Raw genomic sequence first — 57,472 nt, 5'->3', positions numbered from 1 at the left:
CTGGAGCTGACCGAGGTCGGCGTCGGCGACGAGGTCGGGGTGGGCGCGCTGACGGTGCGGGCGGTGCCCGCGGCGCACGACGGGCGGCGCTGGCCGCTGGGCCCGCAGCAGGCGCCCGCGCTCGGCTATGTGCTGCACGGCGAGGCCACCACGTACTTCGCCGGCGACACGGCGGGGTACGACGGCTGGGAGTCGGCCGTCGGGCCCTGCCACACGGCGCTGCTGCCGGTGGGCGGCTGGGGGCCCGGGCTCGGGCCGGGGCACCTGGACCCCAGGCGGGCGGCGCAGGCGGCGGACCGGCTGGCGCCGGACGCGGCGGTGCCGATCCACTGGGGCACCTTCTGGCCGATCGGCATGGACGGGGTGCGGCCGCACGAGTTCCACGCCCCCGGCACGGACTTCGCGCGCCTTTCGGAGCGGCTCGCGCCGCAGGTGGCCGTGCACCTGCTGGACCACGGGGAGAGCGTCGACGTGGGCGGCAGGGTGGACCGGTGATCGCACAGCTTTCCGCGGCGGCCGCGGAGTCGGCCTCGGAGTCGGCGCAGCAGGCGGTGGGGTTCCCCACGCTGTTCCTGCTGGTGGTGCTCGGTTCGGTGGCACCGGTGGTGCCCACCGGCGCGGTGGTCAGCTCGGCCGCGGTGGTGGGCTTCCACCACAAGGCGCCGTTCACGCTGCTGCTGGTGTTCGCCGTGGCGGCGGCCGCGGCGTTCCTCGGCGACGTGGCGCTGTACTGGCTCGGCCGCCGCGGCGTGCACTCGCGCAACGGGTCGCGGTGGCTGCGGCAGCTCCAGGAGCGGGCGCCGGAGCAGCGTCTCGCCGGCGCCGAGCGCGGCCTGCGGGAGCACGGCGTGGCGGTGCTGGTGCTGTCCCGGCTGATCCCGGCGGGACGGGTGCCGATCATGCTGGCCTGCCTGATGGCGGACATGCCGCTGCGCGTGTTCGCGCGGGCCGACATCGTGGCGTGCCTGGCCTGGGCCGCCCTGTACGGGGCGATCGGCATCCTGGGCGGCTCGCTGTTCCCCGAGCCGTGGCAGGGCGTGGTCCTCGCGGTGGCGCTGACGGTGCTGATCAGCACGGCGCCGACGGTGTACCGCCGGATACGGGGGACGCGGCGGACGGCCCCCGAGGCGCCGGGGGCGCACTCCTAGCGCCCGGCCCCGCTCCCCCGCGCCCGGTTCCTCCCCGCCCCGCTCCTTCCGCCCGGCCCTCCCCGCCCCCGCCCTTCGCGTCCCGGGGCCGGGTCAGCCCCGGTCGTCCGGTTCCAGCACCCGCGACTCCCCCACCGCCAGGTCCCACAGGTCGGCTCGGGCCCGGCCGGTCTCCGCCCACGCCGCGCGGGCCCGCTCCAGCGGCTGGAGCACCGGCTCCTTGGACAGCAGGAACGTCCCCCAGTGCATCGTGGCCATGCGGCGCGCCCCCAGGTCCACGCAGGCCCGCACCGCCTCCTCCGGGTCGGTGTGCACCGGCCGCAGGAACCAGCGCGGATCGTAGGCGCCGATCGGCAGCATGGCCACGGCTATGCCGGGGTAGCGGCGGCCGATCTCGGCGAACCAGCGGCCGTACCCGGTGTCGCCCGCGAAGTACAGGCGGGTGCCGCCCGGCTCGGTGAGCACCCAGCCGCCCCACAGCGACCGGCAGGTGTCGGCCAGGCCGCGCCTGCTCCAGTGGTGGGCGGGCACGAAGTCGAAGCGCACCCCCTCCAGCTCCGCGCACTCCCACCAGTCCAGGTCGGTGACCCGGGTGAAGCCCCGGCGGCGGAACCAGCGGCCGAGCCCCGCGGGCACGAACAGCGCGGTGGAGCGGGGCAGCCGGCGCAGCGTGGGCCAGTCCATGTGGTCGTAGTGGTTGTGGCTGATCACCACGGCGTCCACCGGCGGCAGCCGGTCCCACTCCACGCCGACCGGGGTGATCCGCTGCGGGGTGCCGAGGATGCGCCGCGACCACACCGGGTCGGTCAGCACCGTCAGGCCGCCGATGCGCACCACGAAGCTGGCGTGCCCGGCCCAGGTCAGCACCGTGGTGTCCGGCGCGGCGTCCGGCAGCGGCGCCGGGGCCAACGGCAGGCGGGCCATGTCGGCGAGCGCCTCGCCGCGGGGCCGGAAACCGCCCTCGCGCATCACCCGCACCATGTCCCGCGTCCCCGGCAGCGGGTCGGTGAGGCGGTCGGCGAAGGAGCGGGGCCAGACGCGGACCTCGCCCAGCGGGCGGGGCTTGGCGACGACGCGGTCGGTCTGCTCAGTCATGGGCGGGCTCCGTCGGTGGCGGCCATCGGGGGTCCGGGCACGGGTCCGGATCACGGCGAGCGCGACCCGACACCAAGACCGTAATTCATCGTCGGGTCAGCTCGGTGAAGACCAGGTCGAGCGCTGCCAACGCTTCGGCGACGTGCGGGACCCGCAGCGGCTCCGCGGCGCGCAGCGCCTCCCAGCGGGCCTCGGTCGACGCCCCGTACAGGCCGCCGGCCGACAGCCGGCAGCGCAGCGCCTCCGGGTCGTCGCCGAACCGGTGCCCGCCGAGCACGCCCAGGTGGTACCGCTCCCGCAGATGCCGCTCCAGCGCCGCGGAGCCGTCCACGCCGTGCCGGGCCAGCAGGTCGCCGGCCGGGGAGAGGTCCACGTACAGCGTGTACCCCGCCTGCGGCGGACGGCACAGCGCGCCGGCGGCCTCCCGCGCCAGGCGGCACAGCTCCGCGGTGACCGCGCCGTGCAGCCGCGCCGACGCGGCGACGTGCCCGCGCAGGTCGGCGGGCTCGGACAGGGCGTAGGCGGCCACCTCCTGCACCGGGGCCGGGGCGTGCAGCCCCAGGGCGTCGGCCACCTCGACGGCCCGGTCCCGCAGCCGCTCCCGCTCCCCGGGGAAGCGGGCGAACGCCAGCCGCCACCCCGCCAGGGCCAGGGACGGCCCGGGCCCGCCGACGACGACGGTGCGCTCGGGCAGCATCTCGGCGGGCGAGACGGGCACCGCCTCCAGGTGGTGGGGCAGGTCGCGCAGCGACTCGTCGGAGACCACCAGCAGGTCCAGGTCGCGGGCGGCCTCGCACACCTCGTGCAGCAGCTCCGGCGGGGCGACGGTGCCGGTCGGGTCGTCGGGCACGGTCAGCGTCAGCACCCGCGGGTCCCGCCCGTCCTCGCGGGCCCGGCGCACCACCTCGTACAGCGCGAACGGGTCCGGGACGCCGCCGCACTCGGGCGGGGTCGGCACCCGGTGCACGCTCCGGCCCAGCACGGCGGCCCGGGCGGCGTGCCGGGGCGGGGCGGGACGGGGCACCACCAGGTCCCCGGGGACGGCGGCGAGCACGGCGAACAGCAGCGCTCCCGTCCCCGCGGCGCACACCACGTGCTCGGGCGCCGTGTGCAGGCCGCGCCGCCCGAGGTACGCCGCGGCGGCGGCCCTGACGGCCTCCGACCCGGCGACGGGCCCTGGGCGGTTGACGTGGGAGGCGGCCCCCAGCCTGGCGTTCAGCTCGGGGTGCACCGGCAGCCCCGGCTCCCCCGAGTCCAGAGCCAACTGCGGGTACCGCTGCGGGAGATCACGCTGCATCCGGCCACCATGACAGGCGGGAGCACCGGGGGGAAGGCGACACCCCCGCACGCGCGGGGAACACCCCGGGAGGAAGTCCCCGCGCAGCGCCGTGACGGGACCGGCCCCGACCGGCCCCGCACCCCGGGATGCGAAGGACCCCTACCCCGGCCCCATCCGGAAGTCGTACCGCCGGGGCAGCGGGTGCTCTCCCGGCAGGCGCTGCGTGATCTCCCGCCACGTGTCCTCCAGGACCGTCTCCCCCTCCCGGAGGTCCTCCACCTCGAACCCGGCGTCGAACACCGCCTTGGCACCCGCCGGGTCGCCCTCGGCCAGGAGGGTCCTGGCGTGGAGCAGCGTCAGCCGCCCCCGGGAGCGCACCGACGGCGGGAGGCGGTCCAGGATCTCGCGGGCCTGAGCGGGGCGGTCCGCGGCGAGCAGCGCCTCCACCGCCTCGCGGGCCAGCGCGGACAGGGCCGCCGAGGGGCCCGTTCCCGGTGGGGCGTGGTAGAAGACGCGGTCCACCATGTCCACGGCCTGCCGCAGCCGGTCCGCGCCGCGCCGGGTGTCGCCCGCCGCCAGGTCGGCCACGGCCAGGCACCGCAGGGCCCACGGGCTCACCCCGCAGTCCAGGGAGCGTTCCCAGGCGCGCACCGCCTGCGCCCGGTCCCCGGCGTGCCAGGCGGCGACGCCCAGGTGGTAGGAGGTGAGCCAGGTCGGCGCCGTGGTCTCCAGCAGCTCCCGCCAGTGCGGCGCCACCAGGGTGGGCCCCGGCGGCTCCTCGGGCCTGGCCTCCCGCATCCCGCCGACCACCAGCAGGTCCCGCCACGGCTGCTGGGCGGCGCCGACGGTGCCGGGGCCGAGGGTGTCGGCGTCGAACGGCGTGCCGGGCAGCTCGTACCCGCCGTGCGCCACCTCCAGCGCGCCCCAGCCGGAGCCGACGGCGAGCACGTCCTTCGGCGGGGCGTCGGCGAAGGGCCGCCACGCGGCGTAGGCGGCGTCCACGTCGGCGCGCGGCAGGGCGTCCTCGAGCCGGGCGGCGGCCTCGGCGCGGGCCGCCGCCCAGTCGGCGCCGTGGACGGCGGCCGGGTCGGCCTCCAGCGGGCCGTACGCCTCGAGCCAGGACAGCTCGGCCCCGGCGGCGAGCGGCACGTGTTCCAGTTGGGTGGTGGCGAGGCCCGCCTGTATCTCCAGGTAGCCGCCCGTGCCCGGCTCCGTGAGCCACTCCTGCCAGCGCCGCCCGCCGCCGCCCGTCCCCCACACGAACGCCTTGCGTCCGCGCAGGGCGTCGGTGGAGGTCTGCACCAGGCCCCGGCCGCGGGCGTCGAGCGCGGCGATCCACGGGCGTTCGCCGCCGGGGAGGTCGTAGAACCAGTCGGAGGCGTGCTCGGCGTCCTCGGGGCAGCTGTTCCCGGGTGCGGCCACGCGCCGCAGTTCCCGTTCGTGGCCGAAGTACCACGCCTGGTCGGCCGGGGCGAGCACCCGGGTGCCGGGGGTCTCGGGCACGGCGGTGTTGGACCACCAGTAGGTGGCGGTCGGGTGGGCGTGCGGGTTGCGGACGCGGACGCCGACGTACAGGAAGTCGGAGTCCGCGGGCAGCCACAGGTCCACCTGGAACGGCAGGTCGCGCAGTTGCTCCCACTCCCACAGGCGCAGCATCTCGCCGCCGTCGGGGGCGGGCATCCGGGCGGCGTGCAGCGGGGCGCAGGCCAGGGGGGTGTGGCCGGTGGCGCCGACGTTCCACTCGACGCCGCCGGAGAACCAGGCGCCGGTGAGGGCGAAGTTCGCCGGTTGCAGGACGGGGTTGCGGTAGAGCAGTTCGCGGCCGGACGGCTTGTGGACCAGGGAGGCCAGCCGCCCGCCGAGGCCGGGCAGCACCGTGGCGCGCAGCCGCTCGCTCTCCAGCACCAGCGCGTCCAGGCGCAGCGGGGCGCGGTCGCGGCCGTAGCCGTCGCGGATCCGGCAGGGCAGCAGGGAGGTCAGCGGGGCGAGCCGGGCCCGGCTCGCCATGTCGGCGGGCAGGTCGGCGGGGAGTTCGGCCTGGTGGAGGTCGTGGGGCGGGCGCAGGGGTGGCAGCGGGTTGTCCGGGCCGACGCGGACCCCGGGGACGGTGATCGTCGTGGACCGGACCGTCGTACCCGTCGTACCCAAGGCGTCACCTCGCACGGCTCCGCGCGGCCGGGTCGGGTCGGCGCGGCCGTCACGGGTCCATCGAACCGCCCTGAGCGCCCGCTGGCCAGACCGTGTCGAATGGCTGTGCACTCCGGTCGCCCGTCCGCGCGGGGTTCACCGGCGCCGAACGGCGAACAGCAGGGCCAGCAGCCATCCGATGAGGACGCCGAGCAACCCCATGATCATCAGGGCCAGCCACAGCGGCATGGTGACCTCGGGGACGATCAGCCGGATGGTGGTGCGCCTGGTGTTCTCCAGCGCGAACACCAGGGCGAGCACCACGACCAGGGCCAGCGTGACCCGGATCGGCGTCAGCCAGTGCCTGCCGCTGGTCCGGACGGTCTGCCGTCTCGCGCTCATCGCCGCCACCTCCGTCCGCGGCCCCCTTCCAGCATGGGGCACCGCGGCGGGGCGCGCCTGTCGGCCTCAGCCGGAACGGGTGACGGCCACGCAGGCGGCGTAGCCGGGGTCCACGGCCACGTCGGCCAGCAGCCAGCCGGGCGGGTGGACCGGGGTCGGGCCCACGCCGAGGTAGTAGCCGTCCAGGCCGCCGCCGACCCCGGCGCCCGTGCCCTTCAGGTGCGCCTCCTTGCGCGCCCACACCCGGGCGAACGCCTCCGGGCGCCGCTCCGGCGGCAGCGCGGCCAGCTCGGCCCGCTCCCGCGGGTGCAGGGAACCGGCCACCTCGTCGGCGGTGCTGAGCCGGGGGAACCGCTCCACGTCGGCGCCCACCGGCACGGGCGCGAACGCGAGAACCGCCAGGTCGTCGCTGTGCGAGAGCGAGAAGTGCACCCGCGGCGCGCCGCCGTCCGCGGCGACGGCGGGCCGCCCGTGCGGCTTGGCGCACAGCGGGCAGGGCTCGCGGGTGAACGCGATGTCCCGCGGGTGGCGGTCCAGGTAGGCGCCGAGCAGACGGCGCAGCGCGACGTGCGCCACCACGTAGCGCTCCCGCAGCGCGGGCCGGGCGAACGCGTCGGCGCGGCGGCGCTCCTCCGCGTCGAACAGCGCCGGGCCCTCGGCGAGCACCCGCGCGGACGGCGCGGCGGTGCGGGCCAGCCACACGTGGGGGGCGTCCGGGGCGGGGCGCTCCAGGGCGGCGGGGGGCTCGGCGGGGTCGAGGATGCGGGGGGCGAGGGGCGTGGAGATGAGGGTCACGGTGTCCCGGTCCCGGGTCGAGGGCTGGTGGGCGTCGGATGGGGCGGATCGGCTCTTGGGCAGTATGCGCCAGTCGGGGGGCGGTGATCGGGGAAAGCGCGGAAGACAGGGGTGCGGACAGGGGTGCCCGGACCCGCCCCGGTCCCGCGGAACCGCGAAAGCGCCGGTTCCGCCGGTTCCGCTAGTTCCACGGGATGGTCAGCCAGGGGCTTTCCGGGTCGGTGGTCAGGACGCGGTGGGCGGTGAGCATGTCGTCGTACCACGGGCCGAACTCCTCCTCGTCGAAGTGCAGGCAGCGGCCCAGGATGTACCCGGCGGAGAAGTCCTCCCACGAGTGGTACTCGACCCGGCTGACCCGGCTCGCGCGCACCACCGCGTTCTCGGCCTCGCCCATGTCGCAGAAGCGGGCGCCCAGGCCCCAGCGGGCCATCTTCGACGCCCGGCCGAAGTCCCAGGACAGCACCGAGCGGACGTACCTGCCCTCGCGCAGCAGCCCGTCGGCGCGGAACCTGGCCTCGTAGCGGGTGATGCGCCCGATGAGCTGCTGCACCCGGCGGATCTCGGCCTCCACGTCGGGCCCGCCGCCGTCGGGGCGGGACTCGGCGGCGCGGGCCCGCATCACCCGGGCGGTGACCTCCCGCCAGTGGCCGGGCTCCACCGGACCGCCGTACTCCCGGGCGATGGCGCGCCGCAGTTCGAGGACGAACTCCCACAGCGGGCTGCTCCCCCGGCCGCGCAGCAGGTTCTCGATGGTGCGCTGCCACTGCTCGCGGGTGGTGATGCCCCACCAGTCGCGCAGGCGCTCCCGCTCGTCCTGGTAGCCGGTGCCGTGCCAGGCCATGGCGTTCCACAGGGAGCCGTTGCCGACGCACAGCAGCGCGCCGCAGGCCAGGCCGTGCGCGACGGGCCCCTGGAGCGGCCCGCCGACGCGCAGGGTGCGCAGCACCCCGCCCCGCCCCGGCCGGACGTCCTCGGTGTGCCGCCGCCACAGGGCGCGGTGGGCGGCGGTGGCCGGGAAGTACGCCTCGCAGGGCGTGCCGGGGTTGACGGCCAGCCACATCGCGTCGTCGTACCACTCGTCGGCCAGCCAGTGCAGCGAGCGGCGGAAGTAGACCGGGTCGGCGACGGGCGCGGGCAGCATGCCGTGGGTGAGGAAGCCGAGCATGCGGACGCCCGCCTGGGGGTTCCAGTAGGGCGTGGTGGTGACGGACTCCAGGTCGGCGTCGGCGACGGCCCTGGACATGGCGTGGTACAGAAACGTTCCCGCCAGCACGTCGAAGTAGGCCGCCCAGTCCTGGCGCGCCTTGGCCTCGTACAGCCCGCGCTCCACCTCGGAGGGCGCCTGCCAGTCCGCCGCGGGCGGCCCGAACCCCGGCTGCGGCCCGAACCCCGGCTGCGCCGATCCGGGCGGGCCGAACCCCTGCCCCTGCCCCGTTCCCGGCTGCGGCCCGAACCCGGGCGCTCCGGGGCCCTGCCCCGCGTCCGCCCCCGGGGCCGCCCCGCCCCACATGCCCGTCCCCATGGACCGGAACTCTACAAACGGCCCCGCGGCCCGCCGCCCCCGGCCGGGCGGCCGGGCCCTAGGCTCGCGGCATGCCGACGAAGACCGCCCTCGCGCGCACGGTCGCGTTCCGGACCGCGTTCGCGCGCCGCCAGGCCGCCGAGGTGTCCCCGGTGCCCGGCGGCTTCGCCGTGCGGGACGGGCGGTTCCCGCTCTCGTACGAGCACAACCAGGTGCACGTGGACGGGGCGGTGGACCCGGCCGCGCTCCCGGCGCTCGCGGACGAGGCCCTGGCCGGGGCGGCGCACCGCCACCTCACGGTGTACGACGACGCGCTCGGCGAGTCCTGCGCCCCGGTGCTGGCCCGGGCCGGGTACGCGCACTCCGCCGAGGTCGTCATGGTCCGCACGGGCCCCGAGCCGGAAGGACCGCCGTCGGCCGCCGCCGTGGAGCTGTCCGAGCTGCGGCCCGCGCTCACCCGGTGGCTGCGCGGGACGATGCCGCGGGACGCCCCCGGCGACGTGGTGCGCCAGCTCGTGGAGCGGCGCGCGGCGCGGCTGGGCGGGGCCGACGAGGTGCTGTTCCTCGCCGCCCGGGACGGCTCCGGGGCGGTGGCCTCGTGGGCCGACCTGTACCTGGACCGGGCCGCGGGAACCGCTCAGATCGAGGAGCTGGTGACCGCGTCGGCGCACACCCGGCGCGGGTACGGCGACGCGGTGCTGGCGGAGGCGCTGCGCCGGGCCGCCGCGGCGGGCTGCGCGCTGCGGTTCCTGGTGGCGGACGCCGAGGACTGGCCGCGCCACTGGTACGCCAGGCGCGGGTTCACCGCCGTGGGGCGCTCCCACATGTTCACCCGCCCGTGAGCCCCGGCCGCCGGGGAGGGCGTCACGGGACGAGGGTCGCGCCGCGCTCCGTGAGCACCTGCCGCAGTCGGGCGGCGTCGTCCTCGTCGAGCTCGATCCCGAACACCTCCGCCAGCACCTCGGCGTACTCCTCCGGGCGCACCCTGCGGTACTGCTCGGAGCCGTCCGGCCGGGCGACGGTCAGCTCCGGGCCGCGCAGCACGTAGCGGACGTGCGGCTCGATGCGCTGGGCCATGGGCTCGCGCACGAACGGGGAGGAGGGCGAGGTCTCCGTGTAGTGGTTGGCCATGGCCAGGTCCACCCGGTGCTGGGGCTCGGTGGTGAACGCGTACAGGTCGAACCAGCCGCCGTCCCGCAGGGTGCGCAGGCACCACGCGCCGTCCGGCTCCCGGTCCAGCCGCAGCGACCAGCCGCCCTGGCTGACGGTCAGCCCGTCCTCCAGCGGCACCGGTTCCAGCAGCCCGCCGCCGCCGTACCCCACGTCCGCGAGCCACACCCCTCCCGCGCAGCGCACGGCGAGCAGCATGTGGGTGCGCGGCCGCGGTTTCGCGCTGCCGTGGCGGCTGCGCGCGACGAGGCGGTCCACCTCGAACCCGGCGCGGTCCAGGGCGGCGGCGAGCAGGGAGTTCTGCTCGTGGCAGTAGCCGCCTCTGCGGCGCCGGACGAGCTTGTCCTGGAGGCTGTCCACGTCCAGCCCGAGCGGGCGGCCCAGCACGATGTCGAGGTTCTCGAACGAGATGGCCGCGCCGTGGGCGCGGTGCACGGCGCGCAGGGTGTCCGGGGTGGGGGTCCAGGGGCCGCGGTGGCCGATGCGGTGCCGGTAGGCGTCCACGTCGAGCAGCTCGCTGCCCCATTCGGAGGGGGGTTGGGGGGTGGTGGGCATGGGCTCTCCAACAACTTCACATGGTGTGTAGTAATGGGCGGGACTTGAGACTACACAGCGTGTGAAGAAACCGCCAGGGTGGGTGATGGGAGGTCAGGCGGTGTGGCGGATTGGGGCGCTGGGGCGCTGGGGCGCGGCCGGGTGAGGGATGCGCTGAGGTGGGGGCGCGAGGGCGCGGGACGGGTGAGGGATGTGTCGGTGGAGGCACGGCGGCCGGGTCGTCGGACGGCTGCCCGGGGCAGGGCGCGGCCGCGCGCCGCCGGGCGCGAGCGGTGCGGGCGCCCCGGCCCACGGCGCCACGCCGCCGCCGGAGCCGAGCGCCCGCGACACCCCGGGACAGCCCCCCGGTCGGGAACCGGTCGGCCGCGAGCGCTCAGGCCGTCGCCGCCCCGGCTCCGGCGCCGGTGTCCGCCCCGTCGAGGAACTCCCGCACCAGTGCCGCGAAGCCGACCGGGTCGCTCTCGTGGACGGTGTGGCCGGTGGGCAGCGTCGCCAGGCGGGTCGCGGGGCGGCGGGCGGCCATCTCGCGGGCGTGGTCCGCGGACAGGACGTCGCTGTGGGCGCCGTGCACCAGCAGGGCCGGGCAGTCACTGCCCAGCCACTGCGCCCAGTGGTCGCCGTTGAGCGTCCGCTGGGAGACCACCATGTCCTCCGGCTCGAAGGCCAGGCCCCATCCGTCGGGGTGTTCGCGTATCGCGTCCGCCAGATAGCGGACGGACTCCCCGAGGCCCGCGACCAGGGCGGCCCGGGTCGGCGCCCGGCGCGGCCAGGACAGGCAGAAAGACAGGTCGTCGTCGGCCACGGCCCCGATGTCCTCCACGACCAGGGCCGTGACGAGCTCGGGGCGCCACGCGGCGAGCTGGTAGGCGTTGACGCCGCCGAGCGAGTGGCCGAGCACGGCGGCGGGGCCGAGCCCGAGGTGGTCGAGCAGGGCGGCGGCGTCCCGGACGTAGCCCTGGCGGGAGAAGTCCTCCGGCCGGTCCGAGCGCCCGTGCCCCCGCTGGTCCAGGGCCACCACCCGCCACCGCGGCGCCAGCTCCCCGGCCAGGGCGGTGAAGGTGCGGGCCTCCTGGAAGTGGCCGTGCAGGGCGAGCAGGGGCCGCCCGGGGCCGCCGAAGTCCAGATACGACAGCAGGCGCCCGCCGACGCGGAAGGCGCCCCGCACCGGCTCGGCCGCGGCCGTGGCGGGCAGCGCGCCGAGCCGCGCCGCGACCCGCTCCCGCAGCCGCTCGTACTCCTCGCGGCGGCGCGGCGGCGGTCCCGCGGGCCGCCGCACGACCCGGCCCGGCGTGAGGCGCTGGCCGAGCCGGAACTGGTCGCGGGTCAGGTCGATCTCCACGCCGCCGGGCAGCCGGTTCCACCAGTGGTAGCCGTGCTGCTCGCCGCCCAGGTGCACCTCGGCGACGAGCAGGTCGCCGCCGAGCAGGTCGTGCACGACGAGGGCGGTGACGTCGCAGTGGCCGAGCGCCGGGTTGTCCTCGCTCCAGCCGGTGCGGGCCCGGTCGTCGGGTGCGCAGGTGTCCTCGGCCCAGGAGGAGCGCAGGGCCTCCTCCACGGCGCGGAGCGTCCAAGGTGTCATGGGGGCACTCTGGCACCCGCCACCGACAGTCGGCCCGTTCGCCCCGGTGGGCGCCCCGCCCCGCCGGGTCCGCCGCTCGATACCCTCGTCCCCGTCGGCAACCACCCCGGGAGGTTCGCATGTCCGAGCACCTCACCGTGCTCACCACCACCGACAGCGAGGAGGCCGCGGCGGGGCTCGCGCGGTCCGCGGTCGAGGCGCGGGTGGCCGCGTGCGCGCAGGTGGAGGGGCCGGTCTCCAGTGTGTACCGGTGGGAGGGCGAGGTGGAGTCGGCGCGGGAGTGGCGGGTGGTGTTCAAGACGCCCGCGGACCGCTACGACGCCCTGGAGGCGCACATCAGGCGGGCGCACGGCTACGACACGCCGGAGATCGTCGCCCTCCCGGTGGTCCGGGGCAGCGCCGCGTACCTGGCGTGGCTGAGCGAGGAGACCCGGCCGCGCTGAGCGTCCGCGGGCGGCGCCGCGGGCCCCGCCCCCGGCACCGGCCCCCCGCCGCCCCGTCCCGTCGTACACACTGGCCCGGACAGGCCGGGAAGCGACGGGCGAGGGAGAGCGGGTTGGGCGAGGGCGGCGGGAACGCGCGGGGGCGGCGGACTCGGGAGGCGCTGCTCGTCGCGGCCCGCGAGGTGCTGGAGCGGGACGGGTTCGAGGCGCTGACCATGGCCGCGGCGGCGGAGCGGGCCGGGGTGTCGCGGCGCGCGGTGTACCTGCACTTCAGGTCCCGCGGGGAGCTGGTGGCGGCGCTGTCGGAGCACGTGGCGGGCAGCGAGGGGCTGTACGAGACGCTGCGGCCGGTGTGGGACGCGCCGGACGGGGTGGCCGCGCTGGAAGCGTTCGCCCGGCACCTGGCCCATTACCAGCCGAGGGTGCTGGCGGTGGAACGGGCCGTGGAGCGGGTGCGGGACGCCGACCCGGACGCGGCCTGGCACCGCGGGTTCACCGACGTCAGCCGGCGCTCCAGCGCCCGCGAGATCGTGGAGCGGCTGCGGGACGAGGGGCTGCTCGCGCCGCCGTGGACGGTGGAGACGGCCACCGACATGCTGTGGGCGCTGATGTCGGTGGACGTGGCCGAGCGGCTGACGGTGGGCAGGCGGTGGCCGCCCGAGCGGTACGCCGAGCACCTGGCGGCGGTGTTCCGGGGGGCGTTCGTGGCGCGGGGGTGAGCGCCGCGGGGCCGTGAGTCGGGTGCCGGGTGCCGGGGCGACGGGCGGTGCGGCCGGCGGGAAAGACGGGTGGCGTCATCCGACCCATTGACGGTGGACAGACAGGAACCTAGCGTTCCGGATGGCGTGGGAGCGCACAGGTCTGACCTCCGAGCGCGCCCAGGGGCCCGCCCGCCCCGTGGAGGCGCTCTCGCGTCACGTCCCCCCAAGAGTCCTCCAGGAAGGAGAGACGGCATGCTCGCCACCCGCATCCGCACGCTGGCCGTCGCCACCACGGCCGCCGCACTCGCCGCCGGGCTGCTCGGCGCGGGCACCGGAAACGCCGCCCCGCCGGCCGCCGCGGACCCCGTCGCCCCGGCCAGCGTCCCCACCGCGGCCCGGCAGGTGTCCGGCGGCTGGTCGATCCCGTGGGGGCTCGCCTGGCTGCCCAATGGCTCGGCGCTGCTGACCGAGCGCAACACGCACCGGGTGTACACGCTCAGCCCGTCCGGCACCAAAACGCAGGTGGGCACCGTGCCGAACGTCGTCAACGGCGGCGAGGGCGGGCTGCTCGGCGTCGCGGTGTCGCCGAACTTCGCCACCGACCGGTACGTGTACTTCTTCCACACGGCGTCCGGCGACAACCGGGTCGTGCGGATGACGTTCGACGGCAGCTCCCTCGGCGGCTACACGCCGATCCTCACCGGCATCCGCAAGGCGACCTACCACAACGGCGGGCGCATCGCCTTCGGCCCCGACGGCCACCTCTACGTGGCCACCGGCGACGCCCAGCAGACCAGCCTCTCCCAGGACCGCAACGCGCTGAACGGCAAGGTCCTGCGGATCACCGCCACCGGGCAGCCCGCGCCCGGCAACCCGTTCGGCACCGCCGTCTACAGCATCGGCCACCGCAACCCGCAGGGCCTGGCCTGGGACGCGCAGGGCCGCCTGTGGTCGTCCGAGCTCGGCAACACCCGGTTCGACGAGCTGAACCTCATCGAGTCGGGCAAGAACTACGGCTGGCCCACCTGCGAGGGCACCTGCTCCGTCGCTGGCATGACCAACCCCAAGCGCACCTGGACCACCGCGGAGGCCTCCCCGAGCGGCCTGGCCTACGCCGACGGCGCGCTGTACATGGCGACGCTGCGCGGCCAGCGGCTGTGGCGGATCCCGCTGAACGGCACCGAGGCGGGCACCCCGGCCGCGTACTACACCGGCACCTACGGGCGGCTGCGCGCGGTGGCGAAGCTGCCGAACGCCAACGGCCTGTGGGTGACGACGTCCAACGTCGACGCGAACGGCGGCCGGCCCGCGGGCTCCGACCAGGTGCTCCAGGTGAACCTGGGCTGACCCCCGGGGAGGCGGGCGCCCGGCTCAGCCGCCGCCGAGGTCGAGCGGCGGCACCTGCGGCGGGTCGAAGCCGAAGACCCGGCCGTACAGGGCCAGCTCCGCCTCCAGACACGCGATCATCGTCTCCTCGCGCCGGAAGCCGTGCCCCTCGCCCTCGAACGCCAGATAGGCGTGGGGCACGCCCCGGCCGCGCACCCGCTCCAGGAACCGCTCGCACTGCGCGGGCGGGCAGACCGCGTCGTCCAGGCCCTGGAGCAGCACGAACGGCGCGGTGAGCCGGTCGGCGCGGTTGACCGGGGAGCGTTCCAGGTAGCGCCGGGAGTGCCTGGGCAGCTCGCCGACCAGGCTGTCCAGGTAGCGGCACTCGAAGTCGTGGGTCTCCCCGCCCGCCCACGACGTCAGGTCCAGCACCGGGTACATGATGACGCCGCAGCGGTAGACGTCGGTGGAGGTCAGCGACGCCGCCGCCGTCCACCCGCCGGCGCTGCCGCCGCGCACCGCGAGCCGCCGCGGGTCGGCCGTGCCCTCCGCCGCCAGGGCGGTGGCGACCGCCGCGCAGTCCTCCACGTCCACCACGCCCCACGCCTCGCGCAGCCGCTCCCGGTAGGCGCGCCCGTAGCCGGTGGAGCCGCCGTAGTTGACCGCCACCACACCGATGCCCCGGCTGGTGAAGTAGGCGACGTCCAGGTCGTGCACCATGCACGCCCTGCTGGTGGGGCCGCCGTGGACGCGTATCACGTACGGGGGCAGCTCGCCGTCCGGCGCGGTGAACCCCGGGTGCCGCGGCGGGTAGACGTTGGCGTGCACCTCCCGGCCACCGGGCCCGGTGAAGGTGCGCTCGTGCGGCACGGGCAGGTACCCGGGGTCGACGGCGTCGCGGTGCGCGGATCCGATCACCTCGCACGCGGCCGAGTCCGCGTCCAGGCGCACCACCTCGTAGGAGCTGTCCGGGCCCGCCGCCACGCCCACCACCCGGCGGCCGGAGACGGCGAGGGTGGGCGCCCACTCCGTCCAGGGGCCGGCCGCGTCGCGCAGCTCGCCCGTCCCCGGGTCCAGCACCCCGGTGCGCAGCGCGCCTCGCCCGTGCGTCACCGCGATCCGGCCGTCCGGCAGCGGCGCGAACCAGCGCAGGCCGGGGTTCCACAGCGGGCCGGCGAACTCCTCCTCGCGCGGGCAGAGGTTGACGGCCTCCCCGGTGCCGGGGTCCACGCGGTGCAGGTTCCACCAGCCGGTGCGGTCGGTGGCGGCGAGCAGGGTGCCGTCGCCGGCCCACTCCACCTGCGCCACGGACTCGCGGGGGCCGCCGATCAGGGTGCGCGCGCCGGTGAACGTGCCGTCCGGGGCGAGGTCGGCGACCCGCAGCTCGGTGCCGTCCCAGGGCATCGCCGGGTGGTCCCAGGCCAGCCACGCGGCCCTGCGGCCGTCGGGCGACAGCCGCGGACCGGTCAGGAAGCGGCTGCCGCCGCCGAGTTCCCGCAGCCGGGAGCGGTCGTCGGCGGCGGAGCCGTCGAGCGGCACGGCGACCATCGCCCGGCGCAGCTCCCTGGGGCCGCGCCCGGTGAACTCCTCCAGCACGCACCACACCTCGCCGCGCTCCGGCACCGCGGTCAGGTCGGCGAAGCGCAGGCCATGCGGCAGTCGGGGGACGGGGGTGAGCGGCACCGGCTCGGCACCCGGGGTGTCCGGGTCGTGCCGGTAGACGCGCTGGTCGGCGAAGTTGACGAACGCCACACACGGCCGCCCCGCCGCGTCCGGGGCGCCCGCCCACGGCATCCCGCCGTACTCCTGGACCCTGCTGCGCACGTTCCACGGGGCGGGCAGCACCGACTCGGCGGCGGCGCCGCGGCGGAGGCGCATCAGGGTGGTCCGGCCGCGCTCCGCGGGGCGGGGCTCGGTCCACCACACCTCGTCGCCGACGGTGCCGACCCAGTCGGGCCGTCCGTCGTGCCCGGCGGCGAGCCGCGCCGTCACCGGGGAGGTCCAGGAGCCGTACGGAGCCGTCAGCGGCATGTCACCGGCCTTTCTAGCGGGTCGTACCTGGGCTGGGCGGGTCGGGGCGGGCGCGGTCAGGTGTTGAGCAGGAAGCGGTCCAGGACGCGGACGCCGAAGTGCAGGGCGTCCACGGGGACCCGCTCGTCCACGGCGTGGTACATGCCCTGGTAGTCGAAGCCCTCGGGCAGCCGCAGCGGGGAGAAGCCGTAGCCGGTGATGCCCAGGCGGGAGAACTGCTTGGCGTCGGTGCCGCCCGACATGAAGTACGGCACCACGTGCCCGCCCGGGTCGAAGTGCTCGAGCGCCTCCCGCATCGCCAGGTAGGTCGGCGCGTCCACGGGCGCCTGCAACGGCACCTCGCGGTGGGCGAACTCCCAGTCCACGTCGGGCCCGGTGAGCGCGTCCAGGGTGGCGGCGAACTCCTCCTCGGTGCCGGGCAGCACCCGCCCGTCGACGTGGCCGGTGGCCGTGCCCGGGATGACGTTGACCTTGTACCCGCTGTCCAGCATGGTCGGGTTGGCGCTGTTGCGGACGGTGGCCTCGACCAGGGAGGCGGCCGGGCCCAGCGCGGCCAGCAGCGCGTCCACGTCGAAGTCCGGCGCGTCCGGGTCCGCGGGGACCCCGGTGAGCGCGGCCAGCTCCACCAGGGCGGCCCGCACCGTCGGGGTGAGCCGCATCGGCCAGCGGTACTCGCCGATCCGGGTGACGGCGGCGGCCAGGCGCACCACGGCGTTGTCGCGGTTGACCTTCGAGCCGTGGCCCGCCCGGCCGCGCGCGATCAGTTTCAGCCAGGCGGTGCCCCGCTCCCCCGCGGCGACCGGGTACAGGCGCAGCGGCTCCCCGGCGGCGGTGGTGCTGTGGAAGGTGAACGCGCCGGACTCGCTGACGCCCTCGGTGCAGCCCTCGAACAGCTCGGGGTGCTTGGCGACGAGGAACCCGGCGCCGTAGCGGGCGCTGTCCTCCTCGTCCGCGGTGAACGCGAGCACCACGTCCCTGCGGGGGCGCCGCCCGGTGCGGGCCCAGGCGCGCACCACGGCCAGCATCATCGCGTCCATGTCCTTCATGTCGACCGCGCCGCGGCCCCACACCACGCCGTCGCGGATCTCGCCGGAGAACGGGTGGACGGTCCAGTCGGCGGCCTCGGCGGGCACCACGTCCAGGTGGCCGTGGACCAGCAGCGCGTCCCTGGCCGGCTCCGCGCCCTCGATCCTGGCGACCACGTTGGCGCGGCCCGGCGCCGACTCCAGGATCACCGGGTCGAGACCGGCCCCGGCCAGGGCCTCGGCCACGTACTCGGCGGCGGGGCGCTCGCAGCCGTCGCCGCCGCCCCGGTTGGTGGTGTCGATGCGGATCAGGTCGCGGGTCATCGCCACGACCTCGTCGTCGGCCAGGGCGTCGAGCCCGCCGTCCGGGAGCGGGGCTCCGGTTCCCGCGAGCTCAGCCATAGTGCTTCTCCACGGCGGCGGCGACCAGGGTGGTGACGGCCTTGAAGCAGCGGATGCCCTCGTACATGGTGCCCGCGGTGAACGACACCCGGCGCTCGCCCGCGCGGGTGACCGTCGGCACCATGGTGGCCGCGCCCGTCAACTGCGCCGCGTCGAACTCCAGCTCGATGACATAGGGTCCGGCCGGGTGGGGCTCGCGGCGCCCGGCCAGGGCGGCGGCCTCCTTGGCTGCGGCCCGGATGTCGGCGGCGGTGCGGGCCGGGGGGCGGCAGACCGCGGCGTACCGGGAGACGTGGTCCTTGACCGCGACGCCGACCGCGTCCGGGGCGTAGTGGCGGGCGTCCTCGCAGGTGCGGTCGTCGCCGGTGACGAGCACCACGGGCACCCCGAACTCGGCGGCGACCAGCGCGTTGAGCCGGCCCTCGCTGGCGGGCGCGCCGTTGACCCACACCCCGGTGATGGAGTTGGCCAGGTAGGTGTGGGCGAGCACGCCCTCGGTGCCGGCACCGGTGTGGTAGCCGACGAACGCCACGCCGTCCACGTCGCCGTGCTGGACGCCCTCCACCATGGACAGGTCCTTGTGGCGCCCCGTCAGCATGGTGGCGCGCTCGTCCAGGCGCTCCAGCAGCAGGTTGCGCATGGTCGCGTGCGCCTCGTTGACCAGCACCTCGTCGGCGCCGCCGGCCAGGAACCCGGCGATGGCGGCGTTCACGTCGGAGGTGAACATCGCCCGGCAGCGCTGCCACTGCTCCGTCCCCGGTTCGACGTCGGCCGGCCAGGTGACACCGGTCGCGCCCTCCATGTCGGCGCTGATCAGGATCTTCATGGGACGTCACCGTACGCCGCTCCCCCGCGGGCGGAGAAGGCGGCCCGGCCGCCTGCGCCCGGACGGGCCGAAAGCGGCCACCCCCACGGGCCGGGGGCGGCCACGCGAACGGCGCAATCCGGCCCCGGGCCGGGCGCGGCGCCCGGTCCCGGTCCCGGTCCCGGTCCCCGGCGGGCCTCAGCTCCGGGCGCGCCCGGCCACCAGCCAGGTCATCGGCAGCTCCAGGCGCTGCCCGTCGGCCAGCAGCTCGGTGGTGTACAGCGGCACCTCGCCCCGGTCGAGCACCGTCAGGCCCACCGAGCGGAACAGCTCGGGCACCGCCTCGTCGGCCACCTCCGAGGGGGTGAGCCCGTGCGAGAAGACGCTGTCCAGCTTGGGCACGGGGCCCTGCTCGCCCGCGGCGAGCGCGCGCAGCAGGGGCTTGGACGCGGCGGCCATCTCCACACAGAACACCGCGCCGCGCTCGCCGAGCAGCGTGGCCACCGACCGCACCACCGCGGGCCGGTCGCCGGGCTCGCTCTGGTGCAGGATGCCCCGCATGTACACGCAGGCGTCGCCGAGCTCCTCGCTCAGCGCGCGCACCGCGTCCGGGTCGGTGGCGTCCAGCACCCGGTACTCGGCGAGCCCGCCGGGGTCGGCGGCCCTGGCGTGCTCCACGGCCGACGCCGACAGGTCCACCCCGATCGCGCGGGCGAAGCGCCCGGCCAGGTGGCGGGTCTGGGTGCCGCTGCCGCAGCCGAGGTCCACCACCGGCAGGGAGGTGTCCAGGTGGGGGCCGAACCGCGCGGCGTGCAGCGCGGACGCCTCCTCGGGCGGCGAGTCCCAGATCGCGGCACCGGTCTGCGCCGGGGTGTCCTGCCAGTAGCTCTCCCACGCCTGCTGGTACCTGGACGAAGTGCGCGTCACCGTCTCAACAACCCCTCGGTCGCGCCCGGCGCACGCCGGGCTCACCTCCGCGCCGCGGCCGGGCGGGCCGGGCGGACGCGCCCGACGGCGCGTACCACCGGGCCTATACCCGGCCGGGTTCCTCCGCAAGGATCTCGTCCGCGTCGCGCCACGTCCGGTACACGGTCAGCGCACGCGGCCACTTGGCCAGATCCAGTCGCTCGCCCGCCGGGTGGAGCTCGCCGTCGCAGGCGAAGTGCGGCGCGGCGCCGAGCCCGCCCAGGCGCAGCCGCCGCACCGGCGCGGAGACCAGGACGCGGGAGGAGTCGAGGGTGCCGGTGAGCACCGCGCACAGCAGCCGGGTGCGGGCGAACGGGGCGCTGCCGTCCACGGCGCGCACGTCCAGCAGGCCGTCGTCGAGCCGGGTGCGGTGGCTGGGGGCGAACCCGGGCGGCTGGTAGACGCCGTTGCCCGCGAACAGCAGCCACAGGCGCCTGCGCCGCCCGCCCACCTCGACCTCCATCGGGCGTCCGCGCGCGAGCACCCGCGCCAGGCCGATGGCGAGCGCGGGCCACTTGCCGACGACGCCCTCCAACTGCTCGCGGGCGCGGACCAGCTCCGGGTAGGCGCCGATGCTGAAGGTGTTGAGGAACACCAGCTCCCGGCCCTTGTCCGCGCGCACCACGCCCAGGTCCACGCTGACGGCCTGGCCGAGCTCCACCGCGCGGGCGGCCTCCTCCGCGCCGTCCACCCCGAGGTCGGCGGCGAAGTGGTTGAACGTCCCGCCGGGGAAGACGGCGAGCGGGACGCCGTGCCGCACGGCCGCCGTCGCCGCGGCGTTGACCGTGCCGTCGCCGCCGCACACCCCGAGCGCCCCGCCGCCGTCCGCGGCCTGCCGCGCCGCCTCGTCGAGCAGCTTCTCCAGGTCGTCGGCGGGCCCGGGCACCACGAGCCGGGCGTCGGGCAGCAGCGCCCGCAGCCGGTCCTCGCCCGGCGCGACCAGGCCGCCCGCGGCCGTGTTCACCAGCAGCGTCAGCCCCGCCCCGCCGGGCAGCGCGGGGGCGGGGCGGCGGGGCCGCACCGCGGTGGCCGGGCGGTCGGGGCGGACCGGCCACCAGCGGCGGGTCAGCAGGGCGGCGCCGGTGCCGATCGCGGCGCCCGCCACCACGTCGCCGGGGAAGTGCACCCCGACGTAGACGCGGGAGGCGGCCACGGCCGCGGCGACCGGCGCCACCAGCAGCCCCCGGTACGGCGACTCCAGCGCCACGCCGACGGCGAACGCGGCGGCGGAGGCGGAGTGCCCGGAGGGGAAGGAGGTGGTGATGGGCTGCCGGGTCAGGCGCCGCACCACGGGCACCGCGTCGATGACGGGGCGGGCCCGGCGCGCGGACGGCTTGGCCAGGGTGTTGGTCACGGCGGAGGCGATGGCGAGGGAGGCCACACCGCGCAGCGCGGCCCGGCGCCCGGTGCGCTGACCGGTGGCGCCCAGCACGGCGGCGGTGGCCATCCACAGCTTCCCGTGGTCGGCCGCGCGGGAGAGCCGGGGCAGCACGGGGTGGGCGCCCCGCAGCCGTGCGGCGGCCACCCGGGAGAAGATGCGCTGGTCCAGCTCGAGGATCCGGCGTCGCATGGCCTGCGGCTACCCGGGGCGGGCCGGGGCTAACCGGCGCGTGGCGGCGCGGACCCGACGGGGCCCGGCCGCCCGGGGCGGGGCCGCCCGGGGCGCGGCGGCCCGGGGCGAGCGCGCGCCGACGCCCCCTCAGGTCCGCGCCGCCCCGGGCGGGGCGGGCGGCTCCAGCTCGAACCACACCGTCTTGCCGCTGTCCGTCAGGCTGGTCCCCCATCGTGCGGCCAGGTGGCTGACCAGCCGCAGCCCCCGCCCGCCCTCGTCGTCCGCGGTGGCGTCCACCAGCGCGGGCACGGCGTGGGCCGCGTCGCCGACCTCGCACAGCAGCCGGTCGGCCTTCATCAGCCGCAGGTGCACCGGGGAGCCGGGCGCGTACCGCAGGGCGTTGGTGACCAGTTCGCTGACCAGCAGCCGCGCGGTGTCCACCAGGTCCGGAAGGCCCCAGGCCAGCAGGGCGTCCCGGGTGAGCCGCCGGGCGCGGGAGACCTCCCCGGGGTCGGGGTCGAGCCGGTGGGCGGCCACGTGCTCCGGCGGGATGCCGCCGAGCCTGGCCATGAGCAGCGCCACGTCGTCCTTGCGCTCGCCGACGTTCAGGGCGCGCACGATGGCGTCGCAGGCGTCGTCCATGGAGGCCGCGGGGTGGGCGGCGCTCTCGCACAGGGCGGCGAGCCCGTCCCCGATGTCCCGGCCGCGCACCTCCACCAGGCCGTCGGTGCACAGCACCAGCCGGTCCCCGGGCGCCACCGGCACCGTGACGGCCTCGAACGGCACCCCGCCCACGCCGATCGGCACGCCCGTGGGCAGGCTCAGCAGTTCGGCACGGCCGTCGGTGCGCACCAGCACCGGAGGTAAGTGCCCGGCGTTGGCGAGGACGATCTCGCACGCCACCGGGTCGTAGACGGCGTACAGGCAGGTCGCCAGGTACTGCTCGCCGAGCCGCTGGGCGACGTCGTCCAGGTTGCGCAGCAGCCGGGCCGGCGGCAGGTCGAGGGCGGCCATGGTCTGCACGGCGATGCGCAACTGGCCCATGATGGCGGCGGAGTGCATGCCGTGGCCCATCACGTCGCCGACGACCAGGCCCACGCGGCCGCCGCGCAGCCGGATGGTGTCGAACCAGTCGCCGCCGACGCGGCCGAGCCGGGTGCCGGGCAGGTAGCGGCTGGCGGTGTCCACCCCGGCGAGCCGGGGCAGGGACTGCGGCAGCATGCTGTTCTGGAGCGTCTCGGCGGCGTTCTCCTGGTGGGTGTACAGGCGCGCGTTGTCCAGCACCAGGCCGGCGCGGGCGGCGAGCTCGGCGGCGGTGGTGCGGTCGACCTCGTCGAACGGCGGCCGGTCGGGGCGGCGCAGCAGCACCATGAAGCCGAGCACCACGCGCCGGGCCAGGAGCGGGACGACCAGCATGGAGCGCCCGTTGATCAGCGGGCGCAGGTCCCGCTTCTCGAACTGGGCGGCGACCCGGGCGGCCAGCGCCTCGTCCACCCGCGGGATCAGGATGGGCCGCCCGGTGCTCATGCACTGGTGGAACGGGGTGTGCTCGGGGAAGGCGAACGCCTCGCCGACCGGGACGGTGTCGTCCCAGCGCCCGGGCTCGTCGGTGTGGGTGACCCACACCCGGTGCATGACGGTGGTGACGTCCGGCGGGCCGTCGGGGAAGCCCTCGCCGGCGAGGATCTGCTCGCGCAGGTGGATGCCGCTGAAGTCGGCGAACCGGGGCACGCACGCCTCGGTGACCTCGCGGATCGTCCGCTCCAGGTCGAGGGTGGCGCCGATGGTGCGGCTGACCTCGTTGAGGAACTCCAGGCGCTCGCGGACCGCGGCGTTGTCCAGGTCGAGCTCGCCGGGGTCGGCGGCGGGCACGGCGGCGGCGGGCGGGGCGGCCCCGGCGCGGGGCGGGCGGCGCGGCACGCCCCAGTCGGGGGTGACGGGGACCCGGCGGTGCACGCTCAGGTCCAGCACGGGGTAGCCGAGTTCGAGGACCTGGGAGACGATGCGCTCGGCGGCGGCCGGGCCGGTGTTCGGCAGGATCTCGGGCAACTGCCGGGCGAGCCGGTCGGCGCCGGGGAACTCGGTGTGCAGGGCGAACCCGGGCGCGACCTGGGTGTCGAACGGCCAGTCGCCCTCCCCCGCGCCCGGGCCCTCGGCCAGGGTGCGGGCGTCGCAGCGCGCGGCGTCCGCGGCGAGCACGAGCAGCCGCGCCTGGCCCGGCCCGAACAGCGGGTAGGCCCACCACAGCACCTCGCGCGCGGCGCCGCCGGCGCGGTGCACCCGGGCGCGGCCCGCGCTCGGGTAGGGCGCGGAGCCGTCCACGGGGGTGTCGAGGTCGCTGTCGAGGTCGCTCCCCGGGGCGCCGCCGAGGCCGCCGGGGCCCTTCCCGACGCGCCCGGCGGCCGGGTCCCGCCCGGGTCCGGCGTCCCCGCCCGGCGCGCCGAGCGGGTGCAGGGCACCGCCGATCGGCAGCAGGTCGGCTGCCGGGGCGCCCACGGCCTCCTGCCGGGGCACGCCGAACAGCGTCCGGGCGCCGCTGCTCCAGTGCGTCACCGTTCCCGCGCCGTCCACCACGGCGACCGCGAGCGGGATCCGCCCCGCGGACGCCCCGTCGTGGTGCCCCGGTGCCTCGGTGCGCTGACGCTCCATGGTGGTGAAGCCCCTTCCCGGTTCGCGCCTGGCCCGTGCCCGTCCGGGCGGCGCACGGGTCCGTGACAGCGGTTACACGGTACGGCCACGGCCGGGCGCCCCGTCGGTGGTCTGCACAATCCGGGGGCGACCGGGGGTCCGCGTCCGTCACTCGACCTCGGCCGCGAGCCGGGCGAGCACGGCGTCCTGGATGCGGTTGAGGCCCTTCGGCGCGAAGGTGCGTTCGAAGAATCCGCCGATGCCGCCCGCGCCGGTCCAGGTGGTGCGGACGACGACCCTGGACCGGCCTTCACCCGAAGGCGTGACGGTCCATGTGGTGACCATCGTGGAGTTGGCGTCGCTCTCCACCAACTGCCCCGGGGTGGGCTCGGTGACCCGCATCAGGCAGTCGCGGACCCGCTTGGAGGTGGCCTGGAGCCGCCAGTGGACGACGGTGCCCGCGCCGGTGCCGCCCTCGCGGACCTCGTACTCGCCGAACTGCTCGGGAAGCAGCCGCTGCCGGGTGCCGCGGTAGTCGGCGAGCGCCTGGTGGACGCGCTCGGGAGCGGCCGTGATCACCCGCTGGGTCTCCGCCTCGACCTGTGCCATCGCCGGGCCTTTCTCGTGAGATGTGCTCGTGCGCTCACCGCGTGTGCGCGGTCGCGCCCAGCCAACCACGGACGGCCGGGCGGGTGCGCGCCGGGGCGGGGCGGCGGCGCCCGGACGCGTGCGCTTCGCCGCCGCCCGCGCGCTCCGTTCCCTCCTCCCACTGGAGCAAATCGAATACGCGTTCTAATGTGGAGGGAGGACGACTGAGGAGGCACCACCATGCGCTGGGACAATCTGGGCCTCGACGACCGCACCGCGGCCGCTCCGGCGCTGTTCGGCACCGACGTGGTGAGCCGCACCTTCGACACCCCGGGCTTCCGCGGCATCACCTTCCACGAGGTGCGGGCCCGCTCCATCGTCAACCGGGTGCCGGGCGCCTCCCGGATGCCGTTCGAGTGGACGGTCAACCCCTACCGCGGCTGCTCGCACGCCTGCGTGTACTGCTTCGCCCGCCGCACCCACGGCTATCTGGACCTGGACACCGGCGTCGGCTTCGACACCCAGATCGTGGTCAAGGTCAACGCCCCCGAGCTGCTGCGCCGCGAGCTCGCCGCGCCGCGCTGGCGGGGCGAGCACATCGCCATGGGCACCAACGTCGACTGCTACCAGAGGGCGGAGGGCCGGTACCGGTTGATGCCCGGGATCATCACGGCCCTGCGCGACCACGCCAACCCGTTCTCCATCCTCACCAAGGGCTCGCTGATCCTGCGCGACCTGGAGCTGCTCAAGGAGGCCGCCGAGGTCACCGAGGTGGGCACCGCCGTGTCGGTGGCCTGCCTCGACCCCGACCTGTGGCGCACGGTCGAACCCGGCACGCCGTCCCCGGGCAGGCGTCTGGAGGTGTGCCGCACCCTCAACGACAACGGCGTGCCCTGCGCCGTCCTGATGGCGCCCGTCCTGCCGTACCTCAGCGACTCCCCCGCCCAGTTGCGCGCCGCCGTGCGCGCCGTCGCCGAGGCCGGGGCCACCTCGGTCACCCCGCTGGTGCTCCACCTGCGGCCCGGCGCCCGCGAGTGGTACATGGCCTGGCTGGCCGAGCACCACCCGGGCCTGGTCGGGCGGTACGAGGCGCTGTACGCGGGCGGCGCCTACGCCCCGCGCTGGTACCAGCGGCGGATCACCGGGCAGGTGCACGAGCTGGCCGCCGAGTACGGCTGCGCCCCGAGCCGGCCGTCCCCGCACCGCCGGGTGACGCACCGGCCCGCGCCCGGCCCCCAGGAGGGCCCGGCCCAGCTCAGCCTGATGTGAGCCGGACCCTGGCGCCCGGGTTACCGGCGAGTTAGAGTCTGCTCCACAGCCGGGCCCCGCCACCGCGGAAGGCCCAGGCAGGCACGCGGCGGCCGGGTGACGCGGTCCCCGACGTGAGCACCTCACCTCTTCTCCACGGCACGTCTTCTCCACGGCACGGCCCCGGGACAGGGCCGGCGCCACCTCCCCGGGCACCCGCGTGCCCGGCGGGCTCCTGCCAGCCGCCACCGGCCCCGACCGGCCGCGTGGCCACGCCGTCACACCCTCAGGGAGCACCAATGGACCGCCCCACCGCGGTGAAACCCTGTCCCACCGTCGCCGTCGTCGGCCTGGGCACCATGGGCGCCGGCATCGCCGAGGTCATGGCCCGCAGCGGCCGCGAGGTCGTCGGCATCGACACCGACGACAGCGCGGCCCTCGCCGCCCGCGCCGCCCTGGAACGCTCCACCGCCCGCTGCGTGGAGCGCGGCCGGATCACCGAGTCCGAGCGGGCCGCCGTCGTGGCCCGGTTCCGCACCCTCCCCGACCTGCGGGCCGCCGCCGACGCCGACCTGGTGATCGAGGTCGTGCCCGAGCTGCTGGACGTCAAGCTCGCCGTCTTCGCCGAGCTGGACCGGATCTGCCGGCCCGACGCGATCCTCGCCACCGGCACCAACGCCCTGTCCGTCACCCGGATCTCCTCCGCCACCGCCCGGCCCGACCGGGTGCTCGGCCTGCACTTCTTCAACCCGGCGCCGCTGATGGAGCTGGTGGAGGTCGTCTCCACCGTGCTCACCTCGCCGCGGGCCGCCGCCACCGTCACCGAGCTCGCCCGGCAGCTCGGCAAGAGCCCGGTGGCCGTCGGCGACCGCCCCGGCTTCCTCGCCGACGGGCTGCTGTTCGGCTACCTCAACCAGGCCGCCGCCATGTACGAGTCGCGGTACGCCTCCCGGGAGGACATCGACGCGGCCATGCGGCTCGGCTGCGGCCTGCCGATGGGCCCGCTGGCGCTGCTCGACCTGATCGGCGTCGACACCGCGCGGACCGTGCTGGAGGCGATGTACGACGCCTCCGGGGACCGGCTGCACGCCCCCGCCCCCGTGCTGAGGCAGTTGACGGCCGCCGGGCTGCTCGGCCGCAAGACCGGCCGCGGCTTCTACACCTACGCCGCGCCCGGCTCCCCCGCCGTCGTGCCGGACGCGCTCACCCCCGACCCGTCGGCGGCGCCCGCCGCGGCCCGCGCCGTCGCCTCGGTCGGCGTCGCCGGGTCCGGCACCATGGCCACCGGGATCGCCGAGGTGTTCGCGAAGGCCGGTTACCAGGTCGCGCTCGTCGCGCGCGGCGAGGACAAGGCCGGGCGGGCGCTGGCCGCGCTCACCTCCTCCCTGGACCGCTCCGTCTCCCGGGGCAGGCTGGGCAAGGACGCGCGGGACGCGGCGCTGGCCCGGGTGCGCACCGCGGCCACCCTCGGCGCGCTCGCCGACGCCGACCTGGTGGTGGAGGCGGTCGCCGAGGACCTCGCGGTCAAGCGGGCCCTGTTCGCCGAGCTCGACCGGATCTGCCGGCCCGGCGCGGTCCTCGCCACGACCACCTCGTCCCTGCCCGTGATCGCCTGCGCCCGGGCCACCTCCCGCCCCGGCGACGTGATCGGCATGCACTTCTTCAACCCGGCGCCCGCGATGAAACTGGTGGAGGTGGTGCGCACGGTGCTCACCGCCGACGACACGCACGCCACCGTGCGCGCCGTGGCCGCCTCCCTGCGCAAGCACCCCGTGGACTGCCAGGACCGCGCCGGGTTCATCGTCAACGCGCTGCTCTTCCCGTACCTGAACAACGCGGTGAAGATGCTCCAGTCCCACTACGCGGGCGTGGACGACGTGGACACCGCGATGAAGCTGGGCGGCGGGTACCCGATGGGCCCGTTCGAACTGCTCGACGTGGTGGGCCTGGACGTCTCGCTGGCCATCCAGCGGGTGCTGCACCGGGAGTTCCGCGAGCCCGGCCTGGCCCCGGCGCCGCTGCTGGAGCACCTGGTGGCGGCGGGGTGCCTGGGCCGCAAGACGGGCCGCGGCTTCCGCGAGCATGCCAGGGCCGCCTGAGCCGCCCCCCGTAGGCCGGCCGCCCGACCGCGGCGCCGGGCGGCCCGCCCCCTCCGGGTGGGGCGGGCTGCTCGACCCCGGCGGACCCGCCCTCCGCTCCCGTTCGACCCGAACGGGGAGGAGTACTCCGGTCCCCGCGTGTTACGTTCCGCACATGTCTCAGGCTCGTGCCAGCGCAACACCACCGGACACCCCCCTCCCGGAGCCCGTCAACGGCCGCCGCCAGTCGGCGCAGCGGCACCGGGTGCGCCAGGACCTGGCCGCCGCGGCGATGAGGCTGTTCGCCTCCCGCGGCTACGAGGCGACCACGGTGGACGAGATCGCCCAGGCCGCGGGGGTGGCCCGCAGGACGTTCTTCCGGCACTTCAAGTCCAAGGAAGAGGCGATCTTCCCGGACCACGACGACACCCTGGCCCGCTGCGAGGCGCTGCTGAGCGCGGCCGACCCGCACGAGAACCCCCTCGACACCGTGTGCCGCGGCATCAAGGAGGTGCTGCGGATGTACGCCGAGTCCCCCGAGGTGTCGGTGGAGCGCTACCGGCTCACCCGGGAGGTCCCGGCGCTGCGGGAGCGGGAGATCGCCTCGGTGGCCCGCTACCAGCGGCTGTTCACCCGCTATCTGCTGGGCCACTTCGAGCCGGACGCGCACCTGGACGGCGACGACGACCCGCTGCTCGCCGAGGTCGCGGCGACGGCCGTGGTGGCGGCGCACAACCACGTCCTGCGGCGCTGGCTCCGCGCGGGCGGCAAGGGCGACGTGGAGGCCCAGCTCGACCACGCCTTCGAGGTCATCCGCGGCACGTTCGGCACCGGCATCGGCGTGGGCCGCCGCAGGGCCGCCCCCGCGGCCGTCTCCTCCGGCGGCGACGTCCTGGTGACGGTCGCCCGCACCGACGCCCCCCTCCCCGAGGTGATGCGCACCATCGAGGAGGCCCTCAGGGCCCGCGGCACGGGCTGACCCCCACCGCTCACAGCGCCGGCACCCCGGCGGGGGTTCAGGCGGCCCCAGCCCCCCGAGCCCCCGCGCGGCATCCCGCCCCACCGACGACGGGCCCACAGCCCCGGCGTGAGCCGGGGCGAAGCTCCCGCCTCCGCGCACGCGCCCCCTCTCCCTCCGGGGGCCGCGACACAGCCCCGGCGTGAGCCTGGGTCAAAGGTTCCGCCTCCGCGCACGCGCCCCCCTTCCCTCCGGGAGCCGCGACACGACCCCGGCGTGAGCCAGGGTCAAGTCCCCGGCCTCCGCGCGAGCAACCCCCCGACCCGGGGGCCGGGGCGGAGCCCCGGTGGGGGTCCAGGGGGCGGAGCCCCCTGGCCTCCGGAGGAAACGCCCCCCACCCCCACCCGCAACGCCCCCGTCACCTCCCCGAAAACTTTTGGCACGCAGTGTCTTTACGAGTGGCACGGCGTGCCATACCGTGACTGGTGTCCGAGCGGGCGGCGCACGGAGCACCCCCGTACGCCGTCTGTCCCCCAGCGCCCGGACCCGCCCGCGCCACGGCCACCCGTGCCACGGGAACCGCGTCACAACCCTCCGCGCCACCGCGCGCCGACGTCACCGCTCACCCCAGCGTTCCCTCAAGCGTTCCCCAACGCTTCGCCGGAGGCAGCACGTGAATCACATCCTCGACGCGATCCTCGCGCCGGACACCACGGCCCGGGACTTCGCGGCCCTCCCCCTCCCCGAGTCCTACCGCGCCGTGACGGTGCACAAGGACGAGACCGAGATGTTCGCCGGCCTGCCCGGCCGGGACAAGGACCCCCGCAAGTCGCTGCACGTCGACGAGGTCCCGGTCCCCGAGCTCGGCCCCGGCGAGGCCCTGGTCGCCGTGATGGCCAGCTCCGTCAACTACAACAGCGTGTGGACCTCGATCTTCGAGCCCGTCTCCACGTTCGCCTTCCTCGAGCGGTACGGCAGGCAGTCCCCGCTGGCCAAGCGGCACGACCTGCCGTACCACATCATCGGCTCCGACCTGGCGGGCGTGGTGCTGCGCACCGGCCCCGGGGTGAACGCCTGGCAGCCGGGCGACGAGGTGGTGGCGCACTGCCTGTCCGTCGAGCTGGAGGCAGCCGACGGCCACAACGACACCATGCTCGACCCCGAGCAGCGCATCTGGGGCTTCGAGACCAACTTCGGCGGCCTGGCCGAGATCGCGCTGGTGAAGGCCAACCAGCTCATGCCCAAGCCGCGCCACCTGTCCTGGGAGGAGGCCGCCGCCCCGGGCCTGGTGAACTCCACCGCCTACCGGCAACTGGTCTCCCGCAACGGCGCCGGGATGAAGGTGGGCGACAACGTGCTCATCTGGGGCGCCTCGGGGGGCCTGGGCTCCTACGCCACGCAACTGTGCCTGGCGGCCGGAGCCAACCCGGTGTGCGTGGTCTCCTCCCCCGCGAAGGCCGACATCTGCCGGGCGATGGGCGCCGACGCCGTCATCGACCGCGGCGCGGAGGGCTACCGGTTCTGGAAGGACGAGCGCACCCAGGACACCCGGGAGTGGAAGCGGTTCGGCAAGCGCATCAGGGAGCTGACCGGCGGCGAGGACGTGGACATCGTCTTCGAGCACCCCGGCCGGGAGACCTTCGGCGCCTCGGTCTACGTCACCCGCAAGGGCGGCACCGTCGTCACCTGCGCCTCCACCTCCGGCTACGTCCACGAGTACGACAACCGCTACCTGTGGATGAGCCTGAAGCGCATCGTCGGCTCGCACTTCGCCAACTACCGCGAGGCGTGGGAGGCCAACCGGCTGATCGCCAAGGGCCGCATCCACCCCACCCTGTCGAAGACGTACTCCCTCCAGGAGACCGGGCAGGCCGCGTACGACGTGCACCGCAACCTCCACCAGGGCAAGGTCGGCGTGCTGTGCCTGGCGCCCCGCGAGGGCATGGGTGTGCGCGACCCGGAGCTGCGGGAGCAGCACATCGACGCGATCAACCTGTTCCGCACGCCCGACCGGGCGCCGGCGGGTGAACCCGAGGCCGCCCTGGCCGCCTCAGGAAGGTCGGGCTGACATGGCGCCACCCGGCAAGGACCGCCCCTGGCTGATGCGGACGTACGCCGGCCACTCCTCCGCGGAGGAGTCCAACGCCCTCTACCGGCGCAATCTCGCCAAGGGCCAGACGGGCCTCTCGGTCGCCTTCGACCTGCCGACCCAGACCGGCTACGACCCGGACCACGTGCTGGCCAGGGGCGAGGTCGGCCGGGTCGGGGTGCCGGTGGCGCACCTGGGCGACATGCGGCGGCTGTTCGACGGCATCCCGCTCGAGGGCATGAACACCTCGATGACGATCAACGCCACGGCCATGTGGCTGCTGGCGCTGTACCAGGTCGTCGCCGAGGAGCAGGGCGCCGACGTCGCCGAGCTCTCTGGCACCACGCAGAACGACATCGTCAAGGAGTACCTCTCCCGGGGGACGCACGTCTTCCCCCCGGGGCCGTCCCTGCGGCTGACCACGGACGTGATCACCTACACGGTGAACCACATCCCCAGGTGGAACCCGATCAACATTTGCAGCTACCACCTCCAGGAGGCCGGGGCCACCCCGGTCCAGGAGATCGCCTACGCGATGAGCACGGCGGTGGCGGTGCTGGACTCGGTGTTCGCCTCCGGGCGGATCCCGCGGGAGCGCAGGGGCGAGGTCGTCGGCCGGATCTCCTTCTTCGTCAACGCGGGTGTGCGCTTCGTCGAGGAGATGTGCAAGATGCGGGCGTTCACCCGCATCTGGGACACCCTCACCCGCGAGCGCTACGGCGTGACCGACCCCCGCCACCGCAGGTTCCGCTACGGCGTGCAGGTCAACTCGCTGGGGCTGACGGAGGCGCAGCCGGAGAACAACGTCCAGCGGATCGTGCTGGAGATGCTCGCCGTCACCCTCTCCAAGGACGCCCGCGCCCGGGCCGTGCAGCTCCCGGCGTGGAACGAGGCGCTGGGCCTGCCGCGGCCCTGGGACCAGCAGTGGTCGCTGCGGATCCAGCAGGTGCTGGCGCACGAGAGCGACCTGCTGGAGTACGGCGACCTGTTCACCGGCTCCGCCGTGGTGGAGGCGAAGGTCGCCGAGCTGGTGGAGGCGGCCCGCGCGGAGATGGCGCGGGTGGAGGAGATGGGCGGGGTGATCCCGGCGGTGGAGTCGGGGTACCTCAAGTCGCGGCTGGTGGCCTCGCACGCCGAGCGGCGGGCCCGGATCGAGTCCGGCGAGGAGCGGGTGGTCGGGGTGAACTGCTTCACCTCCACCGAGCCGAGCCCGCTCACCGCCGACCTGGACACGGCGGTGGCCACCGTGGACCCGTCCGCCGAGCGGCGGGTGCTGGCCGCGCTCCGGGCGTGGCGCGGGCAGCGGGACGCCCCCCGGGTGGACGCGGCGCTGCGGCGGCTGCGCGAGGAGGCGGCGGACGGGGACGCCAATCTGATGGAGGCCACGCTGGAGTGCGCCCGGGCGGGCGCCACCACCGGGGAGTGGGCGGCGGTGCTGCGCGAGGTGTTCGGCGAGTACCGCGCCCCGACCGGGGTGGGCGGGGCGCCGGTGACGGCGGCGGCGCAGGCGGGCAGCGAGCTCGCCGCCGTCCGCGAGGCGGTCGCCGCCACCGGGGAGGCGCTCGGCGGGCGGCTGCGGCTGCTGGTCGGCAAGCCGGGGCTGGACGGGCACTCCAACGGCGCGGAGCAGATCGCGGTGCGCGCCCGCGACGCCGGGTTCGAGGTGGTGTACCAGGGCATCAGGCTCACCCCGGAGCAGATCGTCGCCGCCGCGGTGGCCGAGGACGTGCACTGCGTGGGCCTGTCGATCCTGTCCGGCTCGCACGCGGAGCTGGTCCCGGACGTGCTGGCGCGGCTGCGGCGGGCCGGGGCGGACGACGTGCCGGTGGTCGTCGGCGGCATCATCCCGCCGGCGGACGCCGAGGCGCTGCGCGCGGCCGGGGTCGCGGCCGTGTTCACCCCGAAGGACTTCGGCATCACGGAGATCGTCGGACGTATCGTCGACGAGATCCGGCTGGCCCGCGGGCTCGCCCCGCGGGCCGCCGCCCCCACCCCGGCCACCGCACGGTGACCACGGCTCAGTCGAGAGGACCGCTTTCCCCATGACCGTCAACCGCCTGCGCCCCCGCCGCTCCTGCCTCGCCGTGCCCGGCAGCAATCCGCGCTTCCTGGAGAAGGCCCAGGGCCTCCCCGCCGACCAGGTGTTCCTGGACCTGGAGGACGCCTGCGCGCCCCTGGCGAAGGAGGAGGCGCGGCACCTGGTGGTGGACGCGCTGAACAACGGCGACTGGACCGGGAAGACCCGCGTGGTCCGGGTGAACGACTGGACCACGCACTGGACGTACCGCGACGTGGTCACGGTCGTCGAGGGCGCCGGCCCCAACCTGGACTGCGTGATGCTGCCCAAGGTGCAGGACGCCACCCAGATCAGGGCGCTGGACATGCTGCTCACCCAGATCGAGAAGACCATGGGCTTCGAGATCGGCCGGATCGGCGTCGAGGCGCAGATCGAGAACGCGCGCGGCCTGGTGAACGTGGACGAGATCGCCGCCGCGTCCCCCCGCCTGGAGACGATCGTCTTCGGCCCGGCCGACTTCATGGCGTCGATCAACATGAAGTCGCTCGTGGTGGGCGAGCAGCCGCCGGGCTACCCCGCCGACGCGTACCACTACATCCTGATGCGGATCCTCATGGCCGCCCGCGCCCACGACCTCCAGGCGATCGACGGCCCGTACCTCCAGATCAGGAACGTGGACGGCTTCCGCGAGGTGGCCGGGCGCGCGGCGGCGCTCGGCTACGACGGCAAGTGGGTGCTGCACCCCGGCCAGATCGACGCCGCCAACGAGGTGTTCTCGCCGTCCCAGGAGGACTACGACCACGCGGAGCTCATCCTGGACGCGTACGAGTACCACACCTCGGAGGCGGGCGGCAGGAAGGGCTCGGCGATGCTCGGCGACGAGATGATCGACGAGGCGTCCCGCAAGATGGCGCTGGTCGTGGCGGGCAAGGGCCGCGCCGCCGGGATGACCCGCACCAGCAAGTTCGAGCCGCCCGCCGGCTGACGCGCCGCCCCGCCCCGGCCGCCGCCGGGGCCGTCTGACCCCCGGCTTCCACAGGAGGGAGACCGGGGCCCCGGCCCTCCCACCAACCCCCTCGCCGGGAGGGCCGGGGACCGCACGCCCCACCCCACCGAGAGGCCCCCATGCAGTTCGGACGCACCTTCGAAGAGTTCGAGGTCGGCGCGGTCTACCGGCACTGGCCGGGGAAGACCATCACCGAGTACGACGACCACCTGTTCTGCCTGCTCACCATGAACCACCACCCCCTGCACCTGGACGCGCACTACGCGGAGGAGACCACCCAGTTCGGCAGGAACGTGGTGGTGGGCAACTACGTCTACTCGCTGCTGCTGGGCATGTCCGTGCCCGACGTGTCCGGCAAGGCCATCGCCAACCTGGAGGTGGAGTCGCTGCGGCACATCGCCCCCACCTTCCACGGCGACACCCTGTACGGCGAGACCACCGTCCTGGGCAAGACCCCCTCCCGGTCACGGCCCGACCGCGGCGTCGTCCACGTGGAGACCCGCGGCTACAAGCAGGACGGCACGGTGGTGTGCGTGTTCCGCCGCAAGGTGATGGTGCCGACGGAGGCCCACCTGAAGGACCGCGGCGGCGAACAACCGGGACGCCCGACGCCCCGGGAGGAGTAGGGGCGGGGGCGGCCCCCCGGCCGCCGGAGGACCGCCCCTCCTCCCCACCCGACAGTCAGCGCCACCCCCACCCGACCCGGCCGGAAGAGTAAGGAAGCCACCATGGGCCGCCTGGCAAGAACAGAAGGACTCACCGACGTCCAGCGGGACATCCTCGCCACGGTGCGGGACTTCGTCGACAAGGAGATCATCCCGGTCGCCACCGAGCTGGAGCACCGCGACGAGTACCCGACCGAGATCGTCGAGGGCATGAAGGACCTGGGCATCTTCGGCCTGATGATCCCCGAGGAGTACGGCGGCCTCGGCGAGTCCCTGCTGACCTACGCGCTGACCGTGGAGGAGATCGCCCGCGGCTGGATGAGCGTGTCGGGGATCGTGAACACCCACTTCATCGTGGCGCACATGCTGCTCAAGCACGGCACCCGGGAGCAGCGCGACCACTTCCTGCCGCGGATGGCCGCGGGCGAGGTCCGCGGCGCGTTCTCCATGTCCGAGCCGGGCCTGGGCTCGGACGTCGCGGCGATCCGCACCAGGGCGGAGCGCGACGGCGAGGACTTCGTGATCACCGGGCAGAAGATGTGGCTGACCAACGGCGGCAGCTCGAACCTGGTCGCGGTGCTGTGCCGCACCGACGAGGGCCTGCCCGCCGACGCCCCGCCGCACCGGTCGCTGACCACGTTCCTGATCGAGAAGGAGCCCGGCTTCGGCGAGAACCGGACGGTGCCCGGCCTGACCGTGCCCGGCCGCATCGAGAAGATGGGCTACAAGGGCGTCGACACCACCGAGCTGGTCCTCGACAGGGTGCGGGTCCCGGCGGACCGGGTGCTCGGCGGGGCCACCGGGCGCGGCTTCTACCACATGATGGACGGCGTCGAGGTCGGCCGGGTCAACGTCGCCGCGCGGGGCTGCGGGGTGGCGCTGCGCGCGTTCGAGCTGGGCGTGGCGTACGCGCAGCAGCGGCAGACCTTCGGCAAGCCCATCGCGCAGCACCAGGCCATCCAGTTCAAGCTGGCCGAAATGGCCACGAAGGTGGAGGCCGCCCACCAGATGATGGTGATGGCCGCCAGGAAGAAGGATTCGGGTCAGCGCAATGACCTGGAAGCGGGCATGGCGAAGTACCTGGCCTCGGAATACTGCAAAGAGGTCGTGGAGGACTCGTTCCGCATCCACGGTGGTTACGGGTTCTCCAAGGAGTACGAGATCGAGCGGCTCTACCGGGAAGCGCCGATGCTGCTCATCGGCGAGGGGACCGCAGAGATCCAGAAAATGATCATCGGTCGAAGGCTGCTGGAGGAGTACCGCCTACCGGGCTGAATGTCCGGTTTCGCGAGGATTTTCGGGCGAGTGTGGGCAGGAGAAAGCATCGAAGGCTCTCCTCATTCCAGCCATGGACTCACGCTCTGGCTTGCCCAGTTGGGTGGCAGTCCCGATACCATCGTGGAAAGCCGCCGTCCCCGATTTTTCTTGCGGCATCCTCCGCTACGAAGGTCTTCCATGCCCCACAGCCAGCCCTCTACGTCATCCTCTGCGCCTGCTGAGGGAGCGGCCTGGAACTCTCCTGCCCATCTCGCCCCGCCCGGAAACGGCGGGGAGAGCGCGTGGGCGCGGAGCGCGGGTCTCTCACCGCGGCGAGGCCGCGTCACCCTCGCGCGCGGCTCGTCGCCGTGGCTGCTGCCGACGGCCGCCACCGCGGCGCTGTGCCTGGCCAGGTCCCGCAGGTCCGGGCGCTGGGCCGCGGCCGCGGTACCGGCGACCGCCCTCACCGCCGCGATGCTGTGGTTCTTCCGCGACCCGGAGCGGGAGATCGCCACGGGACGCGTGATCTCGCCCGCGGACGGGGTGGTGCAGAGCATCATGCCGTGGCGGGACGGGCGCACCCGGGTGGCCATCTTCATGAGCCCGCTGAACGTCCACGTCAACCGCGCTCCCGCGGCCGGGACGATCACCTCCGTCGAGCATGTGCCCGGCGGTTTCGTTCCGGCGTTCAACAAGGAGAGCGAGCACAACGAGCGGGTGGTGTGGCACTTCGACACCGAGCTCGGCGACCTGGAGATGGTGCAGATCGCGGGCACCGTCGCCCGGCGCATCGTGCCCTACCTGGACGAGGGCGCCAAGGTCGAGCAGGGCGAGCGGGTCGGGCTGATCCGCTTCGGTTCGCGAGTCGACGTCTACCTCCCCGAGGGCATCGCGCCCGCGGTCGAAGTGGGGCAGGCCACGAAGGCGGGGGTGACACGTCTTGACCGTGATTGATCCCGATACCAAGGCCGGCTGGGTGCCGGACGCGGTCGAGGAGGAGCCGGACGAGATGCCGCTGTCGATGCGGCTGTCGATAGCGGACGCGCTGACCCTCGGCAACGCCGCGTGCGGCTTCCTGGCCGTGTACTTCACCACCACCGGCGTCCTGGTGCCGCACCTGCTCGGCGAGACCGACGGGGGCATGGCCCGGCACAGCGCCGCCACCGCCGTGATCCTGATGCTGCTCGCCTCGGTGTTCGACCTGTGCGACGGCTTGGTGGCGCGCAAGCTGCGCAGCTCGGCGATGGGCGCGGAGCTGGACAACCTCTCCGACCTCACCAGCTTCGGGCTGGCGCCCGCGTACTTCGTGCTGGTGTGGGGGATGGTCGCCGACGACGCGCACCAGCGGGCGGCGGCGGTCACCGCGATCGTGCTGCTGCTCGCCGTGGTGCTCAGACTCGCCAGGTTCTCCTGCACCACCATGCCGGACGGCGTCTTCCAGGGCATGCCGAGCCCGTTCGGCGCGCTCACCGTGATCTCCGTGGTGCTGCTCGAGCTGCCGTTCATCCCGACGCTGGCGGCGATCGTGGCGGTGGCCTGGCTGATGGTGAGCCGGGTGGAGTACCCCAAGCCCAGGGGGCGGCTGGCCATGGCCACGCTGTGCTGGATCTTCCTCAGCATGGCCTGCCTGGCGGCGTGGACGGTGGACGCGCCGGGCGCGACGGCGCTGCTGCACATGGGCGCCGCGCTCCAGTTGCTGCTCGCGGCGGTGATTCCGCTGTTCGCCACGGCGCGGCGGATCAACACGGTGCGGGACAATCGGAGGGAGGCGCGGGCGGCGCAGTTGCCGTAGCGCTTCCCGCTCGGGGCCCCAAGCCTTACGGCTTGGGGCCCTGTTGTTTGTTGTGTGGGTGGTGTTGTTGTGGGTCCTCCGGAGGCCAGGGGGCTTCGCCCCCTGAACCCCCGCCCGGGGCTCCGCCCCGGGACCCGGTGGAGGGTCCTTCCGGGGCCGGGTGGGGCTGTGCGGGTTCCACCCGCGGCCGAGGCTCCGGACCCGGCCCCCGCTCGGGGCTCAGCCCTGGCCCGGTCTCCGGACTCCGTCCGGCCCGGACCGGGGGTGCCGCCTCCGGGTCCCGTCCCTCCCCCTCAGAGAGTGGCGAGGTCCTTGGCGAGTTGTTCGCCCAGGGTTTGCAGGAGGGGGCCCGCCTGGGACATGGAGCGGGCGGGGTCCGGTTCCAGGGTGGTCAGGGCGTAGGCGCGGGTGATGCCCGCCTTCTCCAGGTCGGGGCCGGTGAGGGCGAGGCGGCCGCAGACGGCCAGGACGGGGCGGCCCTGCTCGCGGGCGGCCCGGGCGACGCCCACGGGGGCCTTGCCGTGCAGGGTCTGGGTGTCCAGGGAGCCCTCCCCCGTGATCACCAGGTCGGCGTCGCGCAGCGCCTGGTGGAAGCCCAGCACCTCAAGCAGCACCTCGATGCCGGGCCTGCGGACGGCGCCGAGCGCGGCCAGCGCCCCGAAGCCGACCCCGCCCGCGGCCCCGGCGCCGGGTGCCCGTGCCGTCCCGGTGCGGCCCAGCACCTCGGCGTAGTGGGCGAGCGCCGCGTCCAGGGCCGCGACGTCCTCGGCGGAGGCGCCCTTCTGCGGGCCGTAGACCGCGGCGGCGCCGGTGGGGCCGAGCAGCGGGTTGTCCACGTCGCTGGCCAGGATCACCTCGGTGTCCGCCAGGCGCGGGTCGAGGCCGGTGAGGTCGGCGGAGGCCAGGTGGCGCAGGGGGCCGCCGCCGGGGGCGAGCGGGTTGCCGGAGCCGTCCAGCAGGCGGGCGCCGAGCGCGGTGAGCATACCCGCGCCGCCGTCGGTGGTGGCGCTGCCGCCCACGCCGAGCACGATGGTGCGGGCCCCCGCGTCCAGCGCGGCCGCGATCAGCTCGCCGGTGCCGTGCGTGCCCGCGTCCAGCGGCGCGAACCCGCCCGGGGGCAGCCTGCGCAGCCCGGACGCCTCGGCCATCTCCACCACGGCGGTGGTCCCGCGCAGCGCGAACGCGGCCCGGACCGGGGTGCCGAGCGGGCCCGCCACATCGAGCTCCCGCCGCTCGAACCCGGCCGCGACGGCCGCGTCCACCGTCCCGTCGCCGCCGTCGGCGACCGGCAGCGCGGCCACGGCGAGGTCCGGGGCGGCGCGCAGCAGCCCGGCCGTCAGATGGCGGGCCACCTCCACGGCCGTCAGCGAGCCCTTGAACTTGTCCGCCGCGATCAGCACCCGTCGTACGCCCGGCACGTGGCCCCCTCGTTCCCTGGTGACAACCGTGGGGACCCTATCCGGTCCCCGCCCGGAGCTGTAGGCGGCACCCGCCCCGCAACCGGTGCCGCCGTCACCGGCGGCGGCCGAAGACACGGCGCAGCGCGGTGCGGGCGGCGTGGTGGCCGCACAGGCCGTGCACGCCGGGCCCGGGCGGTGTGGCGGAGGAGCACAGGTACAGGGCGGGGTTGCCGGTGGCGTAGGGGACGGGAGCGAAGGTGGGGCGGAACACCGAGCGCAGTCCCGCGGTGGTGCCGGTGCTGATGCCGCCCCCGGCGTAGTTCGGGTTGTGCGCCTCCAGGTCGGCGGGCGTGGTGACCCTGCGGGTGAGGACGAGGTCGCGGAAGCCCGGGGCGAAGCGCTCGATCTGGCGCTCCACGGCCTCGGTGGCGTCACCCTTCCAGCCGTGCGGGACGTGGCCGTACGCCCAGAACACGTGCTTGCCCTCGGGTGCCCGGCCCGGGTCGGCCAGGGTGGGCTGGCCGGTGAGCAGGAACGGCACCTTCGGCACTCGTCCCCGGGTGGCGTCGGTCAGCGCCGCGTCGATCTCCCGCGCCGTCGGGCCCAGGTGCACCGTCCCGGCCCGCCCGGCCTCGGGCGAGGTCCACGGCACGGGCCCGTCCAGCGCGTAGTCGATCTTGAAGACGGCGGGGCCGTGCGGGTGGCGGGCCATGGCCCGGGCGGTGCGGGCGGGCAGGTGCCGCCCGGCGATCTCCACCAGGCCCTCGGGCGCGGTGTCGAACAGGTAGGCGCGGGCGCGCGGCAGCTCGTCCAGGGACCGCACCCGGTGGCCGGTGGTGATCGTCCCGCCGAGGGAGCGCAGATACCCGGCCAGGGCGTCGGAGATCGCCTGGGAGCCGCCGCGGGCGATCGGCCAGCCCACGTCGTGCCCGGCGATGGCGAACATCAGCCCGAACCCGGCGGTGGTGAGGCTGCCCAGCGGGGCGATGCCGTGCCCGCTCATCCCCGCGAGCAGGCCCCGCGCCCGCTCCCCGGCGAACAGCCGCCCGAGCACGGTGGCGGGCAGCACCCCGAGCAGCCCCATCCGCGCCGTCAGCAGCGGGCTGCGCGGCGGGGCGGACAGCGGCGCCCGCATCACGTCGCGCACCAGCTCCGGCCAGCGCCCCACGAACGGGGCGACCAGCCGCCGGTAGGCCGCCGCGTCCTCGCCTAGGGAGGCCGCGGTCTCGCCCACCGACCGGGCCAGCACCGCCGCCGAGCCGTCCGGGAACGGGTGCGCGAGCGGCAGCTCGTGGTGCACCCACTCCAGGCCGTGCTCGGCCAGCGGCATCCGCGCGAACACCGGCGAGCCCGCGCCGGTGGGGTGCACCGCCGAGCAGGTGTCGTACCGGAAGCCGGGGGCGAGGTCCTCGGTGCGCGCCCCGCCGCCCACGGTGTCCGCGGCCTCGTGGACGGCGACCTCGAGACCCGCCTCGGCGAGGGTGACCGCGGCGGTCAGGCCGTTCGGACCCGCCCCCACCACGACGGCGTCGACTGCGCTGCGTGTCATGCCCTCACTGTCGCAGATCTACTTCCGCGCCGTGGCGGCGGTCGGCTCCTGCCGGTGCGGGGCCAGCCGGGACAGCAGCGCGTACAGCACCAGCGAGGAGGCGAAGCCGACCGCCCAGCCGTAGTCGGCGAGCGGTTTCAGCGCGGGGATCAGGCCGTCGGCGGGGAACGGGCCCGCGCCTGGCGCCGAGTAGGACCCGCCGACGGCGAGCAGGGCGCCGACGGTGAACGCGGCCACGGCCCGCCAGTTCCAGCCGCGGTGGTACCAGTACCGGGACGCCTCCGCCCGGTACAGCTCGTCGATGTGCAGCAGGGTGCGGCGCAGGATCCAGTAGTCGGCGACCAGCACGCCCGCGACGGTGCCGAGCATGCCGCCGACGGTGCCGAGCCAGGTGAAGATGTACACGTCCGGGTTCTCGATCAGCTTCCACGGGAAGATCAGCACGCCGACCACGCAGGTGATCAGGGCGCCGATGCGGAAGGTGATCACCCGGGGCGCGAGGTTGGACAGGTCGTAGGCGGGGCTGACCAGGTTGGCGGCGATGTTGGTGGTCAGGGTCGCCAGCAGCACCACGAACAGGGCGAAGACGATCCCGATCCGGCTGTCCATCCGCGCGGCCAGCTCGCTCGGGTCCCAGATCGGCTCGCCGAAGACGGCCTGGGACCCGGAGGTGACCAGCACCGAGATCAGGGCGAACGCCGCCATGGTGGTGGGCAGGCCCAGGGTCTGGCCCCAGGTCTGGGCGCGCTGGCTGGCGCCGAACCGGGTGAAGTCGGGGATGTTCAGCGACAGCGTGGACCAGAAGCCGATCATGGCCATCAGGCTGGGGAAGAACTTCTCCCAGAACTCCGCGCCCCAGCCCAGCTCGGACGGCTGGTCGAGCAGCGGGCCGAAGCCGCCCGCCTTGACCGAGATCCACACCAGCAGCGCGACCGCGCCGAGCAGCATCAGCGGCGCCGCCCAGTTCTCCAGTCGGCGCACCGCGTCCATGCCGCGCAGGATGATGACGATCTCCAGCACCCAGAACAGCGCGAAGGACAGCCACTGCGTCCACGGGTAGCCGCCGATGTGGCCCGCGTCGGCCCACCAACTGCCCGCGCCGAAGATCCGCCCGGCCAGGTAGTAGATGCTCTGGCCGCCGATCCAGGTCTGGATGCCGAACCAGCCGCAGGCCACCAGGCCGCGCAGCAGCGCGGGCAGGTTGGCGCCGAGCACCCCGAAGGAGGCGCGGGCCAGCACGGGGAACGGGATGCCGTACTTGGGCCCGGCGTGGCCGGTGAGCAGCATCGGCAGCAGCACGATCACATTGCCGAGGGCGATGGTGAGCACCGCCTGCTTCCAGTCCATGCCGACGGTCACCAGGCCCGCGGCCAGGGTCCAGGAGGGGATGTTCACCGCCATGCCTATCCACAGGGCGGCGAAGTTGTAGGTGGTCCACCGGCGCTCGGCGACGGGCACCGGCAGCAGGTCGGCGTTGGCGTAGCGCCCGGAAGGCGCGGACGCCCCGGGAGCGAGCTCGACCCGGCCGTCGGGGTGGGTGATCTGCGCGGGGACGGGGGCGGTGGCTGTCATGGAGCGGCGCCCTTTCGTGCGGGGTGGGACGGGGGTCGGCGGGGTCCGGAGGGCGGGGCCTCCGCACCGGTGGCAGGGTCTTTCCGGGGCCCGTCGGCGGCGGCCCCGGCGGAGTCCGGGGGCAGCCCCGGCGGGGGTCCGGGGGCTTCGGCGTCCCGGCCGCCGCGGGCAGCCCCGCTCCCGCCCGGGCAGCGACGCTCAGCCGCTCAGCGCGGGGATCACCGTCGCGCCGTAGGCGTCGATCGTCGCCTCCTTGGCGTCGTGCATCGCGTAGACCGCGAACTGGTCCACCCCCAGCTCCCGCAGTCGCCGGAGCTTCTCGATGTGCGCCTCTGGCGGCCCCAGCAGGCAGAAGCGGTCCACGATCCCGTCGGGCACGAACGCGGTGTCGGGGTTCCCCGCGCGGCCGTGGTGGCGGTAGTCGTAGCCGGAGCGGCCCTTGATGTAGGCGGTCAGTGCCTCGGGGACGGCCGCGGAGTGCTCGCCGTAGCGAGCGACGAGGTCGGCGACGTGGTTGCCGACCATCCCGCCGAACCAGCGGCACTGCTCGCGGGCGTGCGCCAGGTCGTCGCCGATGTACGCGGGGGCGGCCACGCAGATCGTCACCGCGTCCGGGTCGCGGCCCGCCTCCGCGGCGGCGGCGCGCACCGAGCGGACCATCCACTCCGTCAGGTACGGGTCGGCGAGCTGGAGGATGAACCCGTCCGCCTGCCGCCCGGCCAGGGCCAGCGCCTTGGGCCCGTAGGCGGCCATCCACACCGGCAGTTGCCCGTCCCTCACCCACGGCAGCCGGATCGGGGTGCCGTCCACGACCGCCTCGCGGCCCTCGGCGAGCTCCTTGATGACGTGCATGGCCTCGGCGACGGTGGCCAGGGTCGCGGGCCTGCGCCCGGCCACCCGCAGCGCGGAGTCGCCGCGCCCGATGCCGCACACGGTGCGGTTGCCGTACATCTCGTTCAGGGTGGCGAAGGTGGAGGCGGTGACCTCCCAGCTCCGGGTGCTGGGGTTGGTGACCATGGGGCCCACGGTCAGCCGGGTGGTGGAGGCGAGGATGCGGCTGTGGATGACGAACGGCTCCTGCCACAGCACGACGGAGTCGAACGTCCAGCCGTGGCGGAACCCGTTGCGCTCCGCGCGCTGCATCAGCCCGACGACGGCCGAGCCCGGCGGGTCGGTCTGGAGGACGAGTCCGAAGTCCACGATGCCCTCCCTGGGCCTGGTGACGTGCCGTGCGGCCGGGGAGGCCGGGGCGGAGTCGGAGTCGGGGTCGGGGTGGGGGTGGGTCAGATCAGGTACTGGCAGGTGCCGCGGGGCAGGAACCTGCCGTGCCCGGGGCGGCCGACCCAGGCGCGGTTGTCCAGGACCGGCACACCGCGGGAGAGGACCGTGCGGACCTGGCCGGTGACCTGCCTGCCCTCGTACGCGGAGTAGTCGACGTTCATGTGGTGGGTGGCGGCCGAGATCACCTGCGGGGTGTGCGGGTCGTACAGCACGATGTCGGCGTCCGAGCCGGGCGCGATGGTGCCCTTGCGCGGATAGAGGCCGAACATGCGCGCGGGGGTGGCGCAGGCGATCTCGATCCAGCGGCGGCGGGAGATGTGCCCGTCGAGGACGGCCTGGTGGAGCAGGTCCATGCGGTTCTCCACGCCCGGCAGACCGTTGGGGATCTTGGAGAAGTCGCCGCGGCCCAGCTCCTTCTGGCCCGTGAAGCAGAACGGGCAGTGGTCGGTGGAGACCACCGACAGGTCGTCGGTGCGCAGCGCCCGCCACAGCGCGGCCTGGTGCTCACGGGGGCGCAGCGGGGTCGAGCAGACGTACTTGGCGCCCTCGAAGCCGGGTTCCGCGAGGTTGTCGGTGGACAGGAACAGGTACTGCGGGCAGGTCTCGCCGAAGACGTTGAGGCCCATGTCGCGGGCCCGGGCGAGTTCGGCGACGGCCTCGGCGGCGGAGACGTGCACCACGTACAGCGGGGACCCGGCGACGCGGGAGAGCTGGATGGCGCGGTGGGTGGCCTCGGACTCCAGCAGGGCCTTGCGGACCTCGCCGTGGTAGCGGGGGTCGGTCTTCCCCGCGGCCAGGGCCTGCTCGACCAGGACGTCGATGGCGATGCCGTTCTCGGCGTGCATCATGATCAGGCCGCCGTTGGCGGCGCAGCGCTGCATGGCCCGCAGGATCCGGCCGTCGTCGCTGTAGAAGACGCCCGGATACGCCATGAAGAGCTTGAAACTGGTGACACCGGACTCGACGAGGACGTCCATCTCCTTGAGGGTGTCCTCGTTGACGTCGGCGAGGATCATGTGGAAGCCGTAGTCGACGGCGCACACGCCCTCGGCCTTGGCGTGCCAGGCGTCCAGGCCCTCCCTCAGGCCGCCGCCCACGGACTGCACGGCGAAGTCGACGATGGTGGTGGTGCCGCCCCAGGCGGCGGCGCGGGTGCCGGTCTCGAAGGTGTCCGAGGCGGACGTGCCGCCGAACGGCAGCTCCATGTGGGTGTGGGCGTCCACGCCGCCCGGGATGACGTACAGGCCGGTGGCGTCGATGACGCGCTCGGCGGTCCAGCCGCGGGCGGCGTCGGAGTCGTGGGCGGCGAGCGCGGCGACGCGGCCGTCCTCGACCAGCACGTCGGCGTGTGTCTCGTCGGCCGCGGTGATGACCAGGCCGCCCCGGATGACGGTGCGTGGCATGTGCGGAGCCCTCCTCGAAGCGTCGTCCGGCGGATCGGCCCTGCTGGCCTGGGCCTTTTCCGGTACTGCGGGCGAAGGGGTGCGGTCCAGGTAACGTAGAGCTCGTCACCCTCGGTGGCAATAGGGGTGTGTCAATCACCCGAAACGATCATGTTTCCGTGCGAGTGGCGCAGACGCGCGGGGCACGGCGGGGGCACGGCGGGCCCCGAACGGGCACTGCCCGCCCGGATCCCGCCGCCCCGGGCGCCTCGCCCGAAGGCCTGCCTGAGCCGTGCCGCCCGGCGGGGCGCGTTCAGGCGTGCGCCTTCTCCGTCCGCCGCAGCGCGCTCTCCAGGATCTCCACGCCCTCCTCCGCCTCGGCGACGGTGAGGCTCAGCGGTGGCGCTATCCGCAGCACGCTGCCACCGCGCCCGCCCCTGCCGACGAGCAGCCCGCCCTCGCGGGCGGCCTCGAGCACCGCGCCCGCGGCGGCCCCGTCCGACAGCTCGATGCCGATCATCAGCCCGCGCCCGCGCACCTCGCGCACCTCGGGCAGGCCCGCCGCGGCGGCGCGCACCCGGTTCAGCAGCAGCCCGCCGACGCGCCGCGCGTTGCCCTGGAGGTCGTTCTCGATCAGGTGGGTGAGGTTCGCCAGCGCCCCGGCGGTGGTGATCGGGCTGCCGCCGAACGTGGACAGCGAGTTGGCGTCCAGGCAGTTCATGACCTCGGCGCGGGCCACCACACCGCCCATGGACAGGCCGTTGCCGAGGCCCTTGGCGAAGGTGAGGATGTCGGGCGGGCCCGCGGCGGCGTGCGCCTGCCAGCCCCAGAAGTGCTCGCCGGTGCGGCCCCAGCCGGTCTGCACCTCGTCGCTGATCCACAGGATGCCGTGCCGGTCCAAGACCTCCTTGAACGCCGCGTACAGCCCGTCGGGTGGCGAGGTGAAGCCGCCGACGCCCTGGATCGGCTCGGCGATCAGCGCCGCGACGTTGCCCCGCACCTGGCCGAGCAGGTCCTCCAGGTCCGCCACGCACGCCTGGACGAACTCCGCGTCCGGCAGGTGCGCGAACGGCCCGGCGGACCGCACGCCGCCGTGCGCCCACAGCGTCTGGAGCGGGGAGAGGCTGGTCGGCGACCAGCTCGTGTGCCCGGTGATGCCGACCGCGGAGAACGACCTGCCGTGGTAGCTGTTGCGCATCGCCAGCACCTGGTTGGAGCCGCGGTGGGCGGTGGCCAGCAGCAGCGCGGTGTCGTTCGCCTCGGTGCCGGAGGTGGTGAAGAACACCCGGGGGTCCTCGATGCCGGACAGCGCGGCGATGCGCTCGGCCAGGTCCACGGCGTGGCGGGTGAGGTAGACGGTGGAGGTGTGCAGGATCCTCCCGGCCTGCTCCCGCACCGCGGCGGTCACCTCGGGCAGGGCGTGCGCGGTCATGGTGGTGAGGATGCCGCCGAAGAAGTCCAGGTAGCGGCGGCCCTCGGCGTCCCACACACGGCGGCCCTCGCCGTGGGTGATCTCGATCGGCCGCTCGTAGTACAGCGCCTGCCAGTCGGGCATCACCGCCCGGTGCCGCTTCAGCAGCCGCTCGTGCGCGCCCTCGTCCGCCGCCATGCCCGCTCCCGTCTCGCTGTCCGTCACGGCTCCACCAGCCCCCCGTACGCGTCCGGCCTGCGATCCCGGTAGAACGCCCACTGCTGCCTGACCTCGTCGATCAGGTCGAAGTCCAGGTCGCGGACGAGCAGCTCCTCGTCGGTGTCGGAGGCCGTCCCGCCCACGAACCGCCCGCGCGGGTCCACGAAGTAGCTGGTGCCGTAGAAGTCGTTGTCGCCGTACTCCTCCACGCCGACGCGGTTGATCGCGGCGATGAAGTACTCGTTGGCGACGGCGGCGGCGGGCTGCTCGAGCTGCCACAGGTACGACGACAGGCTGCGGGAGGTCGCCGACGGGTTGTAGACCAACTGGGCCCCGGCCAGGCCCAGCGCCCGCCAGCCCTCGGGGAAGTGCCGGTCGTAGCAGATGTACACCCCGACGCGGCCGACGGCGGTGTCGAACACCGGCCAGCCCAGGTTGCCCGGCCGGAAGTAGTACTTCTCCCAGAAGCCCTTGACCTGCGGGATGTGGTGCTTGCGGTACTTGCCGAGGTAGGTGCCGTCGGCGTCGATGACGGCCGCGGTGTTGTAGTAGAAGCCGGAGCCCTCCACCTCGTACACCGGGACGACGATCACCATGCCGGTCTCCCGGGCCAGGTCCTGCATCCTGCGGACGGTGGGCCCGTCGGGCACCGGCTCGGCCCAGCGGTAGTGCTCGGCCTCCTGGACCTGGCAGAAGTACGGCGCGTTGAACACCTCCTGGAAGCCGATCACCCGCGCACCCTGCGCCGCGGCGGTGCGGGCGTGGGCCTCGTGCACCTGGATCATGGACTCGCTGTCGCCGGTCCACTTCGCCTGGACGAGGGCGGCGCGCACGATGTTGGGCATGGGCACTCCTTGAGGAGGAGGCGGCGTCACGATCCCCCCGCCCGGTCCGCGGTCGCGGTCCACGCGGGTAGCGGGAACGTAAGCCCTGGCCACCACTGTGGCAATACCGCACCGGTTACTCAACGAAGAAGAGCGTGTTTCGCGTAACGTGAACAAATCACGCTTTTGACATGAAGCGGGCGGGCCCCGCGCTCCGGGCCCGCCCCGCCCGCGCCGTCCGCCCGGTCAGCCCACCCGCCGCAGCACCTCCCGGGTGAACTCCTCCGTCGTCGCCGACCCGCCCAGGTCCGGCGTGCGCACGTCCGTCTCCGCCAGCGCCCCCGCGATCGCGTCCAGCACCCGGGCCGCCGCCCCGGGGTGGCCCAGGTGGTCCAGCATCAGCGCCGCCGACCAGATCGCGCCGACGGGGTTGGCCACGCCCCGCCCCGCGATGTCCGGCGCCGAGCCGTGCACGGGCTCGAACATCGAGGGGAACTCCCGCTCCGGGTTGAGGTTGGCCGACGGCGCGATGCCGATGCTGCCGCACACGGCGGCGGCGAGGTCGCTGAGGATGTCGCCGAACAGGTTCGAGCCCACGATCACGTCGAAGCGGCCCGGGTCGAGCACCAGCTTGGCGCACAGCGCGTCGATGTGCTCCTGGTCCCAGCGCACGCCGGGGAACGCGGCGGCGCGCTCGCGGACCAGCTCGTCCCAGAACGGCAGGGTGTGCACGATCCCGTTGGACTTCGTCGCCGACGTCACATGCCCGCCGCGCCGCCCCGCCAGGGCGAACGCGTAGTCCACGATCCGGGTCACGCCCGCCCGCGTGAACACCGCCTCCTGCACGGCCAGCTCCTCGGGGAAGCCCCGGTTCAGGCGCCCGCCGATCTCGCTGTACTCGCCCTCGGTGTTCTCCCGCACCACCACCAGGTCCACCGACCCGGGACCGGCGGAGCGCAGCGGGCTCTCCACGCCGCGGAAGACCTTGGCCGGTCTGAGGTTGACGTACTGCCGGAACCCCCGGCGGATCGGGATGAGCAGCCCCCACAGCGAGACGTGGTCCGGCACGTCGGGCGCGCCGACCGCGCCGAGGAGCACCGCGTCGTGGCCGCGCAACCGCTCCAGGCCGTCGTCGGGCATCATGGCGCCCTCCCGCCGCCAGGTCGCGCAGGACCAGTCGAACTCCTGGTAGGCGAAGGTGATCCCGTACCCGCGCCCCACGGCGTCCAGGACCTGCTGGGCGGCGGGCGTGACCTCGGTGCCGATGCCGTCCCCGGGGATCACGGCGATGCTGTGGCTCGTCATGGCGGCGATTGAAGCAACGCGCCCGCCGGGGCGTCCAGGACGGCCGCCGACGGCTGCGGCGGGCGGCGCCCACGGGACCGGCCCTGTCCGGAGGGTCGACAGGCGGCGGGTGCGCCTTCCATGATCGGAGCCCTCGGCCCGGTGTGACGGCGGCCACAGCAACTGCCGCCTGCCGCGGCCGCGGGCAGGCGCGCCCTCGCGCGCCCGGACGCCAGGTGCCCGCCCCGGCTCCGCACCACCGCCACCGCGGGCCCCGCAGGGCCCGCCCGACCCACCCGGCCCTCCGGCTCCAGCCGACCCCGACCAGCCGTCCACGACCATCCCCCAGTGACCCGTCCGGCGACGACCCGTCCGGCGACGACCGAAGGATCGTCAGCGCAAGGCGCCCGCCCGCGCGGCGGGCCCCGGCCCCGAAGGAGCGGCCCGATGAGCTCGCACGACCTGCCAGGCAAACCCGCACGCCCGAGGACGGACGTGGACCAGGCCCTGCTGGGCCACGCCACCTACCGCAGCCTCGGCGAGCAGCGGCTCTCCCCCGCCGAGGAGAGATTCGAACGCGCCCGCAGGACCACGGGCCTGTGGCTCGCCCCGCTGATCACCGTGGTCTTCCTCGCCCTGCCGCTGGACATCGGCGCCAAGCAGCAGACGCTGGCCGCGATCCTGCTCGGCGTGATCGTGCTGTGGATCACCGAGCCGGTGCCGATACCCGTCGGCGGCCTCATCGGGGTGGGCTGCGTCGTGCTGCTCGGCGTGGCTCCCGCGTCGGAGGCGCTGGCGCCGTTCGGCTCGTCCACGGTGTTCACCTTCATCGGGGCGTTCATCCTCGCCCAGGCGATGCTCACGCACGGCGTCGCCCGGCGGTTCGCCTTCCGGATCCTGTCGCTGCCCGGGGTGGGCCGCTCCACCTTCGGCGTGGTGGTCGCGTTCGGCGGCATCACCTGCCTGCTGTCCGCGTTCGTCTCCAACACCGCCACCGTGGCGATGCTGCTGCCCACCGCGCTCGGCATGCTCGCGGTCATCGCCAAGATGCTCCAGGACCGGGGCCTGGTGGCGCCGGACTTCGACCCGCTGCGGCTGCGGGTCGGCGCGGCCCTGATGCTGATGCTCGCCTACGGCGCCAGCGTCGGCGGCCTGCTCACCCCCGTCGGGTCCCCGCCGAACCTCATCGGGCGCGGCCTGATCGAGGAGGCCACCGGGGAGAAGATCTCCTTCGCGCAGTGGATGGGCACGGCGGTGCCGGTGTGCGCGCTGATGTTCGTCGCGCTCGCCGTGGTCCTGCTGCTGCTCAACCGGCCGGAGATCCGGCGGATCGAGGGCGTGGAGGAGTACGTGGCGGCCGAGCGCGCCGCGCTCGGGCCGATGTCCCGCGCCGAGCGGAACACCCTGTTCGCGTTCGGGGTGACGGTCACGCTGTGGATGACGCCCGGCGTGGTCGCGCTGGTCGCGGGCACCGAGTCCTCGGTGTACGACACGGTCAGCGGGCGGCTCAACGAGGGCGTGGTGGCCGTGCTCGGCGCCTCCCTGCTCTTCCTGCTGCCCACCGACTGGGGCCGCCGCGAGTACACCCTGAACTGGAGCGACGCCGCCCGCATCGACTGGGGCACCATCCTGCTGTTCGGCACCGGCATCATCTTCGGCGCGCTGCTGGAGGACACCGGCCTGGCCGAGACCATCGGCGACTCCTCCTCCGACGCGCTCGGCCTGTCCAGCACCTTCGCCATCACCGCGTTCGCGGTCGTGCTGGCCGTGCTGGTGTCGGAGACCACCAGCAACACCGCCTCCGCCTCGGTGGTCGTGCCGATCATCATCCCCATCGCGGTGGCGGCGGGGGTCGATCCGATCACACCCGCGCTCGCGGCGACGTTCGCGGCGTCGTTCGGCTTCATGCTGCCGGTGTCCACGCCGCAGAACGCCATCGTCTACGGCTCCGGCGTGGTGCCCATCCCGACGATGATCCGCTCCGGGATCACCTTCGACGTGCTGGGCGCGCTGCTCATCCTGCTGATCCTGCCGCCGATGGCGGCGCTGACGGGCATCACCTGACCGGGCCCGGCGGCGCCCGGCCCGTTCCGCCCGTCCCGCCGCCGCGCCGCGTCAGCCCTCGCCCGGCGGCGGGGCGGGCGCGGTGCGCGCCTGCCGGGTGACGTCGCCCACCACCTCCACCAGGTCGGGGCCGTACGCGCGGGAGCCGCGCACCCGCAGCAGCAGGCAGAAGGTGCCGTCCCTGCCGTGCCCGCGGGCCAGCTCGCGGTGGTGGCGGGCCAGGTAGCGGACGGCGGCCTGGTTGTCCACGGCGCGCTGGCCGCAGGCGAGGAAGACCGGACGGCCCTCCTCGCCCGCGGCCACCCGGGCCAGCAGCGCGTACTCCACCTCGCCGGGGCGCATCTCGTAGGTCTCGCCGCCGATGGTGAACGCGGTGCGGGGCGGGGACGTGTCCGGGTCGGTGACCTCCACCCGCACACCGGGCAGGAAGGCCGCCAGGTGCGCCGCGGCACGGCGGTTCGACAGCGGGCCCCCCACGCAGAACTCGGTGCGCGCGCCGATGCCCGGCTGCGCGGCGTCGTGGCCCACCATCTCCATGTTGGCCCCGCACTCCTTGATCAGCGCGGACAGCTCCAGCAGGGCGAAGACGTCGCCGCGCGCGACGAACGTCTGGCCCTCCCGCGCCCCGGCGTCCTGGTTGACGACCAGCAGGCACTCCGAGCCCCGGGGCAGGCCGAGGAAGCGCTGCCTGCGGCGCAGCGCGCGGCGGGCGGCCGCCCGGCGCGCGAACCATCCGAGCGCGGCGCTCACCGCGCTGGCGGCCACGCCGAGCACGATCTGCGCCACGGTGTCGTCCATGAGCCCGGGATCGTAGCGACACACGGGCGTTTGTTCGAGAGGAGCTCGCCCCCCCGGCGCGGTGCCGCCGCTGTCGCGGACCGGGCCGTACCGGGCGGCCCCCTGCGCGGGCCCGGTGGCCGGGCCCGCCACCGGCCGGGCCCGGCCGGTGGCGAACGCGGTCGGGCCGTGGTCGGCGCCGCGCTCGCCGGTGGAGCGTCACCTCGCCGTCCGGGTGGGCGTACTCGTCGTGCCGCATCCGCCGGGCGCCGGCGGCGCCGGGTGGGGGAATCCCGCCGGGGCCCGCGCCCCGGCGTGCGGGCGGCCGACTCGCCCCGCCCGGTTCCTGACGGACCGGCTCCGCCCCGGCTAGGCTGCCGAACCGGCCCGCGTTGGCCAACGCCCGAGGAGGACCATCGTGCCCACCGCCGCGACCCGCCGCCGTTCCGCGCCCACCGCCCTGCTGGCCGCGGGGGCCGTCCTGTCCGGCCTGGTGGCCGCCGCCCCGGCCGGGGCGAGCACCGCCACCCCCGCCCCGCCGCCCAAGTCGCCCGTCGCGGTCGGCCACGGCGGCGCCGTCTCCAGCGTGGACCCGGACGCGTCCGCCGCGGGCATCCAGGTGCTGCGCGACGGCGGCAACGCGGTGGACGCCGCCGTCGCCACCGCGGCCGCGCTCGGCGTCACCGAGCCGTACTCGGCCGGGGTCGGCGGCGGCGGCTACTTCGTGTACCACGACGCCAGGACGGGCCGGGTGCACACCATCGACGGCCGGGAGACCGCCCCGGGCAGCGCCACCGCGGACCTGTTCGTGGAGGACGGCCGGCCGATCCCGTTCGACGAGGCCGTCACCAGCGGCCTGAGCGTCGGTGTCCCCGGCACCCCCGCCACCTGGCAGCGCGCCCTGGACAAGTGGGGCACCAAGTCGCTGCGGCAGACGCTGGGTCCCGCCGAGCGCCTGGCCCGCGACGGCTTCGTGGTGGACGAGACGTTCCGCCGCCAGACCGCCGACAACGAGGCCAGGTTCCGCGCCTTCCCGGAGACGGTGCGCCTGTTCCTGCCGGGCGGCGAGCTGCCCCGGGTCGGCAGCGTCCTGCGCAACCCCGACCTGGCCCGCACCTACAAGGAGCTGGGCCGCAAGGGCACCGGCTGGCTGTACGGCGGGCGGCTCGGGCAGGACGTGGTGAACACCGTCCGCAAGCCGCCCGTCGCCCCGGACGCCGCCCGCGAGGTCCGCGCCGGCGACATGCGGCTGTCCGACGTGGCGAAGTACCGCGTCCGCGACCAGAAGCCCACCCGCGTCTCCTACCGCGGCCTGGACGTGTACGGCATGGCCCCGTCCTCCTCCGGCGGCACCACCGTCGGCGAGGCCCTGAACATCCTGGAGCGCTGGGACCTGTCCCGGCTCGGCCGGACCCAGTACCTGCACCGCTACCTGGAGGCGAGCCGCATCGCGTTCGCCGACCGCAACCGCTGGGTCGGCGACCCCGCCTTCTCCGACGTGCCCACCCAGGGGCTGCTCTCCCAGGAGTTCGCCGACTCCCGCGCCTGCCTGATCAGCCCGGACGCGGCCCTCACCAGCCCGCTCGCCCCCGGCGACCCGCGCTCGCCGAAGCCGTGCGCCACCGCGGGCGAGCCCGCCGCCGACCCCTACGAGGGCACGAGCACCACGCACCTGACCGTCGCCGACCGCTGGGGCAACGTCGTCGCCTACACCCTGACCATCGAGCAGACCGGCGGCAGCGGCATCACCGTCCCCGGCCGCGGCTTCATCCTCAACAACGAGCTGACGGACTTCTCCTTCACCCGGGCGAACCCGTCCGTCCCCGACCCGAACCTGCCGGGCCCGGGCAAGCGGCCGCGCTCCTCGATGGCGCCCACCATCGTCCTGGACGACGGCGAGCCGGTCCTCGCCCTCGGCTCCCCCGGCGGCGCCACCATCATCACCACCGTCCTCCAGGTCCTCACCGGCCACGTGGACCGCGGCCTGCCCCTGGTGGACGCGATCGCCGCGCCCCGCGCCAGCCAGCGCAACGCCGCGGCCACCCAGGCCGAACCGGCGTTCGCCCGCACCGAGCTGGAGAAGCTCGGCCACTCCTTCTCGGACACCGCCGAGATCGGCGCGGCGACCGGCGTGCAGCGCCTGGCGGACGGCCGCTGGCTCGCCGCCGCGGAGACCACCCGCAGGGGCGGGGGCTCGGCGATGGTGGTGAAGCCGACCCGCTAGCTGTGTTGTTCGGGCACCCCCGGCGGCGGCAATTCGGTGGAGCCGGCGGCCGCCGGGGCGGTAGACCGTTCCCCATGGGAAAGCGTGCGGTGCGGGCCAGCGTGTACATCTCGGTGGACGTGGAGGCGGACGGGCCCATTCCCGGGCCCTACTCCATGCTCAGCCTCGGGGCCGCCGTCGCCGGGCGGCAGGACGCGGACGGGTACGCGCCGGCCGATCCCCGGGAGCGCACCTTTTACCGGGAGCTGCGGCCCGTCGGGGAGGAGTTCGTGCCCGAGGCGCTGGCCGTCGGCGGACTCGACCGGGACCGGCTGGCCGCGGAGGGGGCCGAGCCCGCGGTGGCCATGGCGGAGTTCGCCGCCTGGGTGGAGGAGGTCCGCGAGGGGGCGCAGGCGGTGTTCACCGGGTACCCGGCGGTCTACGACTGGATGTTCGTGCACTGGTACCTGACGCGGTTCACCGGCTCCAGCCCGTTCGGGCACTCCCGGTGCATGGACGTCAAGACGCTGTACGCCGCCCGGGCGGGCGTGCCGCTGGGGAGCGTGGCCAAGCGGTCGATGTCCCCGCGGGTGCTGCCCCGGGCCCGGCACACCCACCACGCGCTGGACGACGCGGTGGAGCAGGCGGAGCTGTTCTCCAACGTGATGCTGTGGAGCGGGCGGTGATCCGGCGGTGCCGGGCGGAGGAGCTCGAGGAGCTGCGGGTCATCGAGCGGGCCGCCGGGGAGTGCTTCCGCGGGATCGGCATGGCGGCGATCGCCGACGACGAGCCGCTGCCCGTCGCCGAGCTGGCCCGGTACCAGCGGGCGGGCCGGGCCTGGGTGGCGGTGGACGGCGGCGACCGGCCCGCGGCGTACCTGCTCGCCGACGTGGTGGACGGCAACGCCCACGTCGAGCAGGTGTCGGTGCGGCCCGAGCACGCGCGGCGCGGCATCGGGCGCGGCCTGATCGAGCACCTGGCCGCCCTCGCCGCGGACGAGGGCAGGGCGGCGGTGACGCTGACCACGTTCGCGCAGGTGCCGTGGAACGCGCCCTACTACGCCCGCTGCGGGTTCCGGGTGCTGGACGACGCGGCGCTGCCGCCGGGGCTGCGCGCCGTGCGGCGGCGGGAGGCCGCGCACGGGCTCGACCGGTGGCCGCGGGTGTGCATGATCCGGCGGGTGTGACGGCTGGTGTCACGGTCCGGCGGGTGTCACGGTCCGGCGGGTGTGCGCGACCCGGCGGGCGCGGCGGCGGGGAACGGACGAAGTCCCGCTCCCCCGCGGTGGGAATTCGTCCGTACCCGTCCTCACTGCTCCGGACCCTAGAGGCGGCGCCGGGGCCTGGCGAGGAGCGGACTGCACGGTGAGGCGCCGCCGCGGTGTCAGGGTGCACAGCGGCCCAGCGCGGCGAAGGCCAGCCACAGCTCGTGCTTGGCGCTGGGCGCCTGGAGCAGGGAGCGGCCCAGGGCCTCCTCCGCCCTGGCCAGGCGCTTGCGGGCGCCGGCGGGCGAGATGCCGAGGTCGGCGGCCGCGGCCGGCAGCCGGGCGTCGGCGCGCAGCCAGGCGAGGACCGTCACGGCGGTGGCGGGCGCGGCCCGCCGCTCCAGCGGGTGCACCCTGGCCGCGGCCCAGGCCCGCACCGCCTCGTCGTCCAGCAGGCCGGGGAGCGCGGCGGGCGTCGCGGCGGCCTCGGCAGCGCCGGAGTGCAGGCGCAGGGCGAGCCAGGCGGCGGACTGGCCGGACAGCCGGGTGAGGTCCAGGCCGAGCAGGTCGCCGAGCAGCCGCACCCGGGCGGCGAGGGTGTTGCGGTGGATCTTCAGATGGCGGTGGGCGGCGCCCTCGAACGCCAGCCACGAAGCGAGGGTGCCGAGCAGTTCCTGCGCCCCGGGGTCGGCGCGGCGGGCGGGGGTGTGGGACAGCACGGGGGCCAGCAGCCGGTGCGCCCAGGCCCGGCCCGCGGCGCCGAGCAGCGGCGCGAGCTCCGCGGCCCCGTCGAACCCGGCCCGGCGCTCGGGCAGGCGGCGGGCCATGGCCAGGGCGTGGAACGCCTGCTCGTAGCCGGTGGCGGTCTCCCGCAGCGGCACCTGGGCGCTCACCCCGACCCGGCACTCGGGGTGGTGCTCGGTGATCCGCTCGTCCAGTGCGTCCGCGGCGGCGGGGAGCAGGGCGATGAGGTGGCGGGAGCGGACGGGGCAGGGCACCAGCCAGGCACGGCCCCCGGTGACGTCCTCGATGCGGGCGGCGACGCCCGGGCGGCGCCCGGCGGGGCACTCCACGACGGCGACCCGCGCCAGCGGGGGCAGCGCGGGCCGCAGGGTGGCGGCGATGCGCTGCGCGGCGGGCACGCTCCCGATCATCAGCAGGTGCAGGACGGCCTCGCGGCTGTGCGCCTCGGCGGCCCGGAGGCGGTCCCGGTCGCGCTCGGCCTCCTCCAGCCGTCGGCACAGGCCGAGGACGCGGGCGGCGTCCGCGAGGAGGGCGCCGTCGGCCTCGGCGGCCACCACCAGGCAGGGCGCGTCGTCCCCCGTGCCGAGGCGGACCAGCCGCACCGGGTGCGGCCGGTCCCCCGGCACGACCGCGGAGGTCACGCCGCGGCGGCGCAGCCCCGGCAGGGCCCGCGCCGCCGCGGCGAGGACACCCGGCTCGGGGCGGCGCCGGGAGGCGGCCAGCACCCGCCCGTCCTCCGCGAGCAGCGCCGCCGTGCCCGCCGTGCGCCGGGACAGCCAGTCGAGGATGGCCCGGACCGCCCCGGGCCGCTCGGCGAGACGGCTGAGGGCGAGGACGTCGCCGGCGCGCGGGTCGAGCGGGTCCGCCACGACCCTCAGACGGCCAGGTCCAGGTCGACCACGACGGGCGCGTGGTCGGAGGCGCCCTTGCCCTTGCGCTCCTCGCGGTCCACGTAGGCGTCCTTCACGGCGTTGGCGAACGGGCTGTTGGCGTACACCAGGTCGATGCGCATGCCCTTGTTCTTCGGGAAGCACAGCTCCCGGTAGTCCCAGTAGGTGTACGGGTGGTCGTACTTCAGCGGGCGGGGCACCACGTCCTCCAGGCCCGTCTCGCGCAGGGCGGCCAGCGCCTCCCGCTCGGCGGGCGTGACATGGGTGGAGCCGTCGAACAGGGAGCGGTCCCACACGTCCTCGTCGGCGGGGGCGATGTTGAAGTCGCCGAGGACCGCGAACGGGCGGTCGCCCCCGGCGTCCTCCGCGACGGCGCCGCGCAGCGCCTCCAGCCAGCGCAGCTTGTACTCGTAGTGGGCGTGGCCGACCTCGCGCCCGTTGGGCACGTACACCGACCACACCCGCACCGGGCCGCAGGTGGCGGACACGGCGCGGGGCTCCTGCTCGTCACCGGGGTAGCCGGGGCCGCCGGGCAGGCCGGACACCACGTCGTCGAGACCTATCCGGGACACCAGCGCCACCCCGTTCCACCGGCCGTCGGCGACCACGGCGGACTCGTAGCCCAGGTCGCGCAGCGGCTCGGCGGGGAAGGCCTCGGCCGTGCACTTGGTCTCCTGCACGCACAGCACGTCGGTGTCCGAGTTCTCCAGCCAGGCGAGCAGGCGGGGGAGGCGGGCGGTGACGGAGTTGACGTTCCACGTCGCGATTCGCAGGGGCATGCCGTCGAATGTACCGCCCGGCTGTGACAACCCCGGTCCGTGAGCGGGGTGGGGGTTCTCTCCTCCGGAGGCCAGGGGGCTCCGCCCCCCGGACCCCCCACCGGGGCTCCGCCCCGGACCCCGGGAGGGACGGCTTCCGGCCCGGCGGGATTCCGCCCCCGGAGGAAGGCAGGGCTTCCGGGCGCCCGATTCGGCACCCTGGCCACCGGAGCCGCGCCCCGGCCCCCCGAAGGACAAGGAGGCAGAGCCCCGAGCCGGAGGCTCCGCCCCGGCCGCCCTCAGCCGGCGGGGATGCGACGAGGAAGGGGGTGCAGGGTGACCGCGGTGAGGGTGCCCTCGCGCACCTCCGCCGTCATGTAGGTCGCGTGGGGCTGGCGGCGGCGGTCGGTCGGGGAGCCGGGGTTGAGCAGGCGCAGGGTGCCGGTGGTGGTGTCCCAGGGGATGTGGCTGTGGCCGAAGACGAGGACGTCCAGGTCGGGGAAGCGGGCGGCGCAGCGCCGCTCCCGGCCCTGGGCGGGGCCGGTCTCGTGGACCACGCCGAAGCGCAGGCCGCCGAGCTCGGCCCGCGCCACCTCGGGCAGTCTGGCCCGCAGCTCGGGGCCGTCGTTGTTGCCGTACACCGCGAGCAGGCGCCGGGAGG

The 57,472-nt window shown here is 75.3% G+C and carries 47 protein-coding genes (2 of these 47 only partly in view); 20 read left to right on the top strand and 27 right to left on the bottom strand.

Annotated elements, in window-relative coordinates; translation table 11 throughout:
* Both ACYVO2_RS11315 and ACYVO2_RS11310 read left to right on the top strand, forming a co-directional pair.
* Positions 1-495, top strand: partial view of an MBL fold metallo-hydrolase gene (locus ACYVO2_RS11315; protein ID WP_461007549.1) — the 3' portion only. The gene continues 288 nt to the left of window position 1, outside the view; 495 of the gene's 783 nt are visible here — the last part of the coding sequence; its start codon lies off the left edge, out of view; its stop codon occupies positions 493-495.
* Positions 495-1,148, top strand: a complete 654-nt coding sequence (locus tag ACYVO2_RS11310; protein WP_461007577.1) for a DedA family protein — start codon at positions 495-497, stop codon at positions 1,146-1,148. The genes ACYVO2_RS11315 and ACYVO2_RS11310 overlap by 1 nt, the downstream gene beginning before the upstream one ends.
* Positions 1,149-1,241: 93 nt before the next feature.
* On the opposite strand, the gene ACYVO2_RS11305 is transcribed toward ACYVO2_RS11310, so the two are convergent.
* The 6 genes from ACYVO2_RS11305 to ACYVO2_RS11280 all read right to left on the bottom strand — a co-directional run bounded on the left by ACYVO2_RS11305 (position 1,242) and on the right by ACYVO2_RS11280 (position 8,368).
* Positions 1,242-2,243 (bottom strand): MBL fold metallo-hydrolase, encoded by a 1,002-nt coding sequence (locus tag ACYVO2_RS11305; protein ID WP_461007548.1) that lies wholly within the window; start codon positions 2,241-2,243, stop codon positions 1,242-1,244.
* Positions 2,244-2,328: 85 nt separating this feature from the next.
* Positions 2,329-3,540, bottom strand: coding sequence for an aminotransferase class I/II-fold pyridoxal phosphate-dependent enzyme (locus tag ACYVO2_RS11300; RefSeq protein WP_461007547.1), 1,212 nt, complete (start codon positions 3,538-3,540; stop codon positions 2,329-2,331).
* 141 nt (positions 3,541-3,681) lie between these two features.
* Positions 3,682-5,670 carry a DUF5107 domain-containing protein gene (locus ACYVO2_RS11295; RefSeq protein ID WP_461007546.1) on the bottom strand — a complete coding sequence of 663 codons (1,989 nt, stop codon included), beginning with the start codon at positions 5,668-5,670 and terminating at the stop codon, positions 3,682-3,684.
* A 135-nt stretch (positions 5,671-5,805) separates the two neighbouring features.
* Complete coding sequence (locus tag ACYVO2_RS11290) at positions 5,806-6,051, bottom strand: LapA family protein (protein WP_461007545.1); 246 nt, start codon at positions 6,049-6,051, stop codon at positions 5,806-5,808.
* Between the two features lie 66 nt (positions 6,052-6,117).
* A complete protein-coding gene (locus tag ACYVO2_RS11285; RefSeq protein WP_461007544.1) occupies positions 6,118-6,846 on the bottom strand; it encodes a 4'-phosphopantetheinyl transferase family protein in 729 nt (242 codons plus the stop codon).
* Between the two features lie 181 nt (positions 6,847-7,027).
* The gene (locus ACYVO2_RS11280; RefSeq protein WP_461007543.1) at positions 7,028-8,368 is read right to left on the bottom strand and encodes a DUF1266 domain-containing protein; all 1,341 of its coding nucleotides are present in this window, start codon (positions 8,366-8,368) and stop codon (positions 7,028-7,030) included.
* Between the two features lie 71 nt (positions 8,369-8,439).
* On the opposite strand from ACYVO2_RS11280, the gene ACYVO2_RS11275 reads away from it, so the two are divergent.
* The gene (locus ACYVO2_RS11275) at positions 8,440-9,210 is read left to right on the top strand and encodes a GNAT family N-acetyltransferase (RefSeq protein WP_461007542.1); all 771 of its coding nucleotides are present in this window, start codon (positions 8,440-8,442) and stop codon (positions 9,208-9,210) included.
* Between the two features lie 22 nt (positions 9,211-9,232).
* Here ACYVO2_RS11275 and ACYVO2_RS11270 read toward each other — a convergent pair whose 3' ends face one another.
* A complete protein-coding gene (locus ACYVO2_RS11270) occupies positions 9,233-10,093 on the bottom strand; it encodes an arylamine N-acetyltransferase family protein (RefSeq protein WP_461007541.1) in 861 nt (286 codons plus the stop codon).
* 373 nt (positions 10,094-10,466) lie between these two features.
* Positions 10,467-11,672 (bottom strand): alpha/beta fold hydrolase, encoded by a 1,206-nt coding sequence (locus ACYVO2_RS11265; protein ID WP_461007540.1) that lies wholly within the window; start codon positions 11,670-11,672, stop codon positions 10,467-10,469.
* A 119-nt stretch (positions 11,673-11,791) separates the two neighbouring features.
* Here ACYVO2_RS11265 and cutA point away from each other — a divergent pair, with 119 nt between their 5' ends.
* The 3 genes from cutA to ACYVO2_RS11250 all read left to right on the top strand — a co-directional run bounded on the left by cutA (position 11,792) and on the right by ACYVO2_RS11250 (position 14,163).
* A complete protein-coding gene (cutA, locus tag ACYVO2_RS11260; protein ID WP_461007539.1) occupies positions 11,792-12,115 on the top strand; it encodes a divalent-cation tolerance protein CutA in 324 nt (107 codons plus the stop codon).
* Between the two features lie 113 nt (positions 12,116-12,228).
* Positions 12,229-12,834, top strand: coding sequence for a TetR/AcrR family transcriptional regulator (locus ACYVO2_RS11255; protein ID WP_461007538.1), 606 nt, complete (start codon positions 12,229-12,231; stop codon positions 12,832-12,834).
* Between the two features lie 234 nt (positions 12,835-13,068).
* Positions 13,069-14,163 carry a PQQ-dependent sugar dehydrogenase gene (locus ACYVO2_RS11250; RefSeq protein WP_461007537.1) on the top strand — a complete coding sequence of 365 codons (1,095 nt, stop codon included), beginning with the start codon at positions 13,069-13,071 and terminating at the stop codon, positions 14,161-14,163.
* A 24-nt stretch (positions 14,164-14,187) separates the two neighbouring features.
* On the opposite strand, the gene ACYVO2_RS11245 is transcribed toward ACYVO2_RS11250, so the two are convergent.
* The 7 genes from ACYVO2_RS11245 to ACYVO2_RS11215 form a co-directional block, all read right to left on the bottom strand.
* Complete coding sequence (locus ACYVO2_RS11245; RefSeq protein ID WP_461007536.1) at positions 14,188-16,173, bottom strand: prolyl oligopeptidase family serine peptidase; 1,986 nt, start codon at positions 16,171-16,173, stop codon at positions 14,188-14,190.
* A gap of 56 nt (positions 16,174-16,229) precedes the next feature.
* Complete coding sequence (locus ACYVO2_RS11240) at positions 16,230-17,600, bottom strand: M20/M25/M40 family metallo-hydrolase (protein WP_461007535.1); 1,371 nt, start codon at positions 17,598-17,600, stop codon at positions 16,230-16,232.
* Complete coding sequence (locus ACYVO2_RS11235) at positions 17,593-18,426, bottom strand: M55 family metallopeptidase (RefSeq protein WP_461007534.1); 834 nt, start codon at positions 18,424-18,426, stop codon at positions 17,593-17,595. The genes ACYVO2_RS11240 and ACYVO2_RS11235 overlap by 8 nt, the downstream gene beginning before the upstream one ends.
* Positions 18,427-18,603: 177 nt before the next feature.
* Positions 18,604-19,332: a class I SAM-dependent methyltransferase gene (locus ACYVO2_RS11230; protein WP_461007533.1), complete on the bottom strand. Its 729-nt coding sequence runs from the start codon at positions 19,330-19,332 to the stop codon at positions 18,604-18,606.
* Positions 19,333-19,435: 103 nt separating this feature from the next.
* Positions 19,436-20,941 carry a bifunctional phosphatase PAP2/diacylglycerol kinase family protein gene (locus ACYVO2_RS11225; RefSeq protein ID WP_461007532.1) on the bottom strand — a complete coding sequence of 502 codons (1,506 nt, stop codon included), beginning with the start codon at positions 20,939-20,941 and terminating at the stop codon, positions 19,436-19,438.
* Between the two features lie 129 nt (positions 20,942-21,070).
* Entirely contained in the window at positions 21,071-23,572 is a 2,502-nt protein-coding gene (locus ACYVO2_RS11220; RefSeq protein ID WP_461007531.1) for an ATP-binding SpoIIE family protein phosphatase, read from the bottom strand.
* Between the two features lie 147 nt (positions 23,573-23,719).
* A complete protein-coding gene (locus ACYVO2_RS11215) occupies positions 23,720-24,160 on the bottom strand; it encodes an SRPBCC family protein (protein ID WP_461007530.1) in 441 nt (146 codons plus the stop codon).
* A 219-nt stretch (positions 24,161-24,379) separates the two neighbouring features.
* Between ACYVO2_RS11215 and ACYVO2_RS11210 the strand changes: the two genes are divergently transcribed.
* From ACYVO2_RS11210 to ACYVO2_RS11165, 10 genes are all read left to right on the top strand, one after another.
* Positions 24,380-25,408 (top strand): Rv2578c family radical SAM protein, encoded by a 1,029-nt coding sequence (locus ACYVO2_RS11210; RefSeq protein ID WP_461007529.1) that lies wholly within the window; start codon positions 24,380-24,382, stop codon positions 25,406-25,408.
* A gap of 278 nt (positions 25,409-25,686) precedes the next feature.
* The gene (locus ACYVO2_RS11205; RefSeq protein WP_461007528.1) at positions 25,687-27,486 is read left to right on the top strand and encodes a 3-hydroxyacyl-CoA dehydrogenase family protein; all 1,800 of its coding nucleotides are present in this window, start codon (positions 25,687-25,689) and stop codon (positions 27,484-27,486) included.
* Positions 27,487-27,640: 154 nt separating this feature from the next.
* Positions 27,641-28,444, top strand: coding sequence for a TetR family transcriptional regulator (locus ACYVO2_RS11200; protein ID WP_461007527.1), 804 nt, complete (start codon positions 27,641-27,643; stop codon positions 28,442-28,444).
* 652 nt (positions 28,445-29,096) lie between these two features.
* A complete protein-coding gene (ccrA, locus tag ACYVO2_RS11195; RefSeq protein WP_461007526.1) occupies positions 29,097-30,491 on the top strand; it encodes a crotonyl-CoA carboxylase/reductase in 1,395 nt (464 codons plus the stop codon).
* A 1-nt stretch (position 30,492) separates the two neighbouring features.
* Positions 30,493-32,523: a protein meaA gene (locus ACYVO2_RS11190; RefSeq protein WP_461007525.1), complete on the top strand. Its 2,031-nt coding sequence runs from the start codon at positions 30,493-30,495 to the stop codon at positions 32,521-32,523.
* Positions 32,524-32,554: 31 nt separating this feature from the next.
* On the top strand, positions 32,555-33,514 hold the full coding sequence (locus ACYVO2_RS11185; RefSeq protein ID WP_461007524.1) for an HpcH/HpaI aldolase/citrate lyase family protein: 960 nt from the start codon (positions 32,555-32,557) through the stop codon (positions 33,512-33,514).
* 140 nt (positions 33,515-33,654) lie between these two features.
* Positions 33,655-34,161, top strand: coding sequence for a MaoC family dehydratase (locus ACYVO2_RS11180; protein ID WP_461007523.1), 507 nt, complete (start codon positions 33,655-33,657; stop codon positions 34,159-34,161).
* 102 nt (positions 34,162-34,263) lie between these two features.
* Positions 34,264-35,475, top strand: a complete 1,212-nt coding sequence (locus ACYVO2_RS11175; protein ID WP_461007522.1) for an acyl-CoA dehydrogenase family protein — start codon at positions 34,264-34,266, stop codon at positions 35,473-35,475.
* A 180-nt stretch (positions 35,476-35,655) separates the two neighbouring features.
* Positions 35,656-36,411 (top strand): phosphatidylserine decarboxylase, encoded by a 756-nt coding sequence (locus ACYVO2_RS11170; protein ID WP_461007521.1) that lies wholly within the window; start codon positions 35,656-35,658, stop codon positions 36,409-36,411.
* A complete protein-coding gene (locus tag ACYVO2_RS11165) occupies positions 36,398-37,249 on the top strand; it encodes a CDP-alcohol phosphatidyltransferase family protein (RefSeq protein WP_461007520.1) in 852 nt (283 codons plus the stop codon). The genes ACYVO2_RS11170 and ACYVO2_RS11165 overlap by 14 nt, the downstream gene beginning before the upstream one ends.
* A 293-nt stretch (positions 37,250-37,542) precedes the next feature.
* On the opposite strand, the gene ACYVO2_RS11160 is transcribed toward ACYVO2_RS11165, so the two are convergent.
* The 8 genes from ACYVO2_RS11160 to ACYVO2_RS11125 all read right to left on the bottom strand — a co-directional run bounded on the left by ACYVO2_RS11160 (position 37,543) and on the right by ACYVO2_RS11125 (position 48,192).
* Complete coding sequence (locus tag ACYVO2_RS11160; RefSeq protein ID WP_461007519.1) at positions 37,543-38,667, bottom strand: glycerate kinase; 1,125 nt, start codon at positions 38,665-38,667, stop codon at positions 37,543-37,545.
* Positions 38,668-38,761: 94 nt separating this feature from the next.
* The gene (locus ACYVO2_RS11155; RefSeq protein ID WP_461007518.1) at positions 38,762-40,198 is read right to left on the bottom strand and encodes a phytoene desaturase family protein; all 1,437 of its coding nucleotides are present in this window, start codon (positions 40,196-40,198) and stop codon (positions 38,762-38,764) included.
* An 18-nt stretch (positions 40,199-40,216) separates the two neighbouring features.
* The gene (locus ACYVO2_RS11150) at positions 40,217-41,770 is read right to left on the bottom strand and encodes an NCS1 family nucleobase:cation symporter-1 (protein WP_461007517.1); all 1,554 of its coding nucleotides are present in this window, start codon (positions 41,768-41,770) and stop codon (positions 40,217-40,219) included.
* Positions 41,771-41,968: 198 nt separating this feature from the next.
* On the bottom strand, positions 41,969-42,970 hold the full coding sequence (locus tag ACYVO2_RS11145; RefSeq protein WP_461007516.1) for a TIGR03842 family LLM class F420-dependent oxidoreductase: 1,002 nt from the start codon (positions 42,968-42,970) through the stop codon (positions 41,969-41,971).
* Positions 42,971-43,053: 83 nt separating this feature from the next.
* On the bottom strand, positions 43,054-44,454 hold the full coding sequence (gene hydA, locus ACYVO2_RS11140; protein ID WP_461007515.1) for a dihydropyrimidinase: 1,401 nt from the start codon (positions 44,452-44,454) through the stop codon (positions 43,054-43,056).
* 292 nt (positions 44,455-44,746) lie between these two features.
* Positions 44,747-46,042: an aspartate aminotransferase family protein gene (locus ACYVO2_RS11135; RefSeq protein ID WP_461007576.1), complete on the bottom strand. Its 1,296-nt coding sequence runs from the start codon at positions 46,040-46,042 to the stop codon at positions 44,747-44,749.
* A 23-nt stretch (positions 46,043-46,065) separates the two neighbouring features.
* Entirely contained in the window at positions 46,066-46,908 is an 843-nt protein-coding gene (locus ACYVO2_RS11130) for a nitrilase-related carbon-nitrogen hydrolase (protein WP_461007514.1), read from the bottom strand.
* 225 nt (positions 46,909-47,133) lie between these two features.
* A complete protein-coding gene (locus ACYVO2_RS11125; RefSeq protein WP_461007513.1) occupies positions 47,134-48,192 on the bottom strand; it encodes a tartrate dehydrogenase in 1,059 nt (352 codons plus the stop codon).
* Between the two features lie 426 nt (positions 48,193-48,618).
* Between ACYVO2_RS11125 and ACYVO2_RS11120 the strand changes: the two genes are divergently transcribed.
* Positions 48,619-50,235, top strand: coding sequence for an SLC13 family permease (locus ACYVO2_RS11120; protein ID WP_461007512.1), 1,617 nt, complete (start codon positions 48,619-48,621; stop codon positions 50,233-50,235).
* Between the two features lie 51 nt (positions 50,236-50,286).
* Here the strand turns inward: ACYVO2_RS11120 and ACYVO2_RS11115 are convergent, their stop codons facing one another.
* Complete coding sequence (locus ACYVO2_RS11115; RefSeq protein ID WP_461007511.1) at positions 50,287-51,033, bottom strand: hypothetical protein; 747 nt, start codon at positions 51,031-51,033, stop codon at positions 50,287-50,289.
* A 442-nt stretch (positions 51,034-51,475) separates the two neighbouring features.
* On the opposite strand from ACYVO2_RS11115, the gene ggt reads away from it, so the two are divergent.
* The 3 genes from ggt to ACYVO2_RS11100 all read left to right on the top strand — a co-directional run bounded on the left by ggt (position 51,476) and on the right by ACYVO2_RS11100 (position 54,401).
* Entirely contained in the window at positions 51,476-53,236 is a 1,761-nt protein-coding gene (gene ggt, locus ACYVO2_RS11110; protein ID WP_461007575.1) for a gamma-glutamyltransferase, read from the top strand.
* Between the two features lie 74 nt (positions 53,237-53,310).
* Positions 53,311-53,901 carry a 3'-5' exonuclease gene (locus ACYVO2_RS11105; protein WP_461007510.1) on the top strand — a complete coding sequence of 197 codons (591 nt, stop codon included), beginning with the start codon at positions 53,311-53,313 and terminating at the stop codon, positions 53,899-53,901.
* Positions 53,898-54,401, top strand: coding sequence for a GNAT family N-acetyltransferase (locus ACYVO2_RS11100; RefSeq protein WP_461007509.1), 504 nt, complete (start codon positions 53,898-53,900; stop codon positions 54,399-54,401). The genes ACYVO2_RS11105 and ACYVO2_RS11100 overlap by 4 nt, the downstream gene beginning before the upstream one ends.
* A 197-nt stretch (positions 54,402-54,598) precedes the next feature.
* Here ACYVO2_RS11100 and ACYVO2_RS11095 read toward each other — a convergent pair whose 3' ends face one another.
* The 3 genes from ACYVO2_RS11095 to ACYVO2_RS11085 form a co-directional block, all read right to left on the bottom strand.
* Positions 54,599-56,032, bottom strand: a complete 1,434-nt coding sequence (locus ACYVO2_RS11095) for a helix-turn-helix domain-containing protein (protein WP_461007508.1) — start codon at positions 56,030-56,032, stop codon at positions 54,599-54,601.
* A gap of 5 nt (positions 56,033-56,037) precedes the next feature.
* Complete coding sequence (locus tag ACYVO2_RS11090) at positions 56,038-56,826, bottom strand: exodeoxyribonuclease III (RefSeq protein WP_461007574.1); 789 nt, start codon at positions 56,824-56,826, stop codon at positions 56,038-56,040.
* Between the two features lie 284 nt (positions 56,827-57,110).
* Positions 57,111-57,472, bottom strand: partial view of a metallophosphoesterase family protein gene (locus ACYVO2_RS11085; protein WP_461007507.1) — the 3' portion only. 148 nt of this gene lie beyond the right edge of the window; only the last 362 of its 510 coding nucleotides appear in the window; its start codon lies beyond the right edge, outside the window — the gene reads right to left on this strand; its stop codon occupies positions 57,111-57,113.

Source organism: Streptomyces capparidis (assembly GCF_054782095.1).
The sequence above is the reverse complement of the archived record's forward strand: the minus strand, read 5'-3'. Positions and strand labels throughout refer to the sequence as shown.

Bases quoted from the DNA above. Each gene is read 5' to 3' on its own strand.
- cutA (WP_461007539.1), top strand. From the start codon at position 11,792: ATGTCCGAGCACCTCACCGTGCTCACCACCACCGACAGCGAGGAGGCC.
- ACYVO2_RS11235 (WP_461007534.1), bottom strand. From the start codon at position 18,426: ATGAAGATCCTGATCAGCGCCGACATGGAGGGCGCGACCGGTGTCACC.
- ACYVO2_RS11300 (WP_461007547.1), bottom strand. From the start codon at position 3,540: ATGCAGCGTGATCTCCCGCAGCGGTACCCGCAGTTGGCTCTGGACTCG.
- ACYVO2_RS11120 (WP_461007512.1), top strand. From the start codon at position 48,619: ATGAGCTCGCACGACCTGCCAGGCAAACCCGCACGCCCGAGGACGGAC.
- ACYVO2_RS11175 (WP_461007522.1), top strand. From the start codon at position 34,264: ATGGGCCGCCTGGCAAGAACAGAAGGACTCACCGACGTCCAGCGGGAC.
- ACYVO2_RS11210 (WP_461007529.1), top strand. From the start codon at position 24,380: ATGCGCTGGGACAATCTGGGCCTCGACGACCGCACCGCGGCCGCTCCG.
- ACYVO2_RS11130 (WP_461007514.1), bottom strand. From the start codon at position 46,908: ATGCCCAACATCGTGCGCGCCGCCCTCGTCCAGGCGAAGTGGACCGGC.
- ACYVO2_RS11275 (WP_461007542.1), top strand. From the start codon at position 8,440: ATGCCGACGAAGACCGCCCTCGCGCGCACGGTCGCGTTCCGGACCGCG.
- ACYVO2_RS11225 (WP_461007532.1), bottom strand. From the start codon at position 20,941: ATGCGACGCCGGATCCTCGAGCTGGACCAGCGCATCTTCTCCCGGGTG.
- ACYVO2_RS11190 (WP_461007525.1), top strand. From the start codon at position 30,493: ATGGCGCCACCCGGCAAGGACCGCCCCTGGCTGATGCGGACGTACGCC.
- ACYVO2_RS11155 (WP_461007518.1), bottom strand. From the start codon at position 40,198: ATGACACGCAGCGCAGTCGACGCCGTCGTGGTGGGGGCGGGTCCGAAC.
- hydA (WP_461007515.1), bottom strand. From the start codon at position 44,454: ATGCCACGCACCGTCATCCGGGGCGGCCTGGTCATCACCGCGGCCGAC.
- ACYVO2_RS11205 (WP_461007528.1), top strand. From the start codon at position 25,687: ATGGACCGCCCCACCGCGGTGAAACCCTGTCCCACCGTCGCCGTCGTC.
- ACYVO2_RS11180 (WP_461007523.1), top strand. From the start codon at position 33,655: ATGCAGTTCGGACGCACCTTCGAAGAGTTCGAGGTCGGCGCGGTCTAC.
- ACYVO2_RS11290 (WP_461007545.1), bottom strand. From the start codon at position 6,051: ATGAGCGCGAGACGGCAGACCGTCCGGACCAGCGGCAGGCACTGGCTG.
- ACYVO2_RS11135 (WP_461007576.1), bottom strand. From the start codon at position 46,042: ATGGCGGCGGACGAGGGCGCGCACGAGCGGCTGCTGAAGCGGCACCGG.
- ACYVO2_RS11105 (WP_461007510.1), top strand. From the start codon at position 53,311: ATGGGAAAGCGTGCGGTGCGGGCCAGCGTGTACATCTCGGTGGACGTG.
- ACYVO2_RS11115 (WP_461007511.1), bottom strand. From the start codon at position 51,033: ATGGACGACACCGTGGCGCAGATCGTGCTCGGCGTGGCCGCCAGCGCG.
- ACYVO2_RS11265 (WP_461007540.1), bottom strand. From the start codon at position 11,672: ATGACACCTTGGACGCTCCGCGCCGTGGAGGAGGCCCTGCGCTCCTCC.
- ACYVO2_RS11215 (WP_461007530.1), bottom strand. From the start codon at position 24,160: ATGGCACAGGTCGAGGCGGAGACCCAGCGGGTGATCACGGCCGCTCCC.
- ACYVO2_RS11240 (WP_461007535.1), bottom strand. From the start codon at position 17,600: ATGGCTGAGCTCGCGGGAACCGGAGCCCCGCTCCCGGACGGCGGGCTC.
- ACYVO2_RS11125 (WP_461007513.1), bottom strand. From the start codon at position 48,192: ATGACGAGCCACAGCATCGCCGTGATCCCCGGGGACGGCATCGGCACC.
- ACYVO2_RS11150 (WP_461007517.1), bottom strand. From the start codon at position 41,770: ATGACAGCCACCGCCCCCGTCCCCGCGCAGATCACCCACCCCGACGGC.
- ACYVO2_RS11185 (WP_461007524.1), top strand. From the start codon at position 32,555: ATGACCGTCAACCGCCTGCGCCCCCGCCGCTCCTGCCTCGCCGTGCCC.
- ACYVO2_RS11270 (WP_461007541.1), bottom strand. From the start codon at position 10,093: ATGCCCACCACCCCCCAACCCCCCTCCGAATGGGGCAGCGAGCTGCTC.
- ACYVO2_RS11305 (WP_461007548.1), bottom strand. From the start codon at position 2,243: ATGACTGAGCAGACCGACCGCGTCGTCGCCAAGCCCCGCCCGCTGGGC.
- ACYVO2_RS11220 (WP_461007531.1), bottom strand. From the start codon at position 23,572: ATGGAGCGTCAGCGCACCGAGGCACCGGGGCACCACGACGGGGCGTCC.
- ACYVO2_RS11170 (WP_461007521.1), top strand. From the start codon at position 35,656: ATGCCCCACAGCCAGCCCTCTACGTCATCCTCTGCGCCTGCTGAGGGA.
- ACYVO2_RS11250 (WP_461007537.1), top strand. From the start codon at position 13,069: ATGCTCGCCACCCGCATCCGCACGCTGGCCGTCGCCACCACGGCCGCC.
- ACYVO2_RS11280 (WP_461007543.1), bottom strand. From the start codon at position 8,368: ATGGGGACGGGCATGTGGGGCGGGGCGGCCCCGGGGGCGGACGCGGGG.
- ACYVO2_RS11200 (WP_461007527.1), top strand. From the start codon at position 27,641: ATGTCTCAGGCTCGTGCCAGCGCAACACCACCGGACACCCCCCTCCCG.
- ACYVO2_RS11245 (WP_461007536.1), bottom strand. From the start codon at position 16,173: ATGCCGCTGACGGCTCCGTACGGCTCCTGGACCTCCCCGGTGACGGCG.